Origin of the sequence: Streptomyces sp. NBC_00094 (genome assembly GCF_026343125.1) — a bacterium.
In the GTDB taxonomy this organism is placed as follows: Bacteria; Actinomycetota; Actinomycetes; order Streptomycetales; family Streptomycetaceae; genus Streptomyces.
On the sequence record NZ_JAPEMB010000001.1, the window covers coordinates 1 to 56675 of the forward strand.

A 56675-nucleotide genomic window follows, 5' to 3' on the forward strand; every position below is an offset into this window, starting at 1 on the left:
CTCACCGGCCAGTCCCGCGCGGCGCCGTCGTGGAGATTGTGGTCGACGGCGAGACCAAGCCGGTGGCCGTGAAGCTCAGCGTATGGATCTCCAACACCAAAACGAGGAGAGACCGGCTCACCGCCGACCAACTCGACGCCCTGCGGGAACTGGGCATGCACTGGGCGTGACACAGGCTGCGGCCGGTCGTTGGATCTGACGGTCAAGCAAAGGGCACAGAGGCCCCGGGACGTCGCTGGCTCCCGGGGCCTCGTGCTGTCGGCGGCCGGTGGCTCCGCCAGGGCCGACCCTGCAACGCGGGGTGCAACGCAGAGCGGAAGAGGTCCATCGTGTGGCATCGCCGCAGGTTGATGAGGATCTGCCAAATCGGCTCTGGCCGGAGTTTCGTGATGTCCCGGCTCGCCCAGCCCTGGCCACAGCAGATCCCCGGTGCGCCTATACGGGTCACTTCCGGGCGTCCCCCGAGCGAAAGACGCTCGGTGGGGGTAGGTCGCTTCGCGCAAGGTGACCTTGGGATCCGTGAGGAGATCAGCTGTGTACGCAGTAATTCGGCGTTACGAAGGAGTGACTGACTCTGCCGAGGCGGGACGCCGAGTGGATGAGGGATTCGTGCCTCTCCTCCACCGAGTCCCCGGCTTCGTGGCCTACTACTGGGTGGACGCCGGGGACGGAGTGATGGTCTCTACCAGCGTCTTTGAAGACCAGTCCGGGGCCGAAGAGTCGATCGAGCGGGCGGCGGACTTCGTAAGGGACAACCTCGCGTCGCTGCTCCCCAACCGTCCTCAGGTCACGGCCGGCATGGTTGTGGCTGCTGGGTAGCGACCTACGAAGGGGGCCGCTGGATCCCAGCCACCTCCACTCCGACGACCCGGCCCTTCACGAAACTCCGGCCAGAGCCGCCAAATCGGCCAGTGTTGCTCTTGGCTCCCCAGTTGGCTGCTTCCGTCAATCAGGGCTGGATTTCGTTCGCTGCGCTAGATTCGGGGCCACTCAGCCATCAAGGGTTCCTTCAGCCTTGGAAGCGGCGGTCCAGCACGCTTCGGATCGCTCGTTGCGGCCCCGAGTGCGGCTGGCCGACATGACGCTGCACACAAGCCGAGGGGCCGCGGGCGGGGTTCTCAACACGGGTCATGGGCCCACGCGTTGATCCTGCCGCCCTATGACGGGCGGGCTCGCCCCAGCACAATGCGCGTGGAGCCCCGCCGACAACGGCTGATCCTGGGCTCGTTGAGGAGGAGGACCCTCATGCAGCCCGAAGTCATGTCCGCGCTGATTGCCACAGGAGGCGCCGTGATCGGCGTCGCCATCGGGATACTTGGACCGCTGGCTGCCGCCCGCATCCAAGCACGGGGAGCGCGGGAACAGGCGGATGCCACCGTTGCCGCCGCCCAGCACGCCACCAAGGGGCAGTACCGGGCGGTGATGGATCAGCAGGCCCGCCAGGCCCGACGCGATGTCTACAGCCGGTTCCTGGACGCTGTCCGCGTCGTGGAGCAAGCGATACTTCGCGGGCCGCAAGAGGAACTTCGCCAGGCTCACCGGGTGCTGGGGGAGGCTCAAGCCCAAGTGGAGATCGAAGGACCCGACGAGGTCCAGCAAGCCGCCCTGGAGGTCGTCCGCAGCCTGACCTCGTGGGAATGGGACCGCGATACCGCTGACCGCCTTGCGCGGAGCGTCGAGGCACTGAACCACCCCGATCCGTCATGGTCCGCCGGGCAGCAGGTGGCAGCCGCTGAATTGGTTACGGCTATCTCCGCCATGGAAGCGGCGGTCATGACGGCGAGCAATCAGGGAGGGTTCGAGGACTGGCGGAAGTGGAGGCGGTTCCTCGTCGGGGCTAACAACCCTGAGTCGCAGTTTGGACGGCGGGATCTCCTGCGCGTCTATGGCGATGTCCTGCCGTCGGACGACGTCTCCGCGTCGTTCGACAGTGCCCTGGCCCGCGCGCGCGATGCGGCCGCCGCCGCCGTTTCGGCAGGTGTCTTCTCCGCGTCACCTAGAGAGCTGCTCGTGTGCTTAGCGGTGCGCGGGAAGGTAGTACCGGGCGCCGACATCCACGAAGGGAAGCGCAGCCATCGGAAGGACCAGGAGCGGTTCCGCAGCGCCGCCCGCCAGGCGTTGCACGAGGTCCCAGAGCTGTAGCGAAACCGCTGCGTGGGTGCATATCCTGGGCTGCCGACCGGGTGACGTGACGGTCGACCGTAGTCCCTTGAGGCGCCGCCTGAACCTGGACGACAAATTCAGCCAGACGACGTGGGTTTCGGACGGGCCGTATCTGCTTGATCGATGAATGACCTCTGCCGAGCAAGACTCGCCTGCCTTTGACCACGAGGCCTACAAGCAGCGGAGCACCGTCGAACGCTGCATCAACAATCCGTGCGGAGCCATCGCGCCAGATCTGCGGCGAGCTGGTCGGCGGCCTGCCCAGGGGGGATCAGGTCGAGCGACTCCAGCAGCCGCAAGGGCAGGCGGGGCTCATCCGCGTCCGGGTAGTCGCCGATCGCTGGCTCGGCACTCTCCACACAGCCATCAACCCCTGGCGACGTCATCGCGGCGACCTCGGAGGCCGAGCAGGAGTACCCGAAGATGGGTCAGGCTCCGGCCAGCGTCACGGCCTCCGTCAGAGCGAGTGTGGGCCGGGATGTAGCCGCTCGGCCTACCGGCGCCCAGCAAGGGCTCTCTCCGAGGAAATGCCACGTTCGTGAGACTGCACCGCATGCCATCACTATGAGACGGCTCGAAGATTGCCGGCCAGAAGCCCGACCCATGCCATGAAGTCTGAGACCCTACAGCCCCCAGGCTATGCAGACCACCGCCGACCGCCTTCCGCCGCCTCTCACCGGCCAAGCAGCAGAGTGCCGAGCAGCAGGTCTCAACGCATCAACAACTGTCCCTTCATCCGTACGCGGGTGGGGACGTTTCAAAGAGCGTCATCGTGGCATGGTGCTCCTGCTCACCGTCCCGGCCGTCGCGCCCGGACTATGTAGGTTTGGCTCATGGTTGATGACTGGCGGAAAGACCGGGTCGGGGCTGCTCTGAGAGGAGAGAACCCGACCGTGTTGCGGCGCCTCACAGCAGGGTTCGCGGTGATCGGCGACGTGCAGTTCCTGCCTGGATATTCAGTCCTTCTCGTAGACGAACCGGGTGTGCAGCAGTTGTCGGACCTGCCGAGAGCGAAGCGGTTGTCGTTCCTGTCCGACATGGACCAGCTCGGTGAGGCAGTCGAACGTGCCTGCCGGCACCTGGACCCGGCTTTCCGGCGGGTCAACCTGGAGATTCTGGGGAACAAAGACCCGTTCCTGCACGCCCATGTGTGGCCGCGGTTCGAGTGGGAGCCGGCCGATGTTGTGGGAGCTCCGGTCTGGCTGTACCCGCGTGCCCGGTGGAGCGACGAGCGTTTCAGGCTCGGTTCCCGGCACGACGTGCTCCGCGAAGCGATCAGCAGCGAACTGGTTCGGTTGCGCGCTTGACGGCGCTCGGTGGCGTCGCCGTTCAGGGCGAGGGGTCCGAGCGGCCCACTTGGCCAGGCTTCCGGGTGATGGTCGGCGTGTGGATGACGGCGCTATTCGTCACTCGTGTCAGCCCCAGTGCGTCACGGCCTGCCAGCGTGAACTACCAGGTCGTTGGGGCTACTGCGCTGACAACCAGAGGACGAATCCCCACTCCCACTCCCCCACCGACCATCAGGTCGATCCTCTCCGCCAACGTAGGCGTGTGCACGATGGTCGTTCCCCGACCTGTTCGGGGGCTCTGAGATCTCACCGGCGGTACGTGACGCCGTGATCGGAAAGGTCACCGGGGACGAGCGGGAGGACACCCGGATCGGTACGGCGACCGTCCTCGCCCCGGCATTCGTCGGCACCCTCACGGGGCGGCGCCGTCGAGCACGAGCGACCTCAACCGGCTGACCCGTGGCTGCGGCTGCGGCTGCGGCCAGCGGAGGCAGCCCCGGAGGCGTAACCGGCCTCAGAGGTCATGCGCCGTACCGCCCTGCTGAGAAGCCGAGCCCCTTCGGGTGACGGGACAGACACCCCTCCCGGCCCCGACAGGCTCGGAGTGCGCCGCGGCGCCCGGCGTCGCCGCACTGAGCTGGTCCAGGATCTCGTCGGCGAGCAGATCCTGCGGACCCTTGAGCGCATCGGCGGCCGCCCGGTCCGAAGGAAAGACCAGCTCGGCCGCGATGTTGTCCTGCACGATGCGAGCGAGGTTGTCCAGGGCCACGGACACCGGGTCCGAGAGCGGCTCGGCGGCTGGCAGGTCGATCAGATGGGTGGACACCTTCGCCGGGTTCATGCACGGCCGGATGATGATCGAGTTCTGGTTCAGTTCGGACGTGGCCCACTGGGAAAGCACGACCGTGTACAGGTCCCGCCACGCCTCCTCACCGATCCGGGCTCGCCACTTCCGCAGGATGTCCTGCACACCCGCGATCTGGGCCTCGGCCGCGTACCTCATGTTGGTGCGGATGCCCGCGTACACGCTGTGGGAGAAGTCCTCGAACGACCTGATGTCGAAGGACCGGGCCTCTGTGGAGACCTGGATGAACGAGAGTGCGCCGTCGAGTACCCGCTCGCACGAGACCACCATCTCCGGCGGGATGCCGGCCTGGTCGAGCTCCCGCCGGGCGGCGGCCAGCGTGTCCGCGTACTGCCGGAGCGGTGTGATCCAGTCGGTGTTCGCGGTGTCCTTGAACGCGACCATGGCGAGGTCGTGCGAATCGATGCGGTCCGCGCCGGGGACGTTCGGAATCCTGCCGCTCAGGTGGGGCGCGATGATCGAGAAGACGCCGAGCGGCACATGGCTGACGGACTTCGCCAGCTCGAACACCTCCCCGACGGGATGCAGCGACTCCTGCGTGCCGTCGTGGACGAGGGTGAACCTTCCGCCCTTGGCGTCGTTCTGGACCACGAGGACGGGACTCAGCTGCGCGATCAGATCCGACTTGAGCGCGGCGTAGTGCGACCGCATACCGCTGTTGACCGCCACGATCGCGTCGCGGGCCCCACGACGCCGACCGGCCAGGGCGTCGGCGGGTGCCCCGCTCCCGTCCTCGGCCGCCGCCGGTGAGGCCGCGAGACCCGCCATGACGCCGACCGCGGTGGTACGGCCGAGGAAGCTTCTGCGTGTGGTCATTCTCCGCCTTCCGTAAGGGCCCACTCGCCGGGCGAGGGGCGGGGAACACGAAGTGGACAGCGCGCGCGGCCTGCCTTCCCCGCGGGAAGGCACCGGCGCGCCGGTGTTCCCGGCAGACGGACAACGATCCCGAGCACACGCGCGCATCGGGTTGTCGCGTATCGGGTTGCGCGGCGGCGACCCCGTACCAGCTCGGCGCCCGCTCGGCCGTGAGCTGTTCCAGGGCACCCTGTGCGGTTTCCTACAGCACCCTCGCCTTCCGACTCACCGAGACTTGCGCGGGACCGTTCTCCTCCACCCGCCGCTCCACATACGGCACGGTCCCGCCAGAGCTCACAGCGCCTGATACCGGTCGATACCGCCGCCCGAACCGCCTCCGTACCTGCCGGTCCTGGCGTCTGGCGCGCGAGACCGTTATGGCGGCCCACTACCACCCTGTGAGGAGATCCCGTGCTCGAAAGCTTCGGCGAGGCACTCGCGGACCGGGAGTACTACCTGCCGCTGCCCAGCGTGGCCGACCCCGGGCCGCGCTTCGCTCCTGGCGAGGTGCCGCCGGGCCTGCGCGGATCCGCCCAGGGCATCTGGACGGTCTGGGGCAGTCCGCGGACCGGGCTCGCCGAGCAGGGCTGGAAGATCCACGTGTCGGCGCGGCTGGACCGGGCGCAGCACGTGCTCGACACGGTCGCCGGGATCTGCTTCTCCGAAGGTGTGCCGTTCAAGCACCTGAGCGCCCGGCTCTTCTTCCTGTTCCTCCATCACAAGCACGCCGTGCGGGCCCAGTCGGGCAAGTTCTGCACCGTCTACCCACCGGACACGGCGACCGCCCATCGGCTGCTGGAACAGCTGCGCGACGCACTCGACGGGGAGGAGGGGCCGTACGTCCTCACCGACCGGCGCTTTCGCGACTCGCGGACGGTCCATTACCGCTACGGCTCCTTCGACGGCGCCCGCAGCCGGGTCCGGGCCGACGGTACCCGGGAGGGGATGATCCGCGACGGCTCCGGCCGCGAAGTCGTGGACTCGCGACTGCCCGCCTTCCACTTGCCCGCAGGGATCACGGACCCCTTCGTCGAACAGGAGGAGCAGCCGCACGCGGGCCCGATCCTGATCCGCGACTACGAGGTGACCCGCGCAGTGCGCCTGAGCAACGCCGGCGGCGCCTACCAGGCCCGCGACCGGCGGACCGGCCGCACCGTCTTCCTCAAGGAGGCCCGCGCCCACAACGGCCTGGTCTTCGACGGGACTGACGCGCAGCAGCGGCTGCGGCACGAGTACGACGTGCTGCGCGAGCTGCACGCGGCGGCCCCAGGGGTAGGCCCGGAGCCTTTGGACCACTTCACGGAGTGGGAGCACGACTTCCTCGTCACCGAGCACGTCGCGGGGCAGCCGCTGGTGGGCTGGCTGAGCCGGTCATCCCCGCTGGCCCGCGCCGACCGCTCGGCCGAGTCCGTCGCCGCGTACTACGAGGCGTGTCGGCGGCTGCTGGCCGCGCTGGACGCCTCGCTCGACCGGCTGCACGCCGCCGGCTACCGGTTCGGTGACCTCAGCCTGGGCAATGTCCTGGTCACGCCTTCGGGCGGGGTCCGGCTCGTGGACTTCGAGGCGGCCTCGGCGCTGTCCGCGGCCCCGTCCGGGATGGGCACTCCGGGGTTCACGCCGCCGCCCGGCCTGCGCCGGGCCGACGCCGATCCGCTGCTGCAGGACCGGTACGGCACGTCGGCAGTCGCGCTGGCCTTCCTGGCCCCGTTCAACGAGATCGCCGAGCACGCGCCCGCCAACCTCGCACTACTGCGTCGCGATCTGGCGGACGTGGCTCCGCCGCAGGACCTGTGGCAGCGGGCGACCGCTTTCCACCTGGCGAAGGACCGGGCGCAGGAGCAGAACGGTCCCGACCGCCCGCCCTCCCCCGTCGAGCTGGACACCGATCCGCGCGCCTGCCTCACCCGGCTGGCCGAGGAGGTGGCCGCGGGGCTGCTGGAGATGGCTGACGCCGACCGGCCGGACTGGGCCTTCCCGCCTTCGCCCGAGGCGTTCCGGACCAACAACGTGTGCCTGGCCTACGGCACGGCCGGGGTGGTGCACGCCCTCCACCGCACCGGGACTGCGGTGCCGGAGGAGATCCGCGAACGGCTGCGCCACGACACGCTGGCGCTGCGCGACGCACTGTCCCCCGGACTGCTCGTCGGCTCGGCCGGCATCGCCCAGGTGCTGGCCGGCCTCAGCCGGCTGGACGAGGCCGTCGACCTGCTCCGGGACGCCGACGGCCACCCGCTCACCGCCTCCTGCGGCACGCTGGCCGGCGGGCGGGCCGGGGTCGGCCTGGGCTGGCTCGCCCTGCACCGGCTGACCGGGGAGAGCAGCCACCTGGAGCGGGCCGCTGCGGCGGGGGAAGGCCTGTTGCGCACCCCCGACCTGCCGGCCGCCCTTGGCGAGTACGACGCCCGCGGCCTGCTGCACGGCCGATCGGGGCTCGCCCTCTTTCTCCACCGCCTGGCCCGCGACACCGGCGAGGCCCGCTTCCTGGAGGCGGGCCGTCTGCTGCTCCACCAGGAGCTGGACCGCACCTTTCCGCTGGACGACGGCACCCTGTCGATCTCCGACAACGCACAGCTCACCCGTGCCATGCCGTACCTGGCCACGGGTGCGGCCGGTCTCGCGGCGGTGCTCACCCGCTACGTGGCCACCGCGCCGGACGAGCGCTGCGCCGCGGCACTGCCGCGGCTGGTCGCCGGCATCCGGGTCTCCTGCGCCACGAAGGAGGCGGGCCTGTACCGGGGGCTGGCCGGACTGATCTGGTCCCTGACCGAGCACGCCGAGCTCACCGGCACGGACGCCGCCCGCAGGGATGCCGTACGCGCTGCAACCGGCCTGCTGAAATACGCCGTCCCGTACCGACGCGGTGTCCGCTTCCTCGGGGCGGGTTCACAGCGGTTCACCGCCGACCTGTCCAGTGGCGGGGCCGGTGTCCTGCTGGCCCTGCACCGCCTGCTGGCCGGCCCGCTCCTGACGGGGCCCCACCATGCGCGTCCCCGGCTCCCTGCAGCCTCCTGACGTCACCGGACGGGCCTCCCATGAACCCCTCGGCACGGCGGCGAACACCTCCGTGCCGAGGTATGCAGTGACCAACCGATACAACCCGACAGGAAAGAGGAGGTCATCCATGAGCCAGATTCTCGCGCTCCAGGCCCTGGACACCGAGCAGGAGGCCGACGCCTTCGTCCCCTGCTTCAGCGTCGCCTGGAGCATCAGCGACATCTTCCCCGACCCGATGTAACAAGCCGGTACCCGCGAGGGCCGGAACCGGTGATCCTGCCACCGGTCCCGGCCCGCTACGTTCGCCGGCCCGACGGTCGGCGGTTGACCGGACACCAAGCGGGGTTGGGCGGCGTTCCTCTTCGCTCCCACGCTCGTGGGCACCATCTACGGCATGAGAAGCCGTCGCCATACCGATCATGGAGTCTGTCGATCGAACGGGAGTCTCGATCGGGTGCTCGCGGGCACTGCCCGGCATGAGAGCCGGGCCTGGCGGTATACGGCGAAAATCCAGGGGAGCAGACGGCCGCGCGCTGCTACGGTCGGGCGCCATGAGCTGGCTTCCCGATGACTTCCTCCACCCCGTCCTGGTACCGCTGCCGGGCGGTGGCCATCACCTGCGGCCGATCCGGGAGGCGGACACCCCGCTCGACTATCCGGCTGTGATGGGTTCGCGCGAGCGGCTGTGGACCATCTTCGGCCCGGCCTGGGGCTGGCCCGCGGCCACCATGACCTACGAGGCCGACCAGGCCGACCTGTTGCGGCACGAGAAGGAGATCGCCGCACACCAGTCCTTCAACTACGCGCTGTTCGACGCGGCGGAGACAGCGCTGCTCGGCTGTGTCTACATCGACCCACCGGAGAGGGCCGGCGCGGACGGCGAGATCTCCTGGTGGGTGGTGGACGAGCTGGTGGGCAGCAAGGTCGAGCAGGCCCTCGACGCGCTGGTGCCGCAGTGGATCGCCGCCGACTGGCCGTTCGAGCAGCCGCGCTTCCTCGGCCGCGAGATCTCCTGGTCGGACTGGCTCGCCCTGCCGGAGCATCCCGACACGTAAGTGGTTGTTGCCCGTACCGATCTCGAAGGCTGTCGATCGAACGGGAGTCTCGATCGGGTGACTGCGGCGGTTTCCGCGCGTGAAAGCAGGGCCTCCAGGTACCTCGGGGGTGCGATCCCATTCCGAGTGGTTCCCGAAGGCCCTGTTGTCTTTGTTGTACGTGCCTGAGCATGTTGACTTCAACTCGCCCGCCGTGTCGTGCGATTGCCTCGCGCACGTGTACGGCAACGCGGCCGACCATCCGAACCGGGTGCGCAGGTATCCGTGGTCATGACGGACGCGGAGTGGGCGGCCGTCCGGCCGCTACTGCCGGTGCTGGCCTGGTTCCAGGGGCGGGGTGGACGGCCCGAGGGCTACTGCCACTAACAGCTGTTGGACGCGATCCGCTACCTGGTCGCGGGCGGGATCTCGTGGCGGGCGATGCCCGCGGACTTCCCCGCATGGGCCCGGGTCTACGCCTTCTTCCGCCGCTGGCGCGAGCAAGGACTGATCACCGAGTTCCACGACCGGCTGCGCGGGACGGTCCGTGAGCACGAGGGCCGCGAGGCCGAGCCCACTGCGGGGATCATCGACGCGCAGTCGGTGCGGGCCGCCGCGACGGTGCCAGCCGCCTCACGCGGCTACGACGACGGAAAGAAGGTGCCGGGCCGCAAACGGCACATCGTGACCGACACCCTCGGCCTGCTCCTGGCCGTCGCGGTCACAGGTGCGAGCATCGGCGACCCGGGACGCCGCCGTGGGCCTGCTGATGCGGCTGCGCCGCCTGCACCGCGACATCACCCTCGTCCGGGCCGACGGCGGCTACACCGGCTCCCTCGTCGGCTGGTACCGGGACAAACTCGCCCTGACCTTGGAGATCGTCAAACGCACCGACGACATGGCAGGGTTCGCGGTGCTGCCAAGGCAGTGCGTGGCAGAGCGCACGTTCGCGTGGTTGATGAACTCCCGCCGTCTGGCCCGGGACTACGAGACCCTGCCCGCCACCAGCGAGGCGATGATCCGGTGGCCGACGGTCACGCGGATGAGCCAGCGTCTGGGACGGCCACGGTCCGCCGGCCGGCCGGCACCGAACGCCCCCGACGCCTCCAGGAGGAGCCACCCGCGCTCCGCCAGGCGCCGGGCTTTCGACCGCAGCCCCTCGACCTTCGCCGGCGTCGCGTCAAGGCCCAGCTCCACCGCGATCTCCTTGGCCCGAAGCGGTCCGTGACCCGTGGATCGCCGCTGTTCCAGCACGCCCAGAATGCGCTGATAGTCCGGCGCCGGAACCGTCACCGGCAGCCCTTCCCGCCAGGGCCGCACCGTCGAACCCGATACCGGCGCGAGCGACAGCACCGCTTTCTCCTCGGCCTCGGTCCCGGCGGTGGTCGTGGTCTCGGCAGACCAGGCTTCCAGAGCCTCGACCAGCTCTTCCCGCGCGATCACCCGCTGGTCCAGCTCGACCTCGGCGGCCTCCAACACCTCAGCCAACCGAGCGACTTCCTCCCGTAGCCCTTCCCCCCGCACACGGGCCGCTGTCTCCCGCTCCTCCAGCATTCCCAGCACCGACGCCATCGCGCACCCCTCGCTCACGGAGCGGAAACAAGACGCCGGATGCCTCTCTCATTCCGAGCTACACCATGCCTGACCAGCAGAAATCAACGGATCACGTTCGATTGAGATACGGCTTCTCACCCCAGAGCACTGCGAACCTGGTTGATCCCGGGCTGACGCTAGGCGCTGAGCCGGGATGGACCGGCGGTTTGCACCGAATCTTGACTCAATTAAGTGGGACAGGCCACGCTCCCTCGCCTTCGCCGTACCCGCCCCGCCTCCCCCGCCCAGGCCGACGAGGTCCTGAACGGGATCACCCCACTGCCGGCCGCCGAGGGGATCCTCTGCGGCTACAGGCGGGGGCAGATTCTCAGGCGTTTCCGGCATTGTCGGTCTCCGGTGCTAGCGTCGCCACCATGGCAAACCGTTCGTATCTCTACTCCGCAGACTCGATGCCGAGCGAGGCAGAGGTCCCCAAGCGGATCCGATGCATATCCGAGCACAACTGGGACATCCCTCTCGCGCATAAGCTCATGGTGGGGCGTGGAACGACGATCGTCCCGTCCATGATCTGGAACCCTCCGATCGGCATCGCCGGGGACTACGCCAACGGGGCGGCCCTGCTCCGCGACCTCCTGTGTGCGGTCGGCAAGGGCTTGGAGGACGACGCCGAGTTCGCCGAATGCGTTGCCAGGACCACGGCCCACCTTGAGAAGCAGCAGGCGAAGTACTTCGTCCTCGAGACCGGGGAGATTGTCTCGATGACGGACGACGATCCGGCAGCGAGCGTGCGGCGTCTGGTGTCCGAGGACATCCCCGAGGCCGTCGCCAAGGCCGAGGCCGCAATCGCCGGCCAGAACGATGACTGGCTGGCCTCGGTCCGCGCTGACTGGCAGAGACACTTCGCGTCCTTCTACAGCGAGGCTCTCTACTTCTCCTTCCCCAGCTGACGGGGTTTCACCGTGGCAACCAGGCCGGTCCCGTTCAGGTGAGTGGTCTGCATGCCTCCACCCTCCCGGCCTAATAAAGACTCCGGCAGGAGTTGTCCGTTGCCCCTGAGAAGACGCAACGGGCAACGAGACGGGGCGTACGGACGGACGGACGGGGACCGTCCGGGCCGCCTCCGCGAGCAGGGTGTCACTGGATCGAGCGTCGGCTGTGGCCGGCGGCCAGCAGCGCATGGACGGTTGCGTGCTTGGCGCGGGTGCGGTGGGCGAACCGGTGGGGCGCCTGCCCGGGCCGGACCTTCGTACGAAGGCGCGGACTCACGTCGCGGGGCGGCAGTGCACGCTGACGGCGTAGCCGCAGCCTTGGTAGTAGGGATCACCGCTCCAGGTGGCGTAGCGCTGCCGCAGGGTCAGTCCGGCCTGGGTGCACCAGTGGTCGAACTCTGTCAGGGTCACTGTGGGTTCCGGCAACGGCAGGTGCGCTGCGTCCAGTCCCATGCCCGTGACCAGTAGACCGCCGGGGCGCAGTGCGGCGGCCAGCTGCCGAACAACCATGGGTTCGGTGCCCGGGGCCAGCAGGGGGATGACGTTTCCGGCGGCGAGTGCCATGTCGAAACCCTGATCCAGGCCGAGGGTGTCCAGGCGGAACAGGTCACCGAAGAGCCATTCCTGCGTGGGGGCGTCTCGGCGGGCCACGGCGAGCATCGAGGGGTCGACGTCCACGCCGGTGCAGTGGTGGCCAAGCTCCGCGAGTCGGATCGCGATCCGACCGGTGCCGCAGCCGGCATCGAGCACCCGGGCGGCGGGCTTCAGCAATGCGGTGCAGAAGGTGGCCTCGCCGTGGATGTCGTGGCCTGATTCGGCGAGCTGCGCGAAACGCTCAGCGTAGTCCTCTCCGGATTGTCCGCCGGTCAGTTCCGCCCAACGGTCGCGTTGCCCAGTCATGTTCCCAGTGCCTTCCGGTCAGCCTCGCCCCGCAAGCAGGAGCGAAGACGGTGGCATCACACTACGTGCAGCCGTAGGTGCGCACCTCGCGAGGCACCCAGTTCGTCACCCTCGAACAGCACGCCGGCTCGATGGCGGGAAGGGGTTCTATTGGTACGGATGTGCGGGCTGGTAGCAGCCAATTCGCCAGCGCGCAGTCGCTCCTTGGCAGCCAGCGGGTCACCCCGTGACAGAGCAGCCAATCCGCTGCTCTCTCCCACACACACCACCAGGCACGCCGCACACACCAACGCTGACGCCCACCCACTGCCACCAATGCGCACATTCCCACCCCCGAAAGGCGGTGGAGGTCCCGCCCGACGGGAGCCAGACCAAGCTCGGCATCTGGTACAGCAACACCAAATCGAGGCGGGACAAGCTCGCCCAGGAACAGCTCAACGCACTCGCCGAACTCGGCATCGAATGGGCTTAGACCGTGTCTCACGTGGTGATCTTGGAGAGCTTCTTGTAGCAGGTCATGACCGCAGCGAAGCCGAGGAAGGCTAAGACGTCATCTCATTTGGTGAGTCTGCGGTAGCAGATGAGGGTGCAGGCGATGCTGGTGAAGGCGAGGAAATGGTCTGCCTTGCGTTCGTAGCGACGGTGGAGGCGGCAGCAGCCGGCAAGCCAGGACATGGTTCGCTCGATGGTCCAACGGTGTCGGCCCAGCCGCTGTGAGGACTCGATCCCCTTGCGGGCGATGCGGTGGGTGATGTCGCGTCCACGTAGCCATCGTCGCAGGTGGGGGCAGTCGTAGCCCTTGTCCGCGTGAAGCTTGCCCGGCTTGCGCCGCCTGCGCCCACGGCGGGAGCGGATCGGTGGTATGCCCTTCACCAACGGGATCAGGGCTTGGCTGTCGTGCAGGTTCGCGCCCGAGATTCCGACGGAGATAGACAGACCGGTCCGCTCGGCGATCGAATGGATCTTCGATCCGTACTTGCCCCGGTCCACAGGATTCGGACCTGTCAGGTCCCCCTTTTCAGGGCCCGCATGTTCACCGAGTCGATCGCGCAGCGGGACCAGTCCAGCTTGCCGCGGGCACCGAGCTCGTCGAGCACCACGCGGTGGAGCTTGGCCCACACCCGAGCCTTCGACCACTCGCTGAACCGCCGATGGGCGGTTGCCCCTGACAACCCGAAGGACGCTGTCGGCAGTTGCTGCCACGTGCAGCCCGACGTGGCCACGAACACGATCGCCGCCAGCACCTCCCGGTCGCCATGCCGACGCCGACCGCCGCCCTGAGGTCGCGAAGGAGCCTCCGGCACCACCCTCTGGAACAGCTCCCACAGCTCATCCGGCACCAGCCGCTCAACAATCCCCACGACCTGTCGCGCCTACGACTTGCTGGAGCAGACGGCCCCAGTCCAGGTCGCCTGGAGATCACGGCAGACAATGGTGAGCGTGCCGTCCCAGCAGGCGATCTCGTGGCTGCAGCCGACCCTGTGCGGCAGGATCTCGTCGAGAATCACCGTCCCGAGGTCCGTTCCTCGGTCCTCGTCGGCGGGATCGATGACGAAGCTGGACACCCCTGCGTAGTGGATCAGCAGGTCTTGGTCGTGCTTCCAGCAGTTGTGCCGGAACTCGACCTCCATCTCCTCACCACCAGCGCCCCGGACGGCCCGAAGCGTCAGGTCCTTCACGCATCGACTGCTGCGAAAGTCGTAGTGGTCCGCGTCAGTGGCGAAAGTCCGGGCGCCCGGCGGCAGGTCACCGGAGATCGAGGGCAGATGGCTCAGGTAGCGAGCCGGATCCAAGACCCCTGACAGCTCGCCAACCTGCGCATCAAGATTGACGTACTCCATCGACCTTCGCCCCCGCTCATGGCTTCCCACTGGCTGACGAATCGTCGCACAGGCTCACCAAATGAGATGACGTCTAAAAAGTGACCACCCTTGCGTTCATAGCGGACGGATCAGACGGCGGTATCCCGAAAAACCATGAGATCGACCTCTCGATCTTCCACCGGTGCCTTCCGAGACATTCGGAGGACTCCACACCCCGCCGGGCGATCCGTGGAGTGATGTTGCGTTCGCGTAGCCACGCCAGGTTGCCGGCCGAGTGGTACGCCTTGTCGGCCCGGACCTTGTCGGGGCGTCGCCGACGGGGGCCGCGGCGCGAGCGGACAGCTGGGATCCCGAGGACGAGCGGGCCAAGCGCTTGGACATCGTTGACGTTCGCGGCGGACACCCCAACGACCATGGGCAGCCCCTGCGCGTCGGTCAGAACGTGCAGTTTGCTGCCCGCTTTGCCTCGGTCGACCGGATTCGGCCCCGTCAGCCCCCCCTTTTTTTCCGCGCGCACCGAGGCCGCGTCGACGATCACAGAGCTCCAGTCGAGTCCGCCACGGGCTCCGATCTCGTCCAGAATCACGCGGTGCAGGCGACGCCACACTCCGGATGTGGTCCAGACAGAGAACCTCCGGTGAGCCGTCGCCGACGACACTCCGAATGTCGATGGCAGATACCGCCACGCGCACCCGCTGGTCAGCACGTACACGACGGCCGTGAATACGGCGCGTTGGTCGATCGGCGTGGTGCCACCGCCCTGCGGGCGCGAGCGAAAGGACGGCAATACCGGCTCGACCATGGCCCATAGATCATCCGGCACGAGCCGCTGCGACAGGTCCGTACCCATGAACGATAATGATGCCGCTGCCAGCCTGCCCGGCACGGTTGCCGGGGCGTTGGGCTGGTTACCCCGGTCCACCTCAGAATGGGCGCATGGCTCCTCTTTCCACCAACCCGCGCTCGTTGAACGCCGACGAGCGCGCAGCGCTTGAACACATCCTGTCGGCGGAGTTCGATGGCGCGTCGCAACTGCGGAGTCAGCTGGACCGCACCGAGGTGACCGCTGTCTGGGGGCCTGACTCCGTGAGCGTCGATCTGCAGGTCCGGGAACCGTGCGAGCATGCGGCATTGCCGACAGAGCTCGTTCCCGTGGACGCGCCCGTGTATGACGCGTCCGGTTCCTGCGTCGGCATGATCCTCGTATGGACGGACCAGGGAGCCACGCTCGCGGCCCTGGAATTCGCCTGGGTCACCGACGAGATGCCCACGTCTCTCCCGACCATTGTGGACGGCCGGCTCAGCCGGCCGTCCTGACGACTCCGCCCGCCCTCAGCGCCTACGCCCCGCAGGGGACGAGATCGCCACGTGAGACACCGTCTTAACCAATGAGACAGCACCTTGAGTTCATCCAGAACACACGGGTCGAAACCCTCCAGAGAGCCTGAACACCCGTCGGTTCCCGACGAAGAACCCTCAGTTTCGCTGAACCCGCGGGACTCGAGGCCCTGTTCTCGTATAGCTACGGCCAGGTGGCGTGTAGCGCTGCGTAAGGCTAGGGCTGCGGCCCTGACAGCTCTTCAGCGCCGGGCCCCGGACTCCAGGGCGTTGACGCGGTTCTCGTACTCGCGGTGGGCCTTGCGCTGCGCCGCGACCACCGGGACGCCCTGGGCGCCGTCGAGCGGCTGGCAGAGGGCGAGGAACTGGGCACCTGGGCGGAAGGTCATCGCTCCTCGGGGGCGGTGGGTAGGGCATAGGTACCCGGTCAAATGCGTTGTCGAGGCAGTAGCCTGCTGTCAAGATCGTTTGGTGAACATGCCACAGCACCGGAGCGCCCCTTCCGTACGTCCCATCACCGACGCCGACGTTCCCACTGCGGTCGATACTCTCGCCCGCGCCTTCGCCGACTACCCCTTCACGCGGCACGTGATCGCGGCGGATGGTCATGAGGAGCGGATTCGGCGTTACCAGGAGCTGTGCCTGACCCGTATCGGCATGGTGTACGGCCGGGTCTGGGTCGCCGACGAAGGCCGCGCCGTGGCCGTCTGGGCCGTTCCCGGCCAGGACCCCTCGCCCGCCTTCGCCGAACTCGGACCGCTCCTCGGCGAACTCAGCGGCGACCGGGCCGCCGCTTCCGAGACCGCGGACACGGCCATGGCCCCGTACCGGCCCGAGGAGCCGGGGTGGTTCCTGGAGACCGTGGCCACCGCCCCCGAGGCCCAGGGGAAGGGCCTCGGTAGCGCCGTACTGATTCCCGGCATCCAGGAGGCCGAGCGCGCTGGGTATCCGGCGTTCCTGGAAACCTCCAGCCAGGCAAACGTGCAGTTCTACGAACGCCTCGGCTTCAAGGTCACCGCCGATGTCCAGCTCCCCCACAACGGCCCCCGCACGTGGTGCATGCGCAGGGATCCTCGCTGACAGCCTGAGAATCCGACCGGCGGGGGCTGGGCTCAGACCGCCTCTTCGTCCTCTTCGAGCCCCGCTGCGACCTCTCGGTTTCGTGTCAGTGCGCCACCTGCACCAATACCGCCCTGTGGCAGTGGAATCGCCGCGATCTCTCGCACCCATGACAGTGCGCTCCACTCGGGAAACCGACACTGAGCGTTTTCCAACCTCATGCTGATGCGTGGTGAAGGACGAGGACGGCCTTCACCACATCGGTGATCCCGTGGTGTCGCACGGCGGTCAGGTCGCGAGTCGAGCCGGGCAGAGCGGGCGAGGCCCAGAGCAGCCGTCCGAACGGATCGGTGAGGACCTGCACGTTCATGCCGTGGCGCTTGTGTTTCCCGGAGTAGTAGGGGGTGTCGGCGGCGATGCGGTCGACCGGCAGCAGGGTGCCGTCGAGGATGACGAACGCCTTCTCCCGGATCGTCTGCATCGCCTCGGCCAGGGACGGGGCGAGGGTGGACAGGGCCTCGACGGCTTCTCGTATGCAGCGGTAGACGGTCGCGATCTTGATGCCGAACCCGACGGCCAGCTGGGCGTACGTGTCACCGCACCGCAGGTGGGCCAGGGCGAGCAGGGCCTGACGTGCGGCGGAAAGGCGCCGCCAACACGTTCCGAGCTCCAGCCGCCTGGTCTCCAGCCGTCCGATCAGGAACCGCAAGGTGCGGCAGGACAGATCAATCGAGGACGGATAGACAAGCACGCGAAGCTCCTGGCGGACACGGGCGAGCTTGGTCGAGAACCCGTCTACCAGGAGCTTCGCCGTTGCGCAGGACTGTCCAACTCGCGGTCAGCACCGCCGGCTTGGAAAGGGCTCACGGCCGCTGCCCGCGGCCTCGCCGTCTTTCTCACCGATGCCGAAAGCAAGACATAGCTCGTCAGCCGCGCCTCTGGGTCCCGGCCCGGACAGCAGGGTCTCCGCGGAGCTCTTCGTGCCCTCCTTGCTTACTCCGCCACTCCGTCCATGACCGCAGCGAGTTCCGCGATCAGGTCCGCGTCACGCATCCCGGGAAGGACGTAGCCTTCGGCTTCGTCCCACGGAACGTCGAGGTCGTCCATGTGTACTCGCCACTCGGCACCCGGCACGGCCCGGCGCAACTCCGTGACGGAATCCAACACATGGGCGATCACCGGCATCAGGCGACCGGAGTCGTGCGGCATTTTGGTGGACCCGGCAAGGACCTCTCCGGCTCCGACCGCGTCCCCGTCATACACGCACAGGCTTTCCTCGTCGTCGTAGGGGAACGACGCCATGTGCGCGGCGACGACCCGCGCGACGGAGGCCAGCTCGGCCTCGGTCAGCGGTGTCGCGCGGTGCGCGCTGTAGTAGAGGGAGACACTCATGAACGACAGCGTACGACGAGGGTGCGACAGCCCCGGCCGAAAGCGAGCGCGAACCCTGCCCCCCGCCTCTGCGCCCGGTCAGCAGGAGAGGCGGCTCTCGTCTTTCCCCGACCGCGCCGGCGGCGCCGTGCGCTTGAGGCGGCTTCGGAGTTCGCCCTCGGCCGCGGCGTACTCGGCAGGCAGCCCGGGCAAGAGGGCGAGGGCGAACCCTGCCCCCGCCTCTGCGCCCGCAGGTCTTCCCGGACCGCCTGGAACAGCACGACGGCGTCCATCGGGACCAGCCGGTGGCGCCAGGCGGGATGGGCGTGCGTCGCCGCGTAGTGGGCGGTCAGGGCCTCAACGGGGGACAGCTCCGCTTCGCACCGGCGCAAGAACACTGCCAGGCCGTACCGGTTGACGATGTCGCAGGTCTCCTCGACCCGGGCCTGGTTGCGGTGGTGCGCGTCGTGGATCTCGTAGAGCACGGCGTACATGAGCGTGCGTTCCCGGTCCGTGCGCGGAGCCGGGGACGGTTCGTCCCTCAGCAGCGCCTCGATGTCCTTCACCACGCATCAGCGCGAGGTGGGAAAACGCTCACTGTCACGTGAGCACCATTCGGGCCTCCACGGGCCCATGCGACTCCTGGAGACTCCGGGGAACGCCTGGTACGCGTACTGCGAGGGACAGGAGACGGGCCAGTTCGTTTCCGACCCCAAAGTGGTCAGCATCCTCTAGTGGAAATGTGCCAGGATGCGGGCACAAGCTCTGTCCCCTGAGGAGTCCGTGAGCCTGATGCGGGAGATCCGGGGAACGCTATGAGCACCACTGACCTGGCCTGGTTCAAGAGCAGCTACACCGGCGGCAGCGGCGACGACTGCATCGAAGTCGCCCCGTCTTGGCACAAGTCGAGCTACAGCAGCGGCGGCGGTGGCGACTGCGTCGAGGTCGCCCCTTGCGCCTCCGCCGTCCACGTCCGTGACTCCAAGAACCCCACCGGCCCCCAGTTCTCCCTAGCCCCGGCCGCCTGGACGGAGTTCCTGACCCGCGTCGCCTGAGACGCCTACGCAGTGCGTAACGGCCCCGCCCCCCGGAGGGACGCGGGGCCGGTGCACGTGTGGTCTCGGCGTGAATACGATCAAGAACTCTTTCGGCCGTCTGCCCGCAGTGGGGCTGGCGGTGCTGATGCTGGCCGCATCGTTGGTGTGGTTGCAGGCAGGATCGGCGTAAGCGGCGTACGACAACTGCCCGACCGAGAACTTCTGTCTGTACACCGAGGCCGGTGGGAACGGCGAGATGGTCTCGTTCTCCCTCCAAGGCGGTCCCGTCCTGGACTACAAGACTGAGGCTGCCCTGACCGGGAAGACCTTCGTGTCCTTCCGCAACAACACGACCTCGTGGGCCTGTCTGTACGACGGCCCGAGCTACGGCGGGGACAAGATGCAGTCCGTCCGACCCGGGCACCTCGGGGGTGACCTGCCCAAGGACGAGGGCGTTCAGGAGGTGGTTCCCGCCTCGCACAAGTTCGCCAAGTCCAAGCCGGGTTGCAGGACCGGGTTCGAACGCTGCCAGGCCACCCGTGTGTGCATCTTCCAGGGTCCCAGCGGGCGCGGTGTGGCCGCGGGGACGACCCAGCCCGATGTTCTGCCCAACGGGGTGCTGGGCAACAAGGACTACTCGGTGACCTGGGACGACAAGGTCGTGTCCGTCTCGAACCGGTCGGACAAGTTCGCCTGCTTCTACGACACGGCCGGCTACGGAGCGTGGCACATTGGCACCTGGACCATGCGGGCGTACGTCGTTCCGCCCGGGCAGGAAACGACTCTTCCCACGCTCCACCAGCGACAGATCAGCTCCCACAAGCTCGCCGACGCGGAATCGAAGTGCTGACCATGGAGAACGACACCACCCGATTCAGGGGCCGTCCTCGCACGCGCCGTATCGCGGCCGTATCCGTCGCCTTGGCGACGCTCGCCCTGACACAGTCCACGGCGACCGCCGCGAACAACCCGGCGGCCAACGAGGTCACGTCGATATTGGACGGTCTGACGGCCAGCCCCCTGACGGTGACGGAGGGGATCGAGCGGACGACGTATTCCAGCGCGTCCTCCGATCTCGTCGTCCGCGTGGCGGTCATCGATCCCGACATGGGCGCGATCTCGCTGGGCAGCACGTTCGGCACGGCGGTGAGCGTGAAGGAGACCACCACCGCGATGCTGGACACCGTCGGAACAACCGGGAACGACGCACCCTACGTCGGTGTCAACGGCAGCTTCTCGGTCGCCGCCATGGACCAGGACGCCGCCGGGAAGCCGATCCGCGAGGATCGGTCGGTCCCGATGGTGGCCTCCGTCCAGGAGGACGTCGTCCAGGGGGCGTCCTGCATGAACGGACAGAACGCGGTCGTCCTCCAGCACGGACGGCCTCACTTCACCAGAATCACGACCTCGCTGGAGATCACGTCCGACAAGACGACCCCGGGCCTGACCGACGACGTCAAGCGCTCCGTCGACGGCGTCAACCGCTACCCGGGCTGGATCCCGTTCTGCCGGCAGGAACTCAGCGACAGGTACCTTCCCTTCACGAAGGACGCCGCCGGCAACGTCACCTACTACGACGAGAAGGGCCGGGCGCTCAAGAGCGGCCCCTACTACGAGGACGACAGTGAGATCGTCGTCTTCACCTCCGCCTACGGCCAGAAGACGCCGCTTCCCGAGCACACGCCCTTCGTCGCGGCGGACAACGCCCAGGGAGTCGAGGTCGCCGTCGACAAGGACGGCTACGTCATCGCGGTGAAGTCCACGCGTGGCGGCATGGATATCCCTCCGAACGGCATGGTGCTCCAGGGGATCGGTCAGACGCAGGCCGACGGCGGAGCGAAGTGGCTCACCGACAACGTCGAGGTGGGCACGAAGCTCAGCTACAGGCAGAGCGTCAAGGACATCGGCTTCACCGACGAGACCACCGACGACGAGGACATCCCTCTCAACCCGGCGTATCCGTCCGTCGACGTGATCAACGGCACCCACCAACTGCTGCACAACGGCGAGGTCGTGGCCAGCACGGAAGGCAACGACGACCTGGACCCCCGTACCGCCATCGGTGTGGACGGCTGGGGGCGCACCATCCTCGTCGCCGTCACGGCCAAGGCCCAGGATCGGCTCGGTGTGCCGATCTACGACCTGGCGAAGATCATGGAGGACCTCGGGGCCGTCGACGCGCTCAACCTGGACGGAGGCGGCTCCACCACGTTCGTCGTCGACGGTCAGGTCAAGAACGTGCTTTCCGACGAGAAGGACGGGAAGGGAATAGAACGCCCGGTGTACGACAGCGTCTACGCCGGACGAGGCGGCTACGCACTGCCGGCCACCGCGAACTGACCCGCGTGGCCTGAGGCTCGTGCGTCACACCGTGCGTACCGGCTCCGCTGCCCCCGAGGGGCGCGGGGCCGGTACGCGCACGTGTACACCAGCGCGAGCGCTCCCACCCCCCCACGCCCCGTACCCGATCGCCGGTTCCAGGCCGAACTCGCCGCGGAAACACGTCGCTTCTTCCGCAGACGCCAGCGCCAGCGCCAACCGCACATCGTCCGCGGCTATTTCAGCGGCCCGCACGTCCGCTACGTCCTGGACGAGAGCCCCATGAGTTTCTGATCAATAGGGCCCGTCTTCAACGCCGTTTTGGGTCCCGATTTCTGTTTACGTCAAGTCGGTGAGCCCGCCCTACCTGCTGTCTCGTGCCTTCTCGTAAGCGGCCAGTTCCCCCGCATTGCCGATGCTGGCCGGGCCGCACCGTGGCGGCAGGCGATCGATGACCATCGCAACTGCGGCCTGCGCGCTGTCGGTCTCGGCGATCCGAGGGCTGCTCCGATGCGGTCCTTCGACGTAGGACCGGCCGTCTCTCAGCGTGCCGATGTACGGGATGTCCCAGGTGTAGTCCATCTCCGTGCACCTGCTGAAGTGCAGCTCCCACATACCGGTCCACGGGGAGAGATGACGAAGCAACGGTTCGGCATGCGCTACCCGCACGGGCTTGGCAAACGGTTCCAGAAGCGGTGATTCTTCCGGCCGGGACGGTTCCCCGTAAGTGGTCAGGGTGTCGTGCCAGGCTGCCTCGACGATGCTGGTCATACCGCGATTGTGCGGGGCAGCTCTCGCGGCGCCGCGGCCCGCCGCTCGGCGAGCGGCAGCCGCAGGATCACCGGGTAGATAATCACCATTGGCGCCGCCTGCGTCAGGCGACCAGCTCGTAGATACTCCGAGCTGTCAGCCAGAGGCCGGCGAGCAGAGCAAGGGCGACGATCAGCTGCTCCTGGTGGTCTCCCAGCCAGTTCCGTAGGGCATTCAGCCGCGCGTTCGCGGCCCTGGGTGCCCAGAGCCTGTAGATCGCCATAACGATGAGGCTGAGTGTGGCCAGGAGGCAGTAGCCGGCCAGTGCGAGCCAGTCGGCTGCGGTGGAGAGGTTCGCATCGACGGCGGTCGCGGCACCGGCGCCGACCAGCCCCCAGGGCTGCAGCAGCCACGCCAGACCGGCTGCCGCGACCAGAGAGGCGTTGTCGATCCGGGCCGTCCAGCGTGGCGGGCCGTGCGGGCGGGGCAGCCGGCGGTACCGATACACCCCGTACACCACCAGCGCCAGACCGATGGCGAGTTTCACGACGATCGCGGCGGTCGAGGGCACGCTGTGACGGGCCGGGGGTTGCCCGCCGGTCAGCACCACCACGACAGCGATCACCGCAACCAGGTTGGCCAGCCACGACAACAGGAACGCCAGACCCTGACGAACGCCGCGCCGAGAGGAGAGCAGCAGGATGAAAGCGCTGTTGTGCAAAGGTCCCAAGGTGATAGCCGTACCGATCACCACCAGGTCGAGGGCCATCGGACCAGTCACTCCCGGATATCAGGGTCGCCCGCCGCTCGTGGACGAGGGACCGGCCGACAGAAGGAGGCGGCGTTGCTACGGTGCGCATCCCGACTCTGCTGTGCGGCGTCCCAGCCGGTCAAGCAGGCCACGCCCATGAAGCCCTGCCGGTCTGTTGGAAACCGCATCACAGGCACACGTCTGCCTCGGCTTCAACGAGGGCAGTGACAGCGGAGCTGGCTTCTGCCGCACGGCATCAACGGTGGCTGGTCCTCGCATATGCAAGACGGTGAAGATCCGCAAGGACGGGAATTCGGCTGCCGACCGGACCGCGGCTTCAGGGACGAGGCTCTTGCCGACGGGTGAATTCCTCGGCCCGTTTGAAGCGCGGGCGATGCGGTTTGTCAGACGTGAGGCGTCAGGCCCCGGCTTCCTGGCCGCAGGCGGAGCAGGTCACGTCGTGCACCTGCCACACAGGCCAGGCATCCCTCTGCCGTTCTTCCCGCTCGTCAATGATGAGCTGCAACCGCTCGTCATGCGGCGCTTGCTGTACCTGACCGGTACGGTCCCTGCCCAAGACGACGCAAGTCTGGCCACGGCCCGCCTCACAACGCGGACATGGCTTCTTGGTCCAGTACGCCCGGCCGACCTGGTTGCGCAGAGGCACCCGCTCTCGCGGCCTGAGCGGCGCGGATGTCTGGGACGAGATGGGCATGGACCGGACGCGTTCGCCAGACAACCTGTCTGACCAACCCCAGGAGGACTTGGATGCAGAGCCTGCCCTTTGACCAACCGGGCCGCTTCTGGCGAGGGAATCTCCATACGCACTCCGACCAGTCCGACGGCGCCCTGTCCCCCGAGGCTACGGCGCAGTACTACCAGGACGCCGGATACGACTTCCTGGCTGTCACCGACCACTTCCGATCCGAGTACGGCTTCCCGCTGACGGACACCAGGCCGCTGCGCACGGAGGGATTCACCACCCTGCTCGGCGCCGAGCTGCACGCGCCGCGCACGGAGGCCGGACCGTCGTGGCACATCGTCGCCGTCGGGCTCCCGCTCGACTTCACACCGCCCACCCCGGAGGAGACCGGACCGCAGCTGGCCCGCAGGGCACGAGCCGCCGGCGCGTACGTGGGCATGGCCCATCCCGCCGCCTCTCTCCTGAGCACTGCGGACGCCGAAAGCCTGGACGCCGCGCACGCGGTGGAGGTCTACAACGCGCTCGCCGCCCGCGAGGACCGCGGGGACAGCTGGCACCTGACCGACGTCCTCCTCAACCGGGGCCACCGGCTGCACGCCTACGCGGCCGACGACGCCCACCTCCAACCTCAGGACCCGCCGGGCTGCGCCGCCTGGGTCCAGGTCCGCGCCGAGTCCCTCGACCCGGACCAGCTCCTGGCCGCGCTCAAGGCCGGGCACTACTACTCGTCCACCGGCCCCGAACTACTCGACGTCAGCATGACGAGCGAGCACATCACCGTCCGCTGCTCCCCCGTCCGCAAGGTCCTGATCACCGGCAGCGCCCCCGGGGCGCAAGTCGTGCAGGGCAAAGACCTGACGGACTGCGCCCTGCCCCTGGCGATGTTCGGCAACGGATTCTGCCGGGTCACCGTCGAAGACGAGACCGGCGGACGAGCCTGGAGTAACCCCATCCACCTGGCGCCCACCGCGGCAGCAGGCACTCTATGACTCCTACTACGCCTCCCACCCACCTGCCGAAGGGAACCTCTGCCATGCTCTGGCCCACCCTGCGAGCAATCGCCTACGGGCGCAGGGAGAACGACCAACTGACCTGGCCCCTTGATCTCAGCCTCACCAGGAACATCCGAGCCGAGGGCCCCGGCGCTGCGCAGAGCATCGCCCACCGCCCCTTCACCGACGAGGAGGGCACCCCTAGGTCTTTCGTTTGGATCAGGCCGGATCAGTGAGCGGGGTCTGGGCCGTGGATCGTAAGGCGGAGCAGGGAGGCATGGCGGAGCGCCATGCGGACCGACGACAACGCGGCGAGGTGGGCACCAGGGCACGCATGCCCGGCAAGATTCAAATGAGAGGCCTTAGGCACCTCGGAGCAGAGGGCGCCCCGGCCTGGCACTTCAGGCCGGGGCGCCCTTTCGTCGGGTGTGCGCGTCAGGACGCGGAGGCGCTGTTCGCCGCGGGTGTGCCGGCCAGGATCGTCCCCTCCACCCCTTCGTACCGCATGCGCTGGTCGGCCGGGTCGCGTTCATAGAGCACCGTGCCGAGCCAGCCCGCGAGGAAGCCCAGCGGGGCTGAGAGGATGCCCGACGTGGTGAACGGGAACCAGTTGAAGTCCTGGTCCGGGAAGATCGCCTGGGGCGATCCGGACACCAGGTTGCTGCCTGTCATGAGGATGAACGCGGAGGCGCTGCCCACGATGAGGGTGCAGAGCAGTCCCGTACGGGAGTAGCGGCGCCAGAAGAGGCTGTAGATGAGGGCCGGTGCGACCGCGGACGCGCCGATGCAGAACGACAGGGTGAGCAGTGCCTGAAGGTTCAGATGCCGTGCACCGGCGGCGATCGCGATCGCCACGAGCCCGACGCCCGCCGCGGCGGTCCGGGCGATGGCCATCTCTGCGGAGTCCTTCAGTTGCGCCTTGCGGCGCAGCCCGTGCGTGATGAGGTCGTGCGCCAGGGTGTTGGCGCAGGCGAGGGTGATCCCGGCGACCGAGGCCAGCAGGGTGAGGAAGATGGCTGTCGCCACGGCCGTGAACAGCAGTGTCTCGACGGTCGTCTGGTCCGTGCCCATGACGGCCTGGCTGACCATGAGGAACGCTGTCTTGCCCTGCGGGTCGCCGGCGACGATCCCCTGGTGGCCGACGATCGCCGCCGCGCCGAAGCCGATGATGGTGATCAGCAGACAGGTCACGACGACGGTCGACACGGCCCAGGACATCGAGCGTCGCACGGCTGCCGCGCTGCGCGCGGTGAACATGCGCATGGTGATCTGCGGCAGCACCGCGGCGCCGAGCACGACCGTCAACTGAGTGCTGATCATGTCGAGTTCGTTGCCGCCGAACTGCAGACCGGAGGTGATATAAGCGTCTCCCGCGCCGCTGCCGCGCTTGGCGGCGTCCAGCAGGGAGGGCAGGCTGAAGTCGAAGCGGTTGAGGATGAGCGCGGCGATCGCGAGGGACGCGCCGAGCAGGACGACGGTCTTGACGATCTGGATGAAGGCGGTGCCCTTCATACCGCCGATCGCCGCGTACGCGATCATCAGCAGGCCCAGGAACACGATCGCCCCCGTCTTGAAGCCGTCGGCGTCGAAGCCGAGGATGACGGAGAGGAGATCGCCGGCGCCCGCGAGCTGGAAGATCACCAGCGGCAGCAGTGCGGTCAGGGTGACCGCGGCCGTGGTGATCCGCACGGCGGGGCCGGGGAGACGCCGGGTGAAGACGTCGCCGATCGTGAACCGGCCGGCGTTACGCAGCGGTTCGGCGAGCAGGAACATCATCAGGACCAGCGAGAGCACGGTGCTCAGGGCGAGCGTGACGCCGTCGTAGCCGACGAGCGCGATGATGCCGATGGTGCCGAGCACGGTGCCGGCGGAGATGTAGTCGCCAGCGATCGCGAGGCCGCTCTGCACAGGGGAGAGCGAGCGGTAGCCGGTGTAAAACTCGCCCAGGTCGTCACGGTCGGGGCCGGTCATCACGCACAGCAGCAGCGTGACAGTGATGACCGCGATGAGCGCCATCAGCGACATGGTCTGGGCCCCGGAGCTGAAGCTGGTCATGCGCGCGCACCTCCGGTGGGCTGCTGCCACACGGGACGTCCGGAGCGGCTCTGGCGTTCTGGCCGGGGCGCGGCTGCCTCGGCCGCCTGCTCGGCGCGTTCGCGGATCGCCGCGGCGAGCGGGTCGACGCGTTTGCGTGCGATCCGCTCGTACAGCGCGATCGCAGCCAGCGCCACAGGCAGCTGGAGGAGCCCCAGGACCAGACCGGTGGTGAGACCACCGGTGATGCTGCTGGTCATCATCGAGGGGGCGTAGCCGGACAGGAAAAGGAAGATAACGAAGTAGCCGAGCGCGGTGAAGGTGGCGACGCGGCGGAGCCTGCGGTAGGCAGATCCGAGCCGGCGCAGATCATCACGATCGTCGGTGGCGGCGGGCGGTTGCGGCTGCGGGGACGCGTCCCAGGGCTGCTGCGCGGAGTCCCAGCCCTGCGGCGAGGAGTCCCACGCTCGCGGGGACGAGTCCCAGGCTCGCGGGGACGAGTCCCAGGCTGCCTGTGGATCGGTGTCCCAGGACGGCGATCCACCCTCCCAGGACTGTGACGCCGCCTCTTGGCGGTGCCGCCCGGCATTCCGGTGCTGCGGTACGGGCGGTGGGCCGGGGAAAGGCTGGTGGTACGACATCGATCTCGCTCCTTGCCGCCCCGGGGAACGGGCGGGTGGCGCTGGTGGTCCGCGTACGTTACTCGTGGGTATAGCTCCTGCGTAAGAGGGTTTCCGACCGCTCGGTATGTCGGTTCGGTGACGATCCTGTGTGCGGCGACGACACCCGAGGTAACCCCCGTCGTGAATCTTTCCGCAGGTCACGGGTGAGTCTCGGGCCGCCCATAGGGCCGGGCAGGGCGCTCGGCACGACCAGTCCGGCGAATGCGCCAGGCGGGCCGACGATGTGGTCGTGTGGATGCACTCGGCTGCCCCCGGCCCGAATCGGCCTGGCCTGCTGCCGATGGCAGGAACGCCTCCGCCCAGGTCTCCGCCCGCCTGCAGCACCGGTCGGCACCCCGCGGCCGTTCGTGCCGGGCCTGGCGCTCGCGTCGGTCACGCCGTCCATTGCCGGCGGGGCTTCGTACGCCGACCAGGATGGCCGCTCTACCTGCCCAAACCACACCTGCCCGGCTACGACATCTGGGACGACCGCCTCCTGATAGAGCGAGCCATCGGCGCTCTCGACAGACGAGCAGCCCGCGAAATCGCGTCCGTCGTCAAAGAAATCGACGCCGCCTTCCTGGCACGCACTCTGCCCGACCCTCACGCTCCAGATGCCTGGCCGTGGTGGCGTCGCAGATGCCAGGACCTGGGCGACATCATGCACGTTCCATCACAGGTGAATGATCGGCCGGACAAGTCCTAGGCGAAGCACTCATCGGCCCCGGCCACTGGTTCGACCGAGGGCTCGATGATCTCAATGACTGCCTGGGCGGCCAACGCGGCGTCATCGGGCCCTTCACCTTGATCTGGCACGACGCCGACATCGCTCGCCATACATTGAACTTCACCCTCGACCATGGCGGAAAGCTCACCTACCTCGAGGAAGCCCTGCAACTCCTCGAGAGCCGCGGCGTCACCGTTATCCTCCGTGACATCCGAGACGAGCTGGCGGTCGTACTGCCGGCTGACGCCGGTGGCGCTCCGGCCGGCGGCGCTACGGCCGATCGGGGGCGATCACAGCCCCTCGCGGGGTGCCCGCAATGTTCGACGGCGAGTGCGACCGGCGCGCACACGCCGCGCGGCGCCTGGGCCCCGACCCCGGTCAGCCGGCTTCCGTCAGGGCCGCGCGCGCGGCGGTGAGGATTTCCTCGGAGAGCGGGGAACCCACGGTGGCCCGGGACAGCACCAGCGCACCGAACAAGGTGCACAGCCGGGCGATGCCGTCCTCGCCCTCCCCGGCGGCCCCGGCCGGGGCGAGGAACGCGGCAAAGTCCGCCACCCCCTCGGCGTAGGTGCGACGGGCCTCGCAGTCCTCACCCCCGCGTGCGACGTCGACGGCGAGGGCCGCGACCGGGCAGCCGCCCGCCGGGTCGTCACGGTGCTCGACGGAGAGGTAGGCGTCGATCAGGGCCCGCTGAGCGGTATCCCGCTGCCCGTCGTACTGCTCAAGCCCGGCCGTATGGCGCCGGGCGAGCTCGGCGAAGGCGTGGGCGGTCGCCTCGTCGACGAGCGCCTCCTTGGAGGCGAACTGCTTGTAGAAGGCGCCATGGGTCAGGCCGGCCGCCTTCATGAGGTCGGCAACGCTCACGTGGGTGCCCTGCTCCCGAAACAGCCGGGAGGCGGTCTCCACCACCCGCCTGCGGTTCTCCTGCGCCTGCGCCTGCGATACGCGGCCCATGGCCACCTCCCATTTGGATGTCGACTGGCATCTATCGTACCTCCATGTTTAGATTGTGGTCGTAATCCAAAAATGGGGCGCACGACTCGACGGCGCCTAGCGAAGGCCAGGAGTAGGCATGGAACTGAAGAACGCGGTCGCGGTCGTCACCGGCGCCAACCGGGGCCTCGGAAGGCACCTCGCCGCCCAGCTCGTGGAGCGCGGCGCGAAGGTGTATGCGGCGGCCCGCCGCCCCGAGACGGTCGACGTGCCGGGCGCCATCCCGCTACGCCTCGACGTGACGGACGAGGCATCGATACGGGAGGCCGCCCGCATCGCGTCGGATACAACCCTGCTGATCAACAACGCGGGTGTCTCAACCGGCGCGACGCTGGTCGGAGGTGACATCGATGAGGTGCGCCGGGAAATGGAGACCAACTTCTACGGCCCGCTCGCCGCGACCCGCGCCTTCGCCCCCGTCATCGAGGGCAACGGCGGCGGCGCCGTACTCAACGTCCTGTCCGCCCTGTCCTGGTTCCACCCGGCCGCCCTCGGCTCCTACGCCGCATCCAAGGCCGCCGCCTGGGCACTGAGCGACGCGACCCGCGAAGAGCTGGCGCCCCGGGGCATTGCCGTCTCAGCGCTGCACGTCGGCTACATGGACACCGACATGGCCGCCGGCGTACCCGCCGATCAGAAGGTCGCCGCCGACGACGTCGCGGCCCAGGCCCTGTACGGCATCGAGACGGGCCTGCCCGAGATCCTCGCCGACGAGACCAGCCGGTACGTCAAGCAGAGCCTGGCCGCGGCACCCCAGCCGAACGCAGGCTGACGCTCACCCTGCCACCGCGGCGCGCCCCCTTCCCACCCCTCGTGCAAGGACACCTCTCATGCGTTACACGACCTTCGGACACCGGACCGGACTGCGCGTATCCGAGTACGCGCTCGGCACCGCGAACTTCGGCACCGGCTGGGGTGCAGGAGCCGAGCCGGACGAGGCACGCCGGATCTTCGACCGGTTCGCCGAGGCCGGCGGCACCTTCCTCGACAGCGCGGACGGCTACCAGTTCGGCGAGTCGGAGGAACTGACCGGAAAGCTGATCGCCGCCGACCGCGACCATTTCGTCCTGGCCACGAAGTTCGCCCTCGGCGCCGCTCCGCAGCCGGACATCTCCAAGACGGGCAACAGCCGCAAGAACATGGTCGCATCGGTGGAGGCCAGCCTGAAGCGCCTGGGCACCGACTACATCGACCTGCTGTGGGTGCACTTCCCCGACGAGCTCACTCCGATGGAGGAACTCCTGCGCGGGCTCGACGACCTGGTGAGCGCCGGCAAGATCCACCACGCGGCACTGTCCAACTTCCCCGCCTGGCGTGTCTCGCGCGCGGTAACCCTCGCGGACCTGAAGAGCTGGGCCCCGATCGTGGGCATCCAGCATGAGTACAGCCTCGTCGAACGCACCGCCGACCGCGAACTCCTGCCCATGGCCGAGAGTCTCGGACTCGGTGCCGCCCTCTGGTCCCCGCTCGGCGGCGGACTGCTCACCGGCAAATACCGCAGCTCCGCCAAGGGCCGTCTGAGCGACCTGGGCATGGTCATCCACACCGAGAGCACCGGCCAGAAGACCGCCGTCGTCGACACCGTCCTGGCGATCGCCGAGGAGACCGGCGTGACACCCGCCCAGGTAGCGGTGGCCTGGGTGCGCGAGCGCGCCGCCCGCTCCGTGGCCACACTCGTCCCGATCATCGGCCCGCGCAACCTTGCCCAGCTCGACAGCTACCTCGGCGCCCTCGACGTCCAGCTGACCGACGCGCAGTACACCCGCCTGACCGAGGTCAGCGCGGTGCCGCTCGGCGCGCCCCACGAGGGGATCCGCGCCTCCCTGGACCGCCTCCAGGGAGGCGCCGCCGATCGCGTCACCGCCCCGGTCGTGCCGGTGGCCTGATGGGTGAACGCAACTGAGGACGCAGTGCGCCCATGCCGCAGCCAGGAAAACAACACAAAGTATCTCGTACTGGGAGAAGCCCGGGGCGAGCACAGACCCCGCCCCCTTCCACGGACGGGACACGGAACGGAGACGACGATGAGGGCTTTCATGGTCGAGAAGTACGGCGGCCAGGCCGGGATGCGCGCCGCCGAGATGCCCGACCCTCAGATGGGCGCCGACGACGTCCTGGTCAAGATCCACGCGGCGGGCGTCAACCCGCTGGACCTCAGGATCCGCAACGGGGACTTCAAGGCGTTCATGCCCTACCGTCTCCCCCTTGTCCTGGGCAACGACCTCGCCGGAAAGGTCCTGCAGGTCGGGTCCTCCGTCACCCGCTTCGCGGTGGGCGACGAGGTCTACGCCCGGCCCGACAAGGACCGCATCGGCACCTTCGCCGAACTCCTCGCAGTCCACCAGGACGACCTGGCGCCCAAGCCCGCCACCCTCACCATGACCGAGGCCGCCTCCCTGCCCCTGGTCGCCCTGACCGCATGGCAGGCACTGGTCGAGCGCGCCCGCGTGCGACCGGGTCAGAAGGTCCTCATCCACGCGGGCGCCGGCGGCCTCGGCTCCATCGCCGTCCAGCTGGCCAAGGAACTTGGCGCGCACGTGGCCACCACCGCGAGCACCGCCAAGGTCGACCTGGTCAAGAACCTCGGCGCGGACGAAGTCATCGACTACCGGACCCAGGACTTCACCGAGATCCTCGACGGCTACGACGTCGTCCTCGACAGCCTCGGTGGCGACAACCTGGCCAGGTCGTTGCGTGTCCTCAAGCCCGGCGGCATCGCCATCAGCGTCGCGGGCCCGCCCGACCCGGCCTTCGCCCGTGAACTAGGCGCGAACCCGATCCTCCGCCTGGCCATGACCGCGCTCAGTTCCAAGACCCGGCGCCAGGCCAAGCGCCTGGGCGTGACGTACTCCTTCCTGTTCATGAAGGCCAGTGGAGACCAGTTGCGGGAACTCACCCCCCTCATCGACGCCGGAAAGATCCGCCCCGTCGTCGACACCGTCTTTCCGTTCGACGACACCCTCCGGGCCATGGAGTACGTCGAAAAGGGCCGGGCGAAGGCCGGCAAGGTCGTCGTCTCCATGACGTAGGGCAGGCCCGCCGACATCGACCAGCTCCACCAGTTCACCGTCCACGCTGAGTAAGGCGTGATGCGCCTGGTCACGGGCCTGGCGCCCGGCTTCGGCAGGGCCGTCATCGGCCCCAGCGGACCCGCCACCACCCCGCGGCGGGCGACCGGACACACACCGGGAGAAACCATCATGAGCAGCACCGACACCCCGAACGAACCCGTCATCACCTCGTACGCCCACGCCCCGACCCGCACCGTCACCGCCGGCGGCGTCACCTACGCATTTCGCGAGCTAGGGCCCACGGGCGGTGTCCCCGTCGTGTTCTTCGTGCACCTCGCCGCGACCCTGGACAACTGGGACCCGCGCATCGTCGACCCCATCGCGAAGGACCGTCACGTCATCGCCTTCGATCAGCGCGGTGTCGGGGCCTCCACGGGCCAGGTGCCGGACAGCATCGAGGCGATGGCCGACGACGCCTACACCTTCATCACGGCGCTCGGCTTCGACAAGATCGACGTCTTCTCCTTCTCCCTCGGCGGCATGATCGCCCAGGCCCTGGTGGTGAAGCACCCCGAGCTCGTCCGCAAACTCGTCCTCACCGGCACCGGCCCCAAGGGCGGCAAGGACATCGACAAGGTCGCCGGCATCACGTACTGGGACATGCTGCGTGCCACCCTGACCCGGTCGGACCCCAAGGAATTCCTGTTCTTCAACCGCGACACCACCGGCAAGCTCGCCGCACGCGCGTTCGTCAACCGGCTCAAGGAACGCACTGCCGACCGCGATGCGAAGATCAAGATCAAAGCGTTCCAGACGCAGCTGAAGGCGATCAAGAAATGGGGGCGCTCCACCCCCGACGACCTGTCGCAGCTCGCCCAGCCCACCTTGATCGCCAATGGCGACAACGACCGCATGGTGCCTTCGGTCCTTTCCGAGGACCTGCACCGACGCATCAAGGACAGCGAGCTGATCATCTACCCCGACTCCGGCCACGGCGGCATCTTCCAGTACCACCAGCAGTTCGCCCCCCTCGCGGTCGAGTTCCTCGCCCGTTGACCTATGGCGAGCACCACAACTGCACGTTCGGTGACCAGGAAGAGAAGAGCAGCACCATGAGCACCTCACCGTCCACCGCTCAGCTGGGAGTGGAGAAGAAACACCTCACTTCCTCGATCCTGCTGTGGGTACGCACCGACCAGCCCCGCCAGACCGGCATGGACCACTGGAAGGGACCGCACTCAGGGATCATCTCCGCCACCCCGGGCCTGGAGGAGTACCGACAGATCCACCTCGCCGAGCACAACCCGGGCCGGTGGCCGGCGGGGTGCAGACCTCGATCCCCGCGGACCGGAAGATCGACGGCGTCGCCGAGGTCACCTTCCAATCGGCGCTTGCGCCCCTGAAAGGGCGTAAGCAGACGAAACTGGCCCACGCCGACGAGATCAACGTGTTCCGCCGCACCCTGCTCTACGCCGGCCCGCCGAACTCCTCCCGCTGGTATGACGTCGCCGCCCCCGGCGAGACGGTCGGTGCCCGCACCCTGATCTACCTGCGCCGCAGAGACGGGGTCGGCGCAGGCGAGTTCCGGAAGTTCGTCAACCAGCAGCTCGTTTACGCACTCGCCGACACTGCAGCGTTGAAGGAACTGCGCACGCAAACGTTCCTGCCCTGGAGCGAAAAGCTATGGGACACTCCGAACGTCGCCCACGACAACCCCCACGACCAGCGATTCCATGCCTCCCTCGTCCTCGGGTTCAGCGACAGCGCAGCACGGGACGCATTCTTCACCGGCGACGCCGTCGAGGGCCTGACCAACCAGCTGGCACCGCTCGCCTCTGCGATCCATGCATACGACGTCGCCGCTGCCCTGACGTTCGTCAAGAACGGCGACATCCTCCCGTGCTACCAGGAGTGAACGGCCAGAGCATGGAGCAGGTCCGACGGACCTGCTGAGCAATCAATCCACCCGCCCCGGACTGGGCGCCACCCGGTGCTCGGGAATATGGCTTGCCTCGAATGACGCCTCCCACCAGCTGGTGCGAGCCCGTGGACGACGGCACGGCGGGAGGCGTACGCGAACGACCAGGATGCTGCCACCTCACTCGTTGCGGTCACTGCCAGGTCGAACCGGTCGAAGGCCGATCAGGACCCGGCCCAGTGGATGCCGCCGCTTCCCGACGCGCACTGCCGGTACGTCTCCGAATGGGTCGCCACCAAGATGCGCTGGGGACTTGCCGCCAGCCTCGTCGTCGCCACCGGCGCGACAGCGAGTGCGGACCGCTGCCCCTCTAGCCGCTCCCCCTGGATCGACGGCGCCCACGCGCAATGGTCTCTCGCCTGCGACATGGGCGACGTGAAGGTGTACGGCTGGGTCGACGACACCCGTAGGGACGGCAAGTGCGCCGTCGTCCGTATCGGCCCGGTCGTTGGCCAGAACCGGGAGTTCGAGGCCTGCGGATCCGGTACGCGGGAGACGTTCAGCGTCACCTTCGACGACCAGAACGTCGCCGAAGTGACACTGCGCCTGCGCTGACCCCCGCCGCGCGAGCTCCCCGGGCGCGCCGCTGATCCCTCCGCGCGCCGCTCACCGCTCGGGGTGACACCTGGCCGGTCCCGCGTTCATCGCGGGACCGGCCCCTCTACCGTTCCACTCACCTGCCGCAAGGGAACCCTCTGCCCACGACCCCATGGCCATGGCGCTGCCTGTCCGCGCTCGTCTGCGCACCTTCACCGCTCTCACCACAGGGACCGTCTCCTATGCCGCCCCGGTCACCCGCCGTGCGTCCGAGCGGGCGGCGCCGTGCGTCCGTGGCGAGACGGAAGGGAGAGGCGAGTCGGCCGTCGACGACGGGGAAATGCACAGGGCTCACCAGTTCGTGCGACTGCGGGATATCTGCTGGTTGTGACGCACTGCTGACGGATCCGCATCGAGAACCCGCTTCAATCCAACCCCTGGGACGTCGGCCGACAGCGCTCATGGAAACATTCCCCAGGCGGGGCGGTGCTGCCCTCCTCGAACGAACCAGGTGAAGGAGTACACATGGGGGACATATCGGCCGAGCGGCGTCGCATCCTGCAGTCGCCTCCGCCCGAGCTCGTCGCGGAGGCAGCTGCGAACCCGGGCGGGTCGGTTGCGGTGATCGACCCCGACCTCATCGGCGATCCCAACGGCTACGTCCCCGGGGAAGCTGTCCAGGGCGTCTGGCGGGTCGGTCAAGACGGGAAGCTGACCGGCGAGTTCGTGGAAAATCCGAACTACGGCCCACCCAAGGACGACTTCGCCAAACTCACGGAGCCCGACCACTGGCTGGGCTGGCTTGGCGAACAGCCTGCCGCCGCAGTGCGCGACTCCATCGCGGAGATCCTTGACCAGCAAGTGCCCGGCGCGGCCCTGGAATGGATCAAGGTAGTCGATGCACCGCGCTACCTCACCGGAGGCCGCCCCCAACCGGACGATAAGAGCCACCTGATCGTCACCCGGGCCGGCATCGCCCTGCCCTTTGCGCTCTCAGTGACCAGCCCCGGACGCAGACGGGAGATCCTCCAGGGCGTGTTCTCCTGGGTCGCCGTCAGACTCGACCAGCCGGGCAACCGCAAGGACCAGGTCTGGCTCGACCTACGCGTTGACCTGGACTGGGCCGAGACGGAACTCCGCAACCGGATCTACCTCGTCGGCCAGGCCCCAGCGCCCGACACGACCACCTGAAGCGCCCCACCAGCATCGTCCACTACGAACCCGTGCTGTAGCCGACCGACATAGTCAGCCGCTGGTCCCAGGCATCATGACACTGAGAGCAGCACAGGAGGAGCCGGCGCGGAACCACCTGGACGCGCTCGATGCCCGACGCACGGCGGCGGGTCTGGAGCCGGCCGCCGACCCGCCGCACCCGTCGGTCTGGCGTCCGGCCACGGGCCTGGAGGAGTGCCCGTTCGGGCTGACAGGCACCCGATTCCGCTCGTGTGCAGCCGACTGCACACGAGCGGCCAGCCGCACAGCGCCAGGGAGGGCTACGGGTGCCAGACCTCCTTGATGGTCTTCACGTTGCCCTCGCCGTCCAGCGTGATGTCGTAGATGTTCCCGGAGCAGCTGTACGGCGACTTCACCGCGGCCTGGTTCGTCATGCAGTCACCGGCATGCGTCCACAGCTCGCCGACGGGAACCGTCTTCGTGGAGCCGGGACCGGCGGACAGCTCCGCCTTCACCTCTTGCGCGAACAGGTAGTACTTAGCCTCGCCCTGACCCTGGTAGATCCAGTCATTGGGCGTGCAAGTCGGCCGGGCGTCCCGCGCGGACATCGAGCCCTTCGACGGCGGCGCGGCGATCTCCACCATCTTGCGGCCGACCGGCAGCGTGGGCGACTTCCCGCAGTCGTTGACAGGCTCGCCCGAGGAGCTCCCGCCCGCAGGCGGCTTCCCCGACGGCTGGGCGGAGGCCGTAGAGCCGCCGGACGCGCCGTCGGCGGTGGTGTCCTCCGGGCCGCACGCGGCGACTGCCCCGAGCATGACGACGACCGCAAAGCTGCTGATGAAGCGTTGAGTTGACTTCATGTCAATCCCCCGATGACTGAAACGATTTCGCGATCACGTTCGATCGCTGAAGTGTTGTACATCAGGAGGTGGATCAAGGGCCAATCCGTCGCCGCGTCGGACAGCACATCCCACAGGCCCTGTCCTGATACGGCGTCAGACACCGGCGACGCTGGCCGCGAGCAGATGTCCTACCTCGGCTTCCTCTCCAAGCTCCTCCTGGCCGAGTGCGACGACCGGGCCCGCCGCCGGTCCGAGCGGCGCATCAAGGCCGCCGGATTCCCCCGCGACAAGTCGCTGCGCAAGTTCGACTTCGACGCCAACCCCAACATCGCCCCGGCCATGGTCCACACCCTCGCCAAGTGCGAATGGATCGAGAAGGGCCTGCCGCTCCGCCTCATCGGCGACTCCGGCACGGGCAAGCCGCACCTGCTGATCACGCTTGGCACCGAGGCCGCGATGGCCGGCTTCCGGGTCAAGTACGTCCGGGCCTTGCCCCCGGATTTTGGACACCGGAGAGACTTGGATCTTGATGGTCCAGGAGAACGGAGTCCCTGTGGGGATGAAGCACTACCCCGCCGAGTTCAAAGCGGACGCGGTCTCGTTGTACCGGTCGAGGCCGGGAGCGACGATCAAGTCGGTTGCGGCTGATCTCGGGGTGAACACCGAGACGTTGCGGAACTGGATCCGGGCCGCCGACGGGCGCCGCCCCGGCAACCGTTCCGCATCGCAGGCCGGCGGTGACGACGTCCAGGCGGAGCTGGCCGCAGCACGCAAGAGGATCCGTGAGCTGGAGGAAGAACGCGACATCCTCCACAAGGCGGCTCGGTATTTCGCGGGAGAGACGCGCTGGTGAACCGCTGCCAGTCCGTTGAGGATCACCAGCGCCGTCACGGCGTGAAGCGGCTCTGCGACATCCTCGGGGTTTCCCGCTCGAGCTTCTACTACTGGCGCCGCACCGCAGCCGCGCGGACGGCCCGGCAGATCGCCGAGGCCGAGCTCGCGGCCCGGATACGCAAGGTCCACCAGGACTCCGACGGCACCTACGGAGTCCCCAGGGTTACCGCCGAGCTCCGTGACGAGGGCGGCCCGGTGGACAACCACAAGCGGGTCGCGAGGATCATGCGGACCATCGGGCTCGAGGGAGTGCGTCTGCGGCGTCGGCACCGCACCACCCTCGCGGACCAGACGGCTTCGAAGGCGCCGGATCTGATCGGCCGTGACTTCACCGCGGCCGCAGTGAACACGAAGTACGTCGGCGACATCACCTACCTGCCGGTCAGCGACTCCAAGCCGCTCTATCTCGCGACCGTCATCGACCTCGCCTCACGCCGGCTGGCTGGATGGGCGATCGCCGAGCACATGCGCACCGAGCTCGTCATCGACGCCCTGGCGGCCGCCGAGCGGACCCGCGGGAGCCTGGCCGGAGCGGTGATGCACACCGATCACGGCTCGCAATATACGAGTCGGGCCTTCGCGGAAATCTGCAGGTCAGCAGGGGTCCGGCAGAGCATGGGTGCGATCGGGTCCAGCGCGGACAACGCCGCCGCGGAGAGCTTCAACGCCGCCTTCAAGAGGGAGACGCTCAAGGGCCGCAAAGGCTGGGCGAACGAGCGTGAAGCGCGACTCGAAGCCTTCCGCTGGCTGACCCGATACAACACCCGACGCCGGCACTCCCGCCTCGGCCAGCGATCTCCGATCGCCTACGAGAACGACGTCCAACCCACAGCAACTACCCTGGCCCAAGCGGCATAGACGCGCTCAAAATCCGGGGTCAAGGCCCCAGTCAGCCTCGCCCAGCAAGCAGGAGCGAAGACGGTGACATCACACTACGTGCAGCCGTAGGTGCGCACCTCGCGAGGCACCCAGTTCATCGCCCTCGAACAGCACGCCGGCTCGATGGCGGGAAGGGATTCTGTTGGTGCAGATGTGCGGGCTGGTAGCAGCCAATTCGCCAGCACGACACCGCAGTCATCAGGCTCGCGCCGATGGTTGGTGTCGGATTCGACGAGAAGGAAAGACAGGAAGAGGTACGGGACAGGTTTCATCCCCGCCATGGACAGAGTGAAACGGGGCGGGCATGACAGTCCGTCTGGTGGGCACAGACGCACTCTGTGAACGCCCATTCGACGAGACGGGTGGACCGCGCTGCCTACCATGCAACGCCCACCCCGCCCAACCGGCCACCGCAGTGAAGTGGCCGGGTGTTCGGGCAGGTCAACCGGACGGGCCTGCTGAAGCGCGGTGGGCCGGAGGGCTTCGTAGGTTCGTGGCAGGGGTTGCGCTCGGGAGAAGGATCGGAAGGCCTGTGAGGCCGGAGATCGGCCACGGTGCGTTGTCCGACGCGACGCCCAGTGCGGGCTTCGGAGCCGGTGGCCGAGCCGGTGCCGACTGCGGTCCTGCGGACCAGGGCCTCGTAGGTGAAGGCGACGGCGGTTCGATCGCCTCGGGGCGCCCAAAACGGAAGCGGCCCGTGGCTCCGCCTCGTGCGGGGCCACGGGTCGCACCCGTTTTCCGGGACGATCAGCGCGCCGCGCGGAATGCCTCGGTCAGCTTGCCGACCGCGCCGGCAGGGTCGCCGACGAGCAGCAGATGGTCGGCGTCGGCGAAGGGCTTCGCCGACCGCTCGGTGATGTTCTGGCCGATGCGGTCCTGGACGATCAGCCGGGCTCGGTCCACGAGTCGGCCTGCCGCGGCGGACTTCCCGTGCCCGGCCTTCTGGAGGGCGCGGGCGGCCAGGCCGATCGCCCGCAGGGCCGGCTCGCCGCCCTGCGGGGTGCCGCGGAGCGTGGTCAGGCCCCAGCCGTACGGGAACTGGGGATCGTAGCGCGTGTCGCCCACGTTCAGTGGCAGCTGGCCGTCCGACTTCGGCCAGCTCACCGGCAGTTGACCGGTGAAGGGCTTGCGGCCATAGAGGACGTCGGCCACGCCGTCGCCCTCCGTGCCCGGCAGCCAGGACGCGATCAGGGCGTCGATCGCCGGCAGCCGGTCCCCGATGAGCTGCGGGCGGCCGGAGACGACGAGGACCCCGCAGGGCATCGCGGCGCAGACCCGGTCGACGGCGGCCTTGTCCGCCGCGCTCAGTTCCAGGTCGTGGCCGTTGCCGACGTCGCCCATGCCCTCGGCGTACGGCGTCTCGCCGACCACGACCACTCCGACGTCGTGGCCCTCGGTGGGCGCGGAGGCGTCCATCGAGTAGGTGAGCGTGGCCTCGGGATCGGCGGACTTCCGCATGGCCTCCAGAATGGTGGTACCGGTCGTCGTCCGGCCGGAGGCGCCCTGCCAGCTGACGGTCCAGCCACCGGCCTGATTGCCGAGGTCGTCCGCGTTCGAGCCGGCCACGTACACGTTCTGGGTCGGCTTGATCGGCAGCACGCCGCCCGCGTTCTTCAGGAGTACCTGCGAGGCGGCGGCCGCCTCGCGCGCCACCGCGCGGTGCTCCGCCGAGCCGACGGTGGCCAGATGCGTGGTGTCCGCGTACGGCTTCTCGAAGAGGCCCAGTCGGAACTTCTGGGTGAGGATCCGGGCGACGGCGTCGTCGATCCGGGCGGTGGGTACGCGGCCCGCCTCCGTCTCGGCGACCAGGGTCCTGGTGAATTCCTGGTAGTTCGTCGGCACCATGATCATGTCCAGACCGGCGTTGACCGAGGTCCGCACGTCGCTCGGGTAGTCGCCGGGGATCTGGTCGATGGCCTGCCAGTCGCTGATGACGAAGCCTTCGAAGCCCATCCGGTCCTTGAGCACCCCGTTGATCATCTCGGCGTTGGCGTGCATCTTCACGGGGCCCTGGTCGTCGCCGAGGACGTCGAGCGAGGAGTACGAGGGCATGACGGTGCCCACGCCGTGCTTCACGGCCTCGGCGAAGGGCGCGAGGTGCACTGCCTCCAGTTCCTCGCGGGTGACCCGGGTGACACCCTGGTCGATCGTGTATGAGCCGGTGGTCGACGAGCCGAAGGCCGTCCCGCCATCGCCGACGAAGTGCTTGGCGGTGGTCAGCACCTTGTCGTTCCGGTCGAGGTCCCGGCCGTCCCTCGCGCCCTGCATCCCGTCGATGACGGTCTCCATGGCGGTGACGAGCGCCGGGTCCTCGCCGAAGGCCTCGTAGGAGCGACCCCAGCGCTCGTCCCGGGTCACGCACACACAGGGGGCGAAGTCCCAGGGCACGCCGGTGGCCCGGACCTCCTTCGCCGTCACGGCGCCGGTGCGGGCGGCGAGGGCGGCGTCGCGTCCGGCGCCGATGCCGATGTTGTGCGGCATGATCGTCGAGCCGATGACGTTGTTGTGCCCGTGCACGGCGTCCACGCCGTAGATCAGCGGGATCTGCCAGCGGGTGGCCTGGGCGCGCAGCTGATACGCGTCGACCATCCTGGCCCACGCTTCGGGCGTGTTGGGGGTCGGGACCGAGCCGCCGCCGGAGAGCAGCGAGCCGAGGCCGTAGCCCGCGATGTCGCCGGGCGAGCGCAGGGCGTTGCGCTCGGCCTGCGTCATCTGGCCGGCCTTCTCCTGGAGCGTCATCCGGGAGAGCAGGTCCGAGACCCGCTTCTTCACCGGAAGCCGCCGGTCCAGGTAGGGCAGTCCGTGCGCGTTCACGGCGACGACAGGCGTTTCCGCCGGCGCCTTCGCGCCGTCGACCGTCAGTCTCACCGGGATCGTCTCGGCCGCTTCGCCGGTCTCGTCCTTCAGGGTGGTCACGGTGATCGAGCGGGTCGTCCCGGAGGGCGTCCCGGAGGGGAAGACGAGGGTGCCGCTGACCGGGGTGTAGTCGGTACCGGGCTGCGCGGGCCCGCCGTCGTCCGTGGTGTACGCGACGGTGACCGGGTCGCCGGTCGGCTGGGAGCCGGTGGTGGCGACCGAGACGTCGATCCGGGCGGTGCCGCCCTCGTCGACCGGGTGCACCACCGCACCTGTGACGACCTGGGTGTTCAGGGCCGGTTCTGCCTTGCCGTACAGCTCGATCGCGTCGACGGCGAAGCGGCCGCCCGGCGCGCCGGTGGGGAGCGTGAGCGCGTATCCCCACATCCTGTCGAGGCCGAGGACCTGGTCGATGCCTCCGACCGGCTGGTAGTCGGCTCGGTAGTGGAACTCCGAGAAGGGGATCTCGGCGAGATGCCAGCCCTCCCAGTCGTCGGTGAAGGAGGTGGTCCAGAGCTCGGACGCCTCGCCGTTGGCGCCACCGTCCTTGAGCTCGAAGTTGATCCGCTTGCCGGAGCCGGGCGGCAGCGGGGCGGTGTTCTGGCCGTACCACCAGAAGCGGATGCCCTTGTACGCGGTCCAGTCGTGCGCCGGCTTGTCGAAGGCGAAGTCGTGGGTGAAACCGCCCCAGCCGCTGATGTCGTAGCGGCCTTCGAGGACCTTGGCGCCCTCGGGGGCGTCGGCGCGCTCGGCGAGGGTGAGCTCCGGGTGGTCGTCGGTGTCGCTGCCCCAGGTGAACAGGCCCTCGGCGGGCGGTCCGGCGAAGGGAATCTCGCCCTCGAAGCGGTCGACGGCCCGGGGCGCCGGGTCGGCCCCGGGGGCGGACGCGGTGGCGCTCGGTACGGCTCCGGCGAGCAGTCCGGCCAGGACGGCGGTCACGGCGGTGACGGCGAGCGGCGGGGCGCCGCCGGCCCTCCTGCGACGGAGGGGGTGCGGATGTGGCATGCGATGGTCTCCTGGAGAGAGGGGTACGGGTGGTGGCTGCCGGTACGTCAGGAGGGCTGGTGGGTCCACTTCTGGTTGGCGGCGCCCGTGCAGGACCAGATCTGGGTGCGGGTCCCGTCCGTCGAGGTGTTGTCTGTGACGTCGAGGCACTTGTCGGCCGCCGTGTTGACGACGTCGTGCGTCGCGGCGTTGTACGACCAGCGTTGTGCACCCGTCCCGTTGCAGGTGTGGAGCTGGACTTTGGTGCCGTCGGCGGTCCCGCCCCCGGTCACGTCCAGGCACTTGCCGAGCGCCCGGACGGTGCCGTCGGCGGCGAGGGTCCACCGCTGGGCCGTGGTGCCGTTGCAGGTGTAGAGCTGCACCGGGGTGCCGTCCACGGTGGCCGCGCCTGCCACGTCCAGACACTTCCCGGCGAGACCGGTCAGCGGTCCGGCCGGTGCGTTCGTCGTCGTACCGGACCAGGTGAAGGTGGCGGTGGTGCGGGCCGGCAGGGTGTACGTGAAGGACTGGCCGCCCCAGTCGACGCGGACGGACTGCGCGGAGGCGCCGCCGTTGTGGGCGATGAGCGCTTTGGAGCCGTCGGGATTGCGCCAGGCGACGTTCTGCACGGTGGAGTCGGCCGTGGAGGCGATGCGGTACGCGCCGGGGCGCACGAACTTGGTGAGATGGCCGGTCGTGTAGTACTCGACCGTGTAGTCGACCTGCCCGGCGCGCGGGCCGCCCTCCTGGACCGTGATCAGCCCCGTACAGGTGCCGCATCCCCCGTTGTGCGGGCCCATGTCCTGGTTGAGCGCCAGGCTCCACTTCGTCAGGCTGCTGCTCCAGTTGCGGGCGTAGCCGACGATGTCCTTCAGGTCCTCGTTGTGCTGGTTGCCGACCCAGGTGCCGCCGGAGTGCTCGGTGCTGAACTGCTTGACCGTCGGGTACTGGTCGTGGACCTGGCTGCCGACGGCGGGGTCACCGGCGTAGCCGTGCCAGGCGATGCCGCCGAAGAGCGGGTCGTTGCGCACGCCCGCGTCGTTCAGGACGCCGGAGCCGAAGTTCGCGTAATCGCCGTAGTTCCAGTCGTGCACCAGGACCTTGGTGGTGATCCCGGCGGCCCGGAAGGCCGGGTAGGCGTGGTTCTTGGTGAACTCGACGAGGCCGGACGGGTTCCAGCTCATACCCGGGTAGTTCATGGCGGTGGGGTTGCCCGCCTGGCAGCAGTTCGGTTCGTTCTGCACGGAGAGGTAGTCGACCTTGACGCCGGCCGCCTGATAGCTCTGGATATATTTGACCAGATACTGGGCGTAGAGCGGGTAGTACTCCGACTTCAGCCAGCCCATCTGGTCCATCCGGCCGTTGTCCTTCATCCAGCCGGGGGCGCTCCAGGGCACGGCCTTGAGTCGCATCGCCGGGTTGAGCTGCTTGGCCTGGACGGTGAGGAGCCGCACATCGGTGTCGTAGCCGTTGGTCCCGAAGTCGTTCAGGTCGCAACAGGTGTCGTCGAGGGAGACGTTGCCGGGCCGGGAGAGGTCCGACGCGCCGATCGGGTTGCGGACGAAGGAAAGGCCGATGCCGTCGGTCGGCGAGAACAGCTTGCGCATGACCTCGTCGCGGGTGGCGGTGCTGATCGCGCCGCCGCGCAGGAGGTGAGCGGTGGTGTCGGTGATCGACGCGCCACCGCCCTCGAACTGCTGGTAGGTGGTGTTCTCGTCGACGGTGATGGTGCGGTTCGCGCTGCCGCCTGCGGGGCCGAAGGCGATCGGCGTCTGCGGGGCGAGACCTCGCGTGACGGTACGGCCGCCCGCGTCCGAGGTGGTGGTCAGCCAGACGTCGACGCGCTCGCCGGCGGCCTCGGCAACGCCGGGACCGGTCATGACCAGGCCGCTCCCGAGCAGGGCACCGGTCACGAGAGCGGCGAGACGGCGGGGGCGCCGCCCGCGACGGGGGCCGAACCAGGAGCTGCTTCTGTAGTGCACCTGACAGACCTTTCGATAAGGACGCAGACCTTCGGTCTTTCTTTAAGGTGTGAAGCTATGGAGACGCCTCGTGCACGTCAACCCCTCCCGCATACAACTCCCGAACGGACAAGCCCGGTTGGGAACGGATTCGACTCAAGGTCTTGTCGGCTTGGTCCAGACAATGGCACTCTTCGTTGCCGTCCACGACACACTCGACCGTCGGCGGTGACATCGATGTCCGCACTACCTTCTCGACGATCACGACTTCTCCTGGCCCTCGGCCTCGGATGCGCCACGGTGGCGGCTCTGGTGAGCCCCGCCGCCCAGCCGTCCGCGATCGCGGCGACGACTTCGGCCTCAACGGTCGCGGCCGAAATCGGCGTCCAGGCCACCACGTTCGGTGACGAGTTCAACGCCCCGGCAGGCACACCGGTCGACGGCTCCAAGTGGAACCTGGAGACCGGCGACAACGTGAACAACCACGAGCGGCAGTACTACACGAACTCGACCCGCAACGCCGTGCACGACGGCCAGGGCAACCTGGTCATCACCGCTCGACGCGAGAACCCGGACAACTACAACTGTTGGTACGGCCGTTGCGAGTACACCTCGGCCCGGCTAAACACGTCCGGCAAGTTCACCCAGACGTACGGCACCTTCGAGGCCCGGCTGAAGATGTCGCGTGGCCAGGGCATGTGGCCGGCGTTCTGGATGCTCGGCAACGACATCGGCAGCGTCGGCTGGCCGCAGAGCGGCGAGATCGACGTGATGGAGAACGTCGGCTTCGAGCCGAACACCGTGCATGGCACCCTCCACGGTCCGGGCTACTCGGGCTCGGGCGGCATCGGGGCCGGCTACTCGATCGGCGCACCGTTCGCGGACGGATTCCACACCTTCCGCGTCGAATGGGCGCCGAACAAGCTGGTCTGGAAGGTCGACGGCGTCACCTACCAGACGCGCACACCGGCCGATCTCGGCGGTCGGCAGTGGGTGTTCGACCACCCGTTCTTCCTCATCCTCAACCTGGCCGTCGGCGGCTACTGGCCGGGCGACCCGGACGGCAGCACCCCGATGCCGAACACTCTGACCGTCGACTACGTCCGGGTCACGAACGACCAGCCGGCCCCGCCGACCGGCACCGGCGGCCCGATCACCGGCCTCGGCGGCAAGTGCGTCGACGTGGCCGGGGCGAACCCCGCGAACGGCACCCCGGTCCAGCTCCACGACTGCAACGGCACCGCAGCCCAGCGATGGACCGTGAACGCCGACGGATCGATCCGTGCCCTCGGCAAGTGCCTGGACGTCACCGCCGGATCCACGACGGACGGCGCCAAACTCCAGCTGTACGACTGCAACGGCACCGGCGCCCAGAAATGGCGTGTGGAGGCGGCCCGCGACATCGTGAACGTCGCGGCGGACAAGTGCCTGGACATCCCGAGCGGCAACTCGGCGAACGGCACCCGGCTGCAGATCTGGACCTGCAACGGCACCGCGCCACAGAAGTGGACCGTGGGCTGAGTTCCCGGTCCGACAGCGCTGAGGTCCCTTCGGGTCCGCCTGCACCAGACCGACGCTCCCGGCGGCCAGGTCATCCTGGTCGCGCGGGGGCAAAGTCGCCCCCAGGGTCTCCGGCTCCCCGCGGCAGTCGGGGAGCCGGAGATCGTCACGATGACCCGCAAGGTCGCCTCGGCTCCGTCCTCCCTCAGCTGGACCCGCAGGGCGTGCTCGGTACCGTCGGGTGGCAGAGGGCCTGGGAGGTCGGAACGGCGTAGCCGTTGAGGTGGATGCTTCGCCCGGGCAACGGTCCGTGCCACTGAAGTTCGACGACGTATCCGAGTATCCGAGCGGACGGTTTCCGCCCCGCGGTGCGCGGGCTCTGCAAGCACCCCGGACTCACAAATCGGGGATCTCCCCGATGGCGCAGTCGGGCGCGGCCGACAACCATGCACCGCATGGTCATACCCACCCTGCCGACGCCGACCGGGTCTCATCCGGTCGGCACCACATCGGTGTACCTCGAAGATGTCTCCCGACCGGACCCGTGGGTCGCGGACGCGCCGACGCGCGAGCTGATGATCTCGATCTGGTACCCGGCCGCACGCTCGTCCGGTCCGCGCGCCCGCTACCTCACGCAGACCGAGTCGGCGGAAACCCTGGCCGGCCAGCAGGTAGCCATCGCGCCCGACGCCCTGAGTTCGGTGCGCACCAACGCCTTCCCGGACACCCCTCTCGCCCCCGGGCTGCGGCAACTGCCCCTGATCGTTCTCTCGCCCGGCTTCACCCGGCCCCGCGCCACACTCACCTCGATCGGCGAGGACCTGGCCAGCCACGGTTATGTCGCGGTCGCGATCGACCACACCTACGAGACCGCGGCCACCACCTTTCCGGACGGCCGGGTGGCCGCCTTCGCCCTCGGCCACGGGTTTGCGCGCAACGCCGAGTTCTGGCACAAGGTGAAGACCGGCCGCGCCCGGGACGCCTCTTTCGTGCTGGACCAGCTGCTCGGCAACAACCCGCCGTGGGCAGGCGCGCACGTGCTGGCCCCGGACCGGATCGGCATGGCCGGACACTCCGCGGGCGGCGCGGCCACCATCGCGGCGATGCTTGCAGACGAGCGCATCCGCGTGGGGAGCAACGTGGACGGCAGTACCGGCCCTCTGATCCCGCACACGGGCCTGGACCGCCCGCTCCTCTTTCTCGGCCGGGACGGCCAGTACTCCCCCGGCGACGGGCCTGCTGCGGACACCTGGGCCCGAGACTGGCCACTACTGACCGGCTGGAAGCGCTGGCTGGTGGTGGCGGGCGCCAAGCACCCGTCCTTCACCGATCTCGGCCTGCTGGCCGACCAGTTCGGTATGCCGCTCGGCGCGGCCACCTCAGGCCTGCGCACCATGACGATCACCCGTACCTACCTGCGCGCCCTCTTCGACCAGCACCTGCGCGACGCCCGGCAGACACCGTTCGACCACCTGAACGCGGACCACCCCGAGGTGCGATCCTGCCTGCCGCCTGACCATCCGGTCGGCAACGGTTCGCGTTAGGGCTTGATCTCGGTCCGCCCACCATCGCAACCAGGTGACACCCGCCGGGCGCAGCAGGTGCGGGGCGCTCGCCGGGCATGGGAGCACCGATCGTCGTTCACCTGCCGTCCCCGACCGGAGGTCGTCACGTTACCGCGCGCGGTGAGAATCTCGGTCTCGCCTACGAGGACAAGAACCTCATCGAGTTGCTGAGCCGTACCGGGCTTCCGGGGGCCGGGAGGGCTCTCGATGATCCGCGGTGGGTGGAGTGGCGGGGCGGCAGGGCTCGTCTCGCTGCCGATTGCCCTGTTCACCGCGACCGACAGTCACACGATCCCCTTCCCTCAGCTCCAGCGCGGCACCGCGGACCGATCCGCAACCGGCGCGTCAACGAACGCACCGGCCATGAGGTCGATTCCGACGACATCGTCAAAGGCTTCGACACGGGCGGCGAGTACGTGATCGTCGAACCGAAGGAGCTCGACGACATCGCACCAGGGCGTTCCAAGGCACTGGAGGTGTCAGAGTTCCTCGCTCTCGACACCGTTGACCCGATCTTCTTCGACAAGACGTACTACCTCGGGCCCCGAGGTGAGCAGTACGGCCAGGCGTACGCCCTGTTGCAACGAGTGCCGGCGGAGTCGAACAAGGCCGGCATCGCGACCTTCGTGATGCGCGGCCGTGAGTACCTTGTCGCGCTCAAGGCCGAGGGTGACCTGCACACCCTGCATTGGGCCGACGAGATCCGTGACCTCACGAGGAAGTCCCCGATCTGCCGGGCAAGACGGAGCCGACCGCGTCCGAGGTGCAGATGGCCCCACCAGCTCATCGATGCCCTGACCACCGAAGGGAATCCAGAGGACTTCCACGACACCTTGCAGGAGGAGTCACGTCGCTGATCGAAGCCAAGGCAGCGGGCGAAAGCACGGAGAAGGCCGAGCCGGCCGCCCAGCCCACCGGTGTCGTCGACCTCATGGAGGCCCTGCGATCGAGCGTCGAGCGGGCCCACAGCCCGAAGGACACCGGAGAGAAGGCCGGCACCTCCGCAGCAAGCGCCAAAGCGGCCGGGAAGAAGCCTGCTGCGGCGAAGAAGCGCGCGACCGGCTCTTCCGGACCCGCCCGATCCCCGTCACTTCGGTCCCTGACCAAGGTGGAGCTGTACGAGAAGGCGACCAAGGCCGACAACCGCGGCCGATCCAACATGAACCACGACGAGCTCGCCGACGCCCTGGCCAGGACCAGGCAGTTGAGGGCCGACGGGGGCCCGGTTCCCTCCCTCGGGGCCCCGCGTGGTTCATCCGCCGTTCAGTCGCAGCAGTCGCAGCAGCACTTGCAGGGGTTGCAGCAGCCTCCGCCACAGCCGTCACCCGAGCCCCCGCCTGAACCACCGGAGCCACCGGAGCCACCGGACGCGTGGCCTCCGCCTGAACCGCCGGAGGAGCCTCCCGAGTTACCGCCGCCATGCCCGCCGAACCAGCCGTCGCCTCCGGCACCGTCCCTGCCGGAAGCGTCCCGGCCTGAGCCGCCCTGGCGGTTGCCGTCGCCGAACCGCCACGGCTCTCCATCACCCGAATCCGCGTCATCGTCGCAGCGGCAGCAGTTGTAGCAGAGCCTGCAATCGGCACACAGTCGGCGCTGCTCGCGACACCGCCGACACTCCCCCTCCGGCGGTCGGCCCGATGCCGTCGGCGCACCCTCCGGGGCCGTACCCGCAAGCGCTCCGACTCCGCAAGCCGCGCCCGTGCCGGTCTGCAAGGGCTCCTCCGTCGCCGTACGGCGCCCCACCCAAGGCAGTATGCGCAGGCCACGCGCCTGATTGCTGTGCCGATGGTGGCGATGCCGGGGGTCGAAGACCCGATCGACAGCGCGCTCCAACTCGCCGCCCAGAAGGGCCTGTACCAGGCGCCCGTCGACGAACACGGCGTCGGACAAGGAAAGCCGGATCCCGTGAACGGCGTCGTCGCAGAGCCTGCGCACCTCAGCACGGTCCGCGCCGGTCACGGCGATCGGGTTCCACGCACCCGACGCCTCGTCCGCGTACCGGTCCTCCACGGCGTCCAGCAGATGAGCCAGTCGACCGAAAAGACGACCGGCTTCCGCCAGCGGTTCCGCGTTGTCCGGGCGGTTCGTGAGTACGGCGGTGTACGCAAAGGCCGCGGCGGTCGCCGTTTCCGTGGGCTCCGTGACCGTCAGCAGCGAGCCGCCGCGGCCGGTCGACCGCTCGATCTGCGGCTGGCGCTCGACAGCCTCGAGCAGCACCGAGGTGTCGAAGCCGAGCCGGTCGCCGCCCGCCGCACCCGCACGACCCCAGCCATGGGCGATCCGGCGTGCCGCCATCGCCACCGGGCGGCGCCCCAACAGGCCGTCACCGTCGGCAACATGGTCGCGTATCTTCGCGGCGGCGAGCACCAGCGACACCGTCGCAGCCAACCGCGCACCCTCGCCCTGTGCCACGTCCGCCGACCGCATCCCGCGCAGCGGGCACGGACCGGCCCCTCGCCGCCAATCGCCCGTTCGCTCCGACTGCGCTTCGGTCAGTACCGAGACGATCAGGCCGTCGTAGTTGGTGGCCACCCTCGCGAACTGCCCGTATTCGCCGCGCAACGCCAGGCACAGCCCACACAAGTGCGCCATCCACTCGGTACGCAAGCCCTCGCCCAGCCGATGGCGGCATGGTCTGATGATTCCGAACACCGACAATCTCCCCCGCAGGACATCTACCCAGGCGCATCCGCTAGGACGCCCCATGGAGGGACGGCCCACGGACGGACGCCGCATCACCGGCACGACCGCACGTGCCATCTGCCGCATGCGCCATCCAGAAGCGGTCCCCATCCTAGATGGGGACTTTCCGAGAGTGCCCGCGGAAGCCCGACGCGGCCCCGGCGCGTGTGCCAGGTGGCCGTCGGCGGCTCTTGCCCAAGACCTCCAGGCCATTAGGCAGGCGTAGGGGCGGCCTTGTCCGTCGTGGTGCCGTCTTCGTCCTGGTCCTCCGACGCAGCAGGCTGTCCACGTTCGTCGTGCCCGGTCTTTCCACGGCGGAATCATGTCCGCGGGGCGCCCGCTCCCTCGGATCCGCTGATTCGTACAGACATCCGCACACTGAGGAGCCATCTAAGAGGAGTGCGCCACAAGCGTGCTCATTCCGTATGGGAGCTGGCCGGATACGTGGGCGACGCCGTTGTGGACCGCGACGTGCGAGTGGTGGCCGAGTGGGGCGATCATGGCCGTGCTGCTGGCCAGGCGGATGTTGCTGGAGGCGGTCGTCCGGTGGGTCGGGGAGTTGGCCATGGATGCTCTTCCTGGGACATATCGCGGCCGGTGCTGAGGGCGTTCATCGGTATGGCTACTTCGTGTAGTTGTAGACGGTCGCCCGGGAGACGCCGAGCTGGTCGGCGATGATTTGTGCGGAGCTCCGGGTCTCGAAGAAGCCCTCGTGATGCAGCTGCCGCACCAGCTCGCGCTTCTGGTCACGGTTGAGGCCACGCGGGGTGCTGGAGCGCTGCGCCGCGAAGGAGTCGATGGCCGAGCGGAGTTCGCGTCCGGTGCGGTCGCGCAGTGTCTCCAGGGCCTCGCCTTGGTGCTCGACATCGGTGGCCACAAGGCTGGCGAGGGTCAGGGCCAGCGGGGACAGTGTGCTGACGTCCAGGTTCAGGCACAGGGCCGCGACGTAACGTCCCTCGGCGTTCTTGATGCCGATCGAGGTGCTCTTGGCCGGGCGTCCGTCGGGGAACTGGTTGCTGTAGTTCTGGATGACGCCGGGGTAGTCGGGGTCCGCGATGCGGCGCAGGCCCAGTTCGGTGGCGGAATCGCCGACCTGCCGTCCCGACAGGTTGTTCTCGATGATGCGGATGGCGCTGTCGGGTCGGCGCAGATCGTGCAGAACGACCTCGCACAGGCCTGGGAACATGCGCCCGACGGCGACAGCGATGCGCTCGGCTTCCCGTACGAGGTGCTCGTCATCCGGTAGGTAGCGCCCGTCTTCCGGTACGTCGGGCTGGTCGGCGCGTTTGTCATCTCGTCGGCCGGTGGGGTGTGTCATCGAGCGCTGCTCGCTTCCTGAGCGCCGTCACAGTGCCCGGCGAACACCGCGGCCATCTTCTCGGTGGACTTCAGCCCCGCACCGGTGAGCACGACCACGGTCGTCTCGTCCGGAGCGATGTCTCCGGTCGCGATGAAGTGATCGAGGGTGGCCGCGGCGACGCTGCTGGTCGGTTCGGCGTACAAGCCTCGCGCGCTCAGTGCACGGACCGCTGCGTGGATCTCCGCCTCGGGGACGGCATAAGCAGCGCCGTCGGAGCGGCGTATGGCCTCCACCGCCTCGGGCAGCCGGACCGGGTGGGCGATGGACGCGCCCTCGGCGATCGTCGGCATCCGCTCGCCGCGGCCGGCCGGGTCGACGCCGCTGAACGTGTCGGCGATGGTCGCCCAGTGCTCGGGCTGCCCGACGAAAAGGCGCGGGCGCCTGTCGATCTGGCCGGCGTCGAGCAGTTCGCCGAACGCCAGGTCGCATCCGATGATGTTGCTGCCGGCTCCGGCCACGAGGACCACGTTGTCGGGCGCGGTGAAGCCGAGGGACTCCCACATCTCATAGGCGATGGTCTTGGTGCCCTGGATGAACATGGGGTGCCAGTTGTGGCTGGCGTAGGGGATCCGCTCGGACTGCCGGATCGCCTCGTCGGAGACCTCGTCGCGGGTGCCGCCCATGAGCTCGATCTCGGCTCCGTAGGCGCGGGCCTGAAGGATCTTGGCCGCTGACGTGGCGGCGGGAACGATGATCTTGGCGCGGATGCCGGCGGCGGCGGCGTAGGCGGCCACCGCAGAACCGCCGTTGCCCGAACTGTCCTCGAGTACGCGGTCGGCGCCGTGCGCCACAAGGTGGGACATCATCACCGATACGCCCCGGTCCTTGAAGCTGGAGGTCGGGTTGAACCACTCCAGCTTGAAGTGGACACGTCGGCCGCCCCAGTCGACCGGAACCATCGGCGTACACCCTTCGCCAAGGCTCACCCGTCGGGCGGCCGGGACGGGCAGAGCCGCGTGGTAGCGCCACAGGGACCGTTCGGCGATGTCGATCTGCTCGGGACGCAGGCCCTGGAGTGCACTGACAGCGAGGGGGCTGCCGTCCTCGCCCCGCCAGCGAGGATCGTCCAACGAGTAGCGCTTCCCGGACCGATCGTAGAGGTCGGGGGCGGTAACGGCTGAGTGCTGTTCGGCGTTCATGGGCGGCTCCGGCTTCAACTCGCTCGACGTGCTGTCGTGTCGCTGGGTCTCGCAGCCCGAAGGGCACCCGGCCCGCCCACATTAGACGCACTATCCAGATTTACACAGCAAGTCGAATCACCGTCGATGCACTGCCCGGCGCCAGCCGGTAGCCACCCGAAACCGGCGAGAGCCGGTGGAGTGATCCCGGCGGGGATGGTGAGCGGCTCCGACTGTCATGCTCCGGACACCCCGTGCGCCCGAGGCGACTCCAAGGTCTTTACGGGACGGCCCTGGCGAGCTCATGCACGGTAAGCGGTGAGACGGCGAGAATATCGGTGGGACCGCCGCTCACCTCTGTCGTTGAGGGCCCAGGTCCGCGGTCTGCCGGTGGAAGAGCAGGCCGGCAACGGCTTGGACGGTATCGCTCGCATGCTCGCGGCGGCCGAGGTGGCGGGCCGGTGCCCACCAGTTCTTGAGGTGGGCGATGCTGTGCTCGACAGGGATCCGTCGTGAGGAATGGGCCTTGCGCTGTCGCTCGCGTCTTTCCTCGTACCAGCCCGCGGCGTTCTTCTTGAATTTGCGGTGTGGTGGCGTCACCACGCGTCCACCGGTCTGGACACCGAGGCCCTGGTAGCTGGCGTCGGCGAGGATCTCCACCGCTGGGCAGTCCACCAGGAGTTTGACCGGGCCCAACTGGCGGACATGGGTGATGTCCGCGCAGCTGCCTGGCCGGACCGGGTCATGCGCAAGCCCGTTCCGGTGCCGTCGATCTGCCCGCCGCAAGGTGGTCGTCCACCCAAGCACGGAGGTGAGTTCGGCCAAGGACACCCTCTCCGCCCGCCTCTGCGGCAGCGTGCCCGCCAACTTCCTGGGACAGCGGAACCTCTTCGACAGCTACCACCGCGTGCTGGGAGCCGAGGTCTACGACATGCCCGCGCTCCTGCCCGAGGACCTTCACCGACCCCAGGCTCCACGCGACCATCATCGACCGCCTCACCTTCTACGGCCCCATCATCGAATTCGGCACCAACTCCTACCGCCTCGCCCGCGCACGAGCCGAGGAGCCCACCAAAGCCGGCTGAGCCTCCCGGGGCAGTTGCACAGTGACGTGGCCAGTGCACGAGAATCATTGGGGCCGGGAAGTGCGTCGCCCTCTGTGTGCAGGAGGGCCAGGGACTGAGCGCGGAAGGCCGCCGGGGTGATGCCGTAGGCATCCCGGAAGCCCCGACTGAACGCGGACGCATGGGTGAAGCCGCGCTGGGCGGCGACGGCGTACACGGGCAACCCTTGGTGCAGGGGGTCTGCCAGGTCCTGGCGTGCTCGCGCGAGTCGCTGCTGTTGCAGGAACCCTGTCACTGTCGCCCCGTCGCCTTCCTGCTGAAACAGGCGGTGGAGGTAGCTGACGGAGATGTGGTGGGCGGCGGCGATCGTGGAGACATCCAGCCGCGGGTCGTCGGCGTTGCTTCGTATGAAGGCCATGACGCGGAGCGTCAGGGTGCGTCGGTGGGTCTCCGGGGCCAGAGACCGGTCGGCGTCGAGGACACCGGTGAAGAGCGAAGCGACGAGGTCGGCCAGCACGGTGCTCAGGCGTGGGCCGTCGGCCGGCTGGTAGGAGTGGCTGTCCCTGGCTATCTGGTCGAGGAAGGTTGCCAGCAGGGCCCCCATGCCGCCTCGGGACGAGATGCGCTTACCGACGACCTGGGTGGCGATACGCGGGGGCAACGGAAGGAGATCTTTGGGGATTTCCACTCCTATGACCTCGACTGAATCCCGGATGGAAGTGATTTCGAACGCGCGCGAGGTGTCGCTGGTGTGGTACTCGAAAGCGTTGTGCGCGACGCTGTCCTTTCCTCGGGTGACTACTCCAGTCCCGCGCTTGATGAGCGAGAGGTGGAAGGCCTCGGGGTCTGACTGCCTTATCAGTTTCGGCGTGCGTCGCCACGCGAGGGGATTACATTCCAAAGGGTAGACGGTTAATTCCCCCAGAGATATCGTGCGCTGGTTCACCCAGAAATCGTCCGCATAATCGCTCTGCAGGTCCAGGGGGGCGTGAGTCTTCGACATGAGCTCTCGCCAGCACTCGAACCGTTCGGCGGGCGGCAAGTCGGAACTGCGAAACGTCATCTCGGGCAGCATGCCCATGTGTCTACAGCAGCGAAAGCCACCCGGACAAGGAGTTCCGCGGTGTGGCGCGCACGGGGTCGGCGACCGGCACCCGAATCAGGCATTCCCCCTCCGGCCAGTAATCCGGAATTAAACCTTCAGGGGTTCAGTCAGAACGGCGGTGTCGACTGCCCGTCAAGACACTGTGCATCCTCCGTCAATGCGTTTCCTGTCGAGAATTGGGAGAGTGGGTCTCGGATCGAGGGCGGAGATGACGACCGCCGAGGAGCAGGCCTCCCTCTTTCGGAAGGCTTCCTTCATATCCATATTGCCGACCGCTTCGGTGCATTCACCCGAACCGATGACGAGGACAGCCCCTTGAAGACACGCAAGATGATGCTCCGCACCGCCGGCGCGGCCCTGGGCGCGGGCGCCCTGGCCTGGCTCGCCGTCGGTGGCGGGACCTCGTTCGTATCCACGCAGGAGCGCCCGGCCGCGATGGCGGTGGTCGCCGAGGCGGGGCCCGGTTACGCGATCGAGGACTTCGGCTATCCGAACGCCGACCGGATCCTGGTGGAGCGGGGCATCACGCTGAAGCGCGGGGACGGCCACATCACGCTGGCCGACTGCGGGAGCGCAACCGACCTGCTGGAGGTCTGGTCCCGCGCCAACGACAAGATCTGTTTCCGGGTCACCGGCATAGCCGGCTACCTGAGTCTGGAGATTCCCTCGGTGTTCGCGGTGAAGGGCAACAGCTACTCGGCGACGGTCGACATGACCACCGGGACCGAGGAGAAGTCCTTCGACGTGAACAAGAACGCCTGGACCTCCGTCGGCGAGAGCGCCGACGACCAGGGGCGCGACTTCATGCTCATGGAGATCCGCACGTCCAAGTAGCACTGCAGGGCGCCCCTGCCGCGCTCTTTACACCGCACCCCTTGAACCTGCCGGCCGATGCGTCGGCCCGCGCGCCGGCGTCCGCATCGCCATGGCTCCACGCCCGCGCCCTGTCTTCGAAGGAACAGACGTGTCCGCACTCCGTCCGCGTGCCGCGCGGATCTCCGGCCTCCTGGCCACCACCGCCCTGTTGTCGACGGCCCTCCTCTCCGCTACCCCGGCCGGCGCCGTCCCCGGCCCCGAGGCCGCCGCAGGCACACACCCGGCCGTGCTCCGGCTCGACCTCGGCGACGAGGCGAACTCCCGCGCCTGTACCGGAACACTGAGCTCTTTCAGAGTGGCCACTGATCGGGTGACGGGCCAGCGTCCCGCAACGCACGAGGCTCCTGTGCCGTTGAGAGAGGTGTTCGACGTCTCAACTCATCAGCGCAGGAGCCTCGTTGGTTCCCTATCCTGCCGCACTCGACCTGCCTCATGCTCTGGTCGAGTGGGTATCCATGCTCATCGTCACCCGTGAGGGTGACCGCCGCTGCAAGCTGCCGCCCCACCAGCGTGCTCTTGTGGGCCTGGTCTACCTTCGCCGGCACGACACGCTCGCGCAGATCGCCGCCGGCTTCGGCATATCCGTCGGCACCGCCCACGCCTACGTCACGGCCGTCGTCGAGCATCTGTCCGGCCGGGCGCCCGGTCTCCTGCGGGTCCTGCGCGAGGCCGATCCGGACTACGTCCTGCTCGACGGGACGCTCGCTGAGTGTGACCGGGTCGGCGACAGCCGGGCGGACTTCTCGCAGAAGCACCGCCGTCACGGCGTGAACGTGCAGGTCGTGGCGGATGCCGCGGGCAAGCTGCTGTGGATCTCGCCCGCGCTGCCCGGCCGCACGCACGACCTGACCGCGGCCCGTACCCACCGCATCATCCGGATCTGCGAACGCCAGGGCGTTCCCGTCCTCGCCGACCGCGCCTACATCGGCGCCGGCCCCTGGGTGACCACACCGATCAGACGGCTTCCCGGCCGGGACCTCACCACGACCCAGCAGACGATCAACCGGGCCCTGTCGGCGGCACGGGCGCCGGTCGAACGAAGCATCGCAAGGCTGAAGTCCTGGCGAATCTTCCGCCGGGCCCGCTGC

Annotated in this window: 47 protein-coding genes and 9 pseudogenes (1 of these 56 running past the window's edge); 33 read left to right on the plus strand and 23 right to left on the minus strand. The window is 68.5% G+C overall.

Translation table 11 applies throughout. The features are described 5' to 3' along the window. The 4 genes and pseudogenes from OG580_RS00005 to OG580_RS00020 form a co-directional block, all read left to right on the plus strand. Nucleotides 1-170: pseudogene (locus OG580_RS00005) on the plus strand (helicase); the annotation flags it as partial. Nucleotides 171-594: 424 nt separating this feature from the next. Next, entirely contained in the window at nucleotides 595-819 is a 225-nt protein-coding gene (locus OG580_RS00010) for a hypothetical protein (protein ID WP_267041552.1), read from the plus strand. 426 nt (nucleotides 820-1245) lie between these two features. Then, the gene (locus OG580_RS00015) at nucleotides 1246-2142 is read left to right on the plus strand and encodes a hypothetical protein (RefSeq protein ID WP_267041553.1); all 897 of its coding nucleotides are present in this window, start codon (nucleotides 1246-1248) and stop codon (nucleotides 2140-2142) included. Nucleotides 2143-2996: 854 nt separating this feature from the next. Beyond that, entirely contained in the window at nucleotides 2997-3470 is a 474-nt protein-coding gene (locus OG580_RS00020) for a diadenosine tetraphosphate hydrolase (protein WP_267041554.1), read from the plus strand. A 496-nt stretch (nucleotides 3471-3966) separates the two neighbouring features. Here the strand turns inward: OG580_RS00020 and OG580_RS00025 are convergent, their stop codons facing one another. Beyond that, nucleotides 3967-5133, minus strand: a complete 1167-nt coding sequence (locus OG580_RS00025) for a twin-arginine translocation signal domain-containing protein (RefSeq protein ID WP_267041555.1) — start codon at nucleotides 5131-5133, stop codon at nucleotides 3967-3969. A 450-nt stretch (nucleotides 5134-5583) separates the two neighbouring features. Here OG580_RS00025 and lanKC point away from each other — a divergent pair, with 450 nt between their 5' ends. From lanKC to OG580_RS36110, 4 genes and pseudogenes are all read left to right on the plus strand, one after another. Next, nucleotides 5584-8184, plus strand: coding sequence for a class III lanthionine synthetase LanKC (lanKC, locus tag OG580_RS00030; RefSeq protein ID WP_267041556.1), 2601 nt, complete (start codon nucleotides 5584-5586; stop codon nucleotides 8182-8184). 533 nt (nucleotides 8185-8717) lie between these two features. Beyond that, nucleotides 8718-9221, plus strand: a complete 504-nt coding sequence (locus OG580_RS00035) for an N-acetyltransferase (RefSeq protein ID WP_267041557.1) — start codon at nucleotides 8718-8720, stop codon at nucleotides 9219-9221. A gap of 420 nt (nucleotides 9222-9641) precedes the next feature. Further along, nucleotides 9642-9884: pseudogene (locus OG580_RS00040) on the plus strand (IS5/IS1182 family transposase); the annotation flags it as partial. Nucleotides 9885-9969: 85 nt separating this feature from the next. Beyond that, a pseudogene (locus OG580_RS36110) lies at nucleotides 9970-10161 on the plus strand (IS5/IS1182 family transposase); the annotation flags it as partial. A gap of 23 nt (nucleotides 10162-10184) precedes the next feature. Here OG580_RS36110 and OG580_RS00045 read toward each other — a convergent pair. After that, on the minus strand, nucleotides 10185-10772 hold the full coding sequence (locus OG580_RS00045; protein ID WP_267048241.1) for a hypothetical protein: 588 nt from the start codon (nucleotides 10770-10772) through the stop codon (nucleotides 10185-10187). Nucleotides 10773-11167: 395 nt separating this feature from the next. Here OG580_RS00045 and OG580_RS00050 point away from each other — a divergent pair, with 395 nt between their 5' ends. After that, complete coding sequence (locus tag OG580_RS00050) at nucleotides 11168-11701, plus strand: hypothetical protein (RefSeq protein WP_267041559.1); 534 nt, start codon at nucleotides 11168-11170, stop codon at nucleotides 11699-11701. A 315-nt stretch (nucleotides 11702-12016) separates the two neighbouring features. Here OG580_RS00050 and OG580_RS00055 read toward each other — a convergent pair whose 3' ends face one another. The 4 genes from OG580_RS00055 to OG580_RS00070 all read right to left on the minus strand — a co-directional run bounded on the left by OG580_RS00055 (nucleotide 12017) and on the right by OG580_RS00070 (nucleotide 15316). Further along, nucleotides 12017-12643 (minus strand): bifunctional 2-polyprenyl-6-hydroxyphenol methylase/3-demethylubiquinol 3-O-methyltransferase UbiG, encoded by a 627-nt coding sequence (locus tag OG580_RS00055; protein ID WP_267041560.1) that lies wholly within the window; start codon nucleotides 12641-12643, stop codon nucleotides 12017-12019. 555 nt (nucleotides 12644-13198) lie between these two features. Then, nucleotides 13199-13998 (minus strand): IS5 family transposase gene (locus tag OG580_RS00060; RefSeq protein ID WP_267047834.1). Its coding sequence is split into 2 segments (ribosomal slippage): nucleotides 13199-13660 and nucleotides 13663-13998, totalling 798 coding nucleotides; the frame shifts between segments, so codons are not numbered across the junction. An 18-nt stretch (nucleotides 13999-14016) separates the two neighbouring features. After that, nucleotides 14017-14484, minus strand: a complete 468-nt coding sequence (locus tag OG580_RS00065) for a hypothetical protein (protein WP_267041561.1) — start codon at nucleotides 14482-14484, stop codon at nucleotides 14017-14019. 73 nt (nucleotides 14485-14557) lie between these two features. Further along, on the minus strand, nucleotides 14558-15316 hold the full coding sequence (locus tag OG580_RS00070; RefSeq protein WP_267041562.1) for an IS5 family transposase: 759 nt from the start codon (nucleotides 15314-15316) through the stop codon (nucleotides 14558-14560). 86 nt (nucleotides 15317-15402) lie between these two features. Between OG580_RS00070 and OG580_RS00075 the strand changes: the two genes are divergently transcribed. Continuing rightward, nucleotides 15403-15783, plus strand: coding sequence for a hypothetical protein (locus OG580_RS00075; protein ID WP_267041563.1), 381 nt, complete (start codon nucleotides 15403-15405; stop codon nucleotides 15781-15783). A gap of 263 nt (nucleotides 15784-16046) precedes the next feature. On the opposite strand, the gene OG580_RS00080 is transcribed toward OG580_RS00075, so the two are convergent. After that, complete coding sequence (locus tag OG580_RS00080; RefSeq protein ID WP_267041564.1) at nucleotides 16047-16193, minus strand: hypothetical protein; 147 nt, start codon at nucleotides 16191-16193, stop codon at nucleotides 16047-16049. Nucleotides 16194-16281: 88 nt separating this feature from the next. Between OG580_RS00080 and OG580_RS00085 the strand changes: the two genes are divergently transcribed. Continuing rightward, entirely contained in the window at nucleotides 16282-16884 is a 603-nt protein-coding gene (locus OG580_RS00085) for a GNAT family N-acetyltransferase (protein WP_267047835.1), read from the plus strand. Between the two features lie 232 nt (nucleotides 16885-17116). Here the strand turns inward: OG580_RS00085 and OG580_RS00090 are convergent. Both OG580_RS00090 and OG580_RS00095 read right to left on the minus strand, forming a co-directional pair. Continuing rightward, nucleotides 17117-17614 (minus strand): annotated as a pseudogene (locus OG580_RS00090) (transposase family protein); the annotation flags it as partial. Between the two features lie 242 nt (nucleotides 17615-17856). Continuing rightward, nucleotides 17857-18255, minus strand: a complete 399-nt coding sequence (locus tag OG580_RS00095) for a hypothetical protein (RefSeq protein ID WP_267041565.1) — start codon at nucleotides 18253-18255, stop codon at nucleotides 17857-17859. Nucleotides 18256-18831: 576 nt separating this feature from the next. On the opposite strand from OG580_RS00095, the pseudogene OG580_RS00100 reads away from it, so the two are divergent. From OG580_RS00100 to OG580_RS00120, 5 genes and pseudogenes are all read left to right on the plus strand, one after another. Continuing rightward, a pseudogene (locus tag OG580_RS00100) lies at nucleotides 18832-19053 on the plus strand (Scr1 family TA system antitoxin-like transcriptional regulator); the annotation flags it as partial. After that, nucleotides 19050-19289: a DUF397 domain-containing protein gene (locus OG580_RS00105; RefSeq protein ID WP_267041566.1), complete on the plus strand. Its 240-nt coding sequence runs from the start codon at nucleotides 19050-19052 to the stop codon at nucleotides 19287-19289. The pseudogene OG580_RS00100 and the gene OG580_RS00105, both read left to right, overlap by 4 nt. Before the next feature lie 184 nt (nucleotides 19290-19473). Further along, nucleotides 19474-19656: pseudogene (locus OG580_RS00110) on the plus strand (peptidase inhibitor family I36 protein); the annotation flags it as partial. After that, on the plus strand, nucleotides 19639-20121 hold the full coding sequence (locus OG580_RS00115; protein WP_354006212.1) for a peptidase inhibitor family I36 protein: 483 nt from the start codon (nucleotides 19639-19641) through the stop codon (nucleotides 20119-20121). The pseudogene OG580_RS00110 and the gene OG580_RS00115, both read left to right, overlap by 18 nt. Nucleotides 20122-20123: 2 nt before the next feature. Continuing rightward, complete coding sequence (locus OG580_RS00120; RefSeq protein WP_267041567.1) at nucleotides 20124-21611, plus strand: phosphodiester glycosidase family protein; 1488 nt, start codon at nucleotides 20124-20126, stop codon at nucleotides 21609-21611. Nucleotides 21612-21953: 342 nt separating this feature from the next. On the opposite strand, the gene OG580_RS00125 is transcribed toward OG580_RS00120, so the two are convergent. Together OG580_RS00125 and OG580_RS00130 are read right to left on the minus strand one after the other, a co-directional pair. After that, nucleotides 21954-22361 carry a DUF6193 family natural product biosynthesis protein gene (locus OG580_RS00125; protein WP_267041568.1) on the minus strand — a complete coding sequence of 136 codons (408 nt, stop codon included), beginning with the start codon at nucleotides 22359-22361 and terminating at the stop codon, nucleotides 21954-21956. Nucleotides 22362-22464: 103 nt separating this feature from the next. Next, on the minus strand, nucleotides 22465-23109 hold the full coding sequence (locus tag OG580_RS00130) for a GAP family protein (protein WP_267041569.1): 645 nt from the start codon (nucleotides 23107-23109) through the stop codon (nucleotides 22465-22467). Between the two features lie 750 nt (nucleotides 23110-23859). Between OG580_RS00130 and OG580_RS00135 the strand changes: the two genes are divergently transcribed. Continuing rightward, complete coding sequence (locus tag OG580_RS00135) at nucleotides 23860-24783, plus strand: CehA/McbA family metallohydrolase (protein ID WP_267041570.1); 924 nt, start codon at nucleotides 23860-23862, stop codon at nucleotides 24781-24783. 438 nt (nucleotides 24784-25221) lie between these two features. On the opposite strand, the gene OG580_RS00140 is transcribed toward OG580_RS00135, so the two are convergent. The 3 genes from OG580_RS00140 to OG580_RS00150 all read right to left on the minus strand — a co-directional run bounded on the left by OG580_RS00140 (nucleotide 25222) and on the right by OG580_RS00150 (nucleotide 29163). Continuing rightward, nucleotides 25222-26841 (minus strand): cation acetate symporter, encoded by a 1620-nt coding sequence (locus tag OG580_RS00140; protein WP_267041571.1) that lies wholly within the window; start codon nucleotides 26839-26841, stop codon nucleotides 25222-25224. Further along, nucleotides 26838-27461, minus strand: a complete 624-nt coding sequence (locus tag OG580_RS36115) for a DUF485 domain-containing protein (RefSeq protein ID WP_323182536.1) — start codon at nucleotides 27459-27461, stop codon at nucleotides 26838-26840. The genes OG580_RS00140 and OG580_RS36115 overlap by 4 nt, the downstream gene beginning before the upstream one ends. 1126 nt (nucleotides 27462-28587) lie before the next feature. Beyond that, nucleotides 28588-29163, minus strand: a complete 576-nt coding sequence (locus OG580_RS00150; protein ID WP_267041572.1) for a TetR/AcrR family transcriptional regulator — start codon at nucleotides 29161-29163, stop codon at nucleotides 28588-28590. Between the two features lie 118 nt (nucleotides 29164-29281). Between OG580_RS00150 and OG580_RS00155 the strand changes: the two genes are divergently transcribed. From OG580_RS00155 to OG580_RS00190, 8 genes and pseudogenes are all read left to right on the plus strand, one after another. Beyond that, entirely contained in the window at nucleotides 29282-29974 is a 693-nt protein-coding gene (locus OG580_RS00155; RefSeq protein ID WP_267041573.1) for an SDR family oxidoreductase, read from the plus strand. A 58-nt stretch (nucleotides 29975-30032) separates the two neighbouring features. Further along, nucleotides 30033-31088: an aldo/keto reductase gene (locus OG580_RS00160; RefSeq protein WP_267041574.1), complete on the plus strand. Its 1056-nt coding sequence runs from the start codon at nucleotides 30033-30035 to the stop codon at nucleotides 31086-31088. Nucleotides 31089-31226: 138 nt separating this feature from the next. Then, nucleotides 31227-32231 (plus strand): NADP-dependent oxidoreductase, encoded by a 1005-nt coding sequence (locus tag OG580_RS00165; protein ID WP_267041575.1) that lies wholly within the window; start codon nucleotides 31227-31229, stop codon nucleotides 32229-32231. 171 nt (nucleotides 32232-32402) lie between these two features. Beyond that, complete coding sequence (locus OG580_RS00170; RefSeq protein ID WP_267041576.1) at nucleotides 32403-33269, plus strand: alpha/beta fold hydrolase; 867 nt, start codon at nucleotides 32403-32405, stop codon at nucleotides 33267-33269. Nucleotides 33270-33537: 268 nt separating this feature from the next. Continuing rightward, nucleotides 33538-34128 (plus strand): strictosidine synthase, encoded by a 591-nt coding sequence (locus OG580_RS00175; RefSeq protein ID WP_267041577.1) that lies wholly within the window; start codon nucleotides 33538-33540, stop codon nucleotides 34126-34128. 120 nt (nucleotides 34129-34248) lie between these two features. Further along, nucleotides 34249-34452 (plus strand): annotated as a pseudogene (locus tag OG580_RS00180) (HNH endonuclease); the annotation flags it as partial. Then, nucleotides 34432-34746, plus strand: a complete 315-nt coding sequence (locus OG580_RS00185; RefSeq protein WP_267047837.1) for a hypothetical protein — start codon at nucleotides 34432-34434, stop codon at nucleotides 34744-34746. The pseudogene OG580_RS00180 and the gene OG580_RS00185, both read left to right, overlap by 21 nt. Nucleotides 34747-35253: 507 nt before the next feature. Beyond that, on the plus strand, nucleotides 35254-35919 hold the full coding sequence (locus OG580_RS00190) for a hypothetical protein (RefSeq protein WP_267041578.1): 666 nt from the start codon (nucleotides 35254-35256) through the stop codon (nucleotides 35917-35919). A 302-nt stretch (nucleotides 35920-36221) separates the two neighbouring features. Here OG580_RS00190 and OG580_RS00195 read toward each other — a convergent pair whose 3' ends face one another. Then, on the minus strand, nucleotides 36222-36761 hold the full coding sequence (locus tag OG580_RS00195) for a hypothetical protein (RefSeq protein ID WP_267041579.1): 540 nt from the start codon (nucleotides 36759-36761) through the stop codon (nucleotides 36222-36224). Nucleotides 36762-36833: 72 nt separating this feature from the next. Between OG580_RS00195 and OG580_RS00200 the strand changes: the two are divergent. Next, nucleotides 36834-37226 (plus strand): annotated as a pseudogene (locus tag OG580_RS00200) (ATP-binding protein); the annotation flags it as partial. Nucleotides 37227-37296: 70 nt separating this feature from the next. Then, a protein-coding gene (locus tag OG580_RS00205) for an IS3 family transposase (protein ID WP_267041580.1) occupies nucleotides 37297-38495 on the plus strand; the annotation gives its coding sequence in 2 pieces (ribosomal slippage) (nucleotides 37297-37576 and nucleotides 37576-38495; 1200 coding nt in all). 768 nt (nucleotides 38496-39263) lie between these two features. Here OG580_RS00205 and OG580_RS00210 read toward each other — a convergent pair. Both OG580_RS00210 and OG580_RS00215 read right to left on the minus strand, forming a co-directional pair. Continuing rightward, a complete protein-coding gene (locus tag OG580_RS00210) occupies nucleotides 39264-42377 on the minus strand; it encodes a glycoside hydrolase family 3 N-terminal domain-containing protein (protein ID WP_267041581.1) in 3114 nt (1037 codons plus the stop codon). 47 nt (nucleotides 42378-42424) lie between these two features. After that, a complete protein-coding gene (locus tag OG580_RS00215; RefSeq protein WP_267047838.1) occupies nucleotides 42425-44269 on the minus strand; it encodes a ricin-type beta-trefoil lectin domain protein in 1845 nt (614 codons plus the stop codon). A gap of 285 nt (nucleotides 44270-44554) precedes the next feature. Between OG580_RS00215 and OG580_RS00220 the strand changes: the two genes are divergently transcribed. From OG580_RS00220 to OG580_RS00235, 3 genes are all read left to right on the plus strand, one after another. Further along, on the plus strand, nucleotides 44555-45838 hold the full coding sequence (locus OG580_RS00220) for a lectin (protein ID WP_267041582.1): 1284 nt from the start codon (nucleotides 44555-44557) through the stop codon (nucleotides 45836-45838). Between the two features lie 434 nt (nucleotides 45839-46272). After that, nucleotides 46273-47361 (plus strand): alpha/beta hydrolase, encoded by a 1089-nt coding sequence (locus OG580_RS00225; RefSeq protein ID WP_267041583.1) that lies wholly within the window; start codon nucleotides 46273-46275, stop codon nucleotides 47359-47361. 77 nt (nucleotides 47362-47438) lie between these two features. Continuing rightward, nucleotides 47439-48239, plus strand: coding sequence for a Ku protein (locus OG580_RS00235; RefSeq protein WP_323182537.1), 801 nt, complete (start codon nucleotides 47439-47441; stop codon nucleotides 48237-48239). Nucleotides 48240-48645: 406 nt separating this feature from the next. Here OG580_RS00235 and OG580_RS00240 read toward each other — a convergent pair whose 3' ends face one another. From OG580_RS00240 to OG580_RS00260, 5 genes are all read right to left on the minus strand, one after another. Then, complete coding sequence (locus OG580_RS00240) at nucleotides 48646-50034, minus strand: DUF5685 family protein (protein WP_267041584.1); 1389 nt, start codon at nucleotides 50032-50034, stop codon at nucleotides 48646-48648. Between the two features lie 420 nt (nucleotides 50035-50454). Continuing rightward, entirely contained in the window at nucleotides 50455-50631 is a 177-nt protein-coding gene (locus tag OG580_RS00245; protein ID WP_267041585.1) for a hypothetical protein, read from the minus strand. Between the two features lie 55 nt (nucleotides 50632-50686). Next, complete coding sequence (locus OG580_RS00250; protein WP_267041586.1) at nucleotides 50687-51382, minus strand: transcriptional regulator; 696 nt, start codon at nucleotides 51380-51382, stop codon at nucleotides 50687-50689. Continuing rightward, a complete protein-coding gene (locus OG580_RS00255) occupies nucleotides 51379-52563 on the minus strand; it encodes a pyridoxal-phosphate dependent enzyme (RefSeq protein ID WP_267041587.1) in 1185 nt (394 codons plus the stop codon). Before OG580_RS00255 ends, OG580_RS00250 begins: the two co-directional genes overlap by 4 nt. Nucleotides 52564-52893: 330 nt before the next feature. Next, a complete protein-coding gene (locus OG580_RS00260; RefSeq protein WP_267041588.1) occupies nucleotides 52894-53367 on the minus strand; it encodes a transposase family protein in 474 nt (157 codons plus the stop codon). A 125-nt stretch (nucleotides 53368-53492) separates the two neighbouring features. Between OG580_RS00260 and OG580_RS00265 the strand changes: the two are divergent. Beyond that, nucleotides 53493-53609: pseudogene (locus OG580_RS00265) on the plus strand (AAA family ATPase); the annotation flags it as partial. On the opposite strand, the gene OG580_RS00270 reads toward OG580_RS00265, so the two are convergent. Further along, a complete protein-coding gene (locus tag OG580_RS00270; protein WP_267041589.1) occupies nucleotides 53557-54681 on the minus strand; it encodes an AraC family transcriptional regulator in 1125 nt (374 codons plus the stop codon). The pseudogene OG580_RS00265 and the gene OG580_RS00270 sit on opposite strands and share 53 nt — an antisense overlap. Nucleotides 54682-55026: 345 nt before the next feature. On the opposite strand from OG580_RS00270, the gene OG580_RS00275 reads away from it, so the two are divergent. Together OG580_RS00275 and OG580_RS00280 are read left to right on the plus strand one after the other, a co-directional pair. Next, nucleotides 55027-55545, plus strand: a complete 519-nt coding sequence (locus OG580_RS00275) for a hypothetical protein (protein ID WP_267041590.1) — start codon at nucleotides 55027-55029, stop codon at nucleotides 55543-55545. Between the two features lie 440 nt (nucleotides 55546-55985). Continuing rightward, nucleotides 55986-56675: the 5' portion of a transposase gene (locus OG580_RS00280; RefSeq protein ID WP_267041591.1), read on the plus strand. It continues 60 nt past the right edge of the window; only the first 690 of its 750 coding nucleotides appear in the window; its start codon is at nucleotides 55986-55988; the stop codon falls past the right edge of the window.

What these genes read in the sequence shown, in the direction of transcription:
- OG580_RS00015 (WP_267041553.1), top strand. Translation starts at nt 1,246, where the DNA reads ATGCAGCCCGAAGTCATGTCCGCGCTGATTGCCACAGGAGGCGCCGTG.
- OG580_RS00020 (WP_267041554.1), top strand. Translation starts at nt 2,997, where the DNA reads ATGGTTGATGACTGGCGGAAAGACCGGGTCGGGGCTGCTCTGAGAGGA.
- OG580_RS00025 (WP_267041555.1), bottom strand. Translation starts at nt 5,133, where the DNA reads ATGACCACACGCAGAAGCTTCCTCGGCCGTACCACCGCGGTCGGCGTC.
- OG580_RS00035 (WP_267041557.1), top strand. Translation starts at nt 8,718, where the DNA reads ATGAGCTGGCTTCCCGATGACTTCCTCCACCCCGTCCTGGTACCGCTG.
- OG580_RS00045 (WP_267048241.1), bottom strand. Translation starts at nt 10,772, where the DNA reads ATGGCGTCGGTGCTGGGAATGCTGGAGGAGCGGGAGACAGCGGCCCGT.
- OG580_RS00050 (WP_267041559.1), top strand. Translation starts at nt 11,168, where the DNA reads ATGGCAAACCGTTCGTATCTCTACTCCGCAGACTCGATGCCGAGCGAG.
- OG580_RS00055 (WP_267041560.1), bottom strand. Translation starts at nt 12,643, where the DNA reads ATGACTGGGCAACGCGACCGTTGGGCGGAACTGACCGGCGGACAATCC.
- OG580_RS00065 (WP_267041561.1), bottom strand. Translation starts at nt 14,484, where the DNA reads ATGGAGTACGTCAATCTTGATGCGCAGGTTGGCGAGCTGTCAGGGGTC.
- OG580_RS00070 (WP_267041562.1), bottom strand. Translation starts at nt 15,316, where the DNA reads ATGGGTACGGACCTGTCGCAGCGGCTCGTGCCGGATGATCTATGGGCC.
- OG580_RS00075 (WP_267041563.1), top strand. Translation starts at nt 15,403, where the DNA reads ATGGCTCCTCTTTCCACCAACCCGCGCTCGTTGAACGCCGACGAGCGC.
- OG580_RS00080 (WP_267041564.1), bottom strand. Translation starts at nt 16,193, where the DNA reads ATGACCTTCCGCCCAGGTGCCCAGTTCCTCGCCCTCTGCCAGCCGCTC.
- OG580_RS00085 (WP_267047835.1), top strand. Translation starts at nt 16,282, where the DNA reads ATGCCACAGCACCGGAGCGCCCCTTCCGTACGTCCCATCACCGACGCC.
- OG580_RS00095 (WP_267041565.1), bottom strand. Translation starts at nt 18,255, where the DNA reads ATGAGTGTCTCCCTCTACTACAGCGCGCACCGCGCGACACCGCTGACC.
- OG580_RS00105 (WP_267041566.1), top strand. Translation starts at nt 19,050, where the DNA reads ATGAGCACCACTGACCTGGCCTGGTTCAAGAGCAGCTACACCGGCGGC.
- OG580_RS00120 (WP_267041567.1), top strand. Translation starts at nt 20,124, where the DNA reads ATGGAGAACGACACCACCCGATTCAGGGGCCGTCCTCGCACGCGCCGT.
- OG580_RS00125 (WP_267041568.1), bottom strand. Translation starts at nt 22,361, where the DNA reads ATGACCAGCATCGTCGAGGCAGCCTGGCACGACACCCTGACCACTTAC.
- OG580_RS00130 (WP_267041569.1), bottom strand. Translation starts at nt 23,109, where the DNA reads ATGGCCCTCGACCTGGTGGTGATCGGTACGGCTATCACCTTGGGACCT.
- OG580_RS00135 (WP_267041570.1), top strand. Translation starts at nt 23,860, where the DNA reads ATGCAGAGCCTGCCCTTTGACCAACCGGGCCGCTTCTGGCGAGGGAAT.
- OG580_RS00140 (WP_267041571.1), bottom strand. Translation starts at nt 26,841, where the DNA reads ATGACCAGCTTCAGCTCCGGGGCCCAGACCATGTCGCTGATGGCGCTC.
- OG580_RS36115 (WP_323182536.1), bottom strand. Translation starts at nt 27,461, where the DNA reads ATGTCGTACCACCAGCCTTTCCCCGGCCCACCGCCCGTACCGCAGCAC.
- OG580_RS00150 (WP_267041572.1), bottom strand. Translation starts at nt 29,163, where the DNA reads ATGGGCCGCGTATCGCAGGCGCAGGCGCAGGAGAACCGCAGGCGGGTG.
- OG580_RS00155 (WP_267041573.1), top strand. Translation starts at nt 29,282, where the DNA reads ATGGAACTGAAGAACGCGGTCGCGGTCGTCACCGGCGCCAACCGGGGC.
- OG580_RS00160 (WP_267041574.1), top strand. Translation starts at nt 30,033, where the DNA reads ATGCGTTACACGACCTTCGGACACCGGACCGGACTGCGCGTATCCGAG.
- OG580_RS00165 (WP_267041575.1), top strand. Translation starts at nt 31,227, where the DNA reads ATGAGGGCTTTCATGGTCGAGAAGTACGGCGGCCAGGCCGGGATGCGC.
- OG580_RS00170 (WP_267041576.1), top strand. Translation starts at nt 32,403, where the DNA reads ATGAGCAGCACCGACACCCCGAACGAACCCGTCATCACCTCGTACGCC.
- OG580_RS00185 (WP_267047837.1), top strand. Translation starts at nt 34,432, where the DNA reads ATGCGCTGGGGACTTGCCGCCAGCCTCGTCGTCGCCACCGGCGCGACA.
- OG580_RS00190 (WP_267041578.1), top strand. Translation starts at nt 35,254, where the DNA reads ATGGGGGACATATCGGCCGAGCGGCGTCGCATCCTGCAGTCGCCTCCG.
- OG580_RS00195 (WP_267041579.1), bottom strand. Translation starts at nt 36,761, where the DNA reads ATGAAGTCAACTCAACGCTTCATCAGCAGCTTTGCGGTCGTCGTCATG.
- OG580_RS00210 (WP_267041581.1), bottom strand. Translation starts at nt 42,377, where the DNA reads ATGCCACATCCGCACCCCCTCCGTCGCAGGAGGGCCGGCGGCGCCCCG.
- OG580_RS00220 (WP_267041582.1), top strand. Translation starts at nt 44,555, where the DNA reads ATGTCCGCACTACCTTCTCGACGATCACGACTTCTCCTGGCCCTCGGC.
- OG580_RS00225 (WP_267041583.1), top strand. Translation starts at nt 46,273, where the DNA reads ATGGTCATACCCACCCTGCCGACGCCGACCGGGTCTCATCCGGTCGGC.
- OG580_RS00235 (WP_323182537.1), top strand. Translation starts at nt 47,439, where the DNA reads ATGGGAGCACCGATCGTCGTTCACCTGCCGTCCCCGACCGGAGGTCGT.
- OG580_RS00245 (WP_267041585.1), bottom strand. Translation starts at nt 50,631, where the DNA reads ATGGCCAACTCCCCGACCCACCGGACGACCGCCTCCAGCAACATCCGC.
- OG580_RS00250 (WP_267041586.1), bottom strand. Translation starts at nt 51,382, where the DNA reads ATGACACACCCCACCGGCCGACGAGATGACAAACGCGCCGACCAGCCC.
- OG580_RS00255 (WP_267041587.1), bottom strand. Translation starts at nt 52,563, where the DNA reads ATGAACGCCGAACAGCACTCAGCCGTTACCGCCCCCGACCTCTACGAT.
- OG580_RS00270 (WP_267041589.1), bottom strand. Translation starts at nt 54,681, where the DNA reads ATGCTGCCCGAGATGACGTTTCGCAGTTCCGACTTGCCGCCCGCCGAA.